Annotated in this window: 36 protein-coding genes and 1 pseudogene; 18 read left to right on the top strand and 19 right to left on the bottom strand. The window is 45.2% G+C overall.

Features of this window, described 5'->3' with window-relative positions; translation table 11 throughout:
* The 9 genes from QUA58_RS07805 to QUA58_RS07765 all read left to right on the top strand — a co-directional run.
* Nucleotides 1-287 (top strand): hypothetical protein (locus tag QUA58_RS07805; protein ID WP_333247709.1); only part of this gene is annotated, 287 nt, incomplete at its 5' end.
* Between the two features lie 40 nt (nucleotides 288-327).
* The gene (locus tag QUA58_RS07800) at nucleotides 328-1,128 is read left to right on the top strand and encodes an ABC transporter permease (RefSeq protein ID WP_333247707.1); all 801 of its coding nucleotides are present in this window, start codon (nucleotides 328-330) and stop codon (nucleotides 1,126-1,128) included.
* A 192-nt stretch (nucleotides 1,129-1,320) separates the two neighbouring features.
* On the top strand, nucleotides 1,321-2,223 hold the full coding sequence (locus QUA58_RS07795; protein ID WP_333393557.1) for an Rpn family recombination-promoting nuclease/putative transposase: 903 nt from the start codon (nucleotides 1,321-1,323) through the stop codon (nucleotides 2,221-2,223).
* Between the two features lie 44 nt (nucleotides 2,224-2,267).
* Nucleotides 2,268-4,352, top strand: a complete 2,085-nt coding sequence (locus QUA58_RS07790) for a Gldg family protein (RefSeq protein WP_333393556.1) — start codon at nucleotides 2,268-2,270, stop codon at nucleotides 4,350-4,352.
* A gap of 120 nt (nucleotides 4,353-4,472) precedes the next feature.
* Nucleotides 4,473-5,138: a DUF4340 domain-containing protein gene (locus tag QUA58_RS07785; RefSeq protein WP_333393555.1), complete on the top strand. Its 666-nt coding sequence runs from the start codon at nucleotides 4,473-4,475 to the stop codon at nucleotides 5,136-5,138.
* 257 nt (nucleotides 5,139-5,395) lie between these two features.
* On the top strand, nucleotides 5,396-6,526 hold the full coding sequence (locus QUA58_RS07780; protein WP_333247699.1) for an ABC transporter ATP-binding protein: 1,131 nt from the start codon (nucleotides 5,396-5,398) through the stop codon (nucleotides 6,524-6,526).
* Between the two features lie 298 nt (nucleotides 6,527-6,824).
* Complete coding sequence (locus QUA58_RS07775) at nucleotides 6,825-7,955, top strand: spermidine/putrescine ABC transporter substrate-binding protein (protein ID WP_333247696.1); 1,131 nt, start codon at nucleotides 6,825-6,827, stop codon at nucleotides 7,953-7,955.
* Nucleotides 7,956-8,110: 155 nt separating this feature from the next.
* Entirely contained in the window at nucleotides 8,111-9,022 is a 912-nt protein-coding gene (locus QUA58_RS07770; protein WP_333247695.1) for an ABC transporter permease, read from the top strand.
* A 286-nt stretch (nucleotides 9,023-9,308) separates the two neighbouring features.
* On the top strand, nucleotides 9,309-10,154 hold the full coding sequence (locus QUA58_RS07765) for an ABC transporter permease (RefSeq protein ID WP_333247693.1): 846 nt from the start codon (nucleotides 9,309-9,311) through the stop codon (nucleotides 10,152-10,154).
* A gap of 301 nt (nucleotides 10,155-10,455) precedes the next feature.
* On the opposite strand, the gene QUA58_RS07760 is transcribed toward QUA58_RS07765, so the two are convergent.
* Nucleotides 10,456-11,274 carry a fatty acid desaturase gene (locus QUA58_RS07760; protein WP_333247691.1) on the bottom strand — a complete coding sequence of 273 codons (819 nt, stop codon included), beginning with the start codon at nucleotides 11,272-11,274 and terminating at the stop codon, nucleotides 10,456-10,458.
* A gap of 359 nt (nucleotides 11,275-11,633) precedes the next feature.
* Nucleotides 11,634-12,446, bottom strand: coding sequence for an acyl-CoA desaturase (locus QUA58_RS07755; protein ID WP_333247689.1), 813 nt, complete (start codon nucleotides 12,444-12,446; stop codon nucleotides 11,634-11,636).
* A gap of 80 nt (nucleotides 12,447-12,526) precedes the next feature.
* On the opposite strand from QUA58_RS07755, the gene QUA58_RS07750 reads away from it, so the two are divergent.
* Nucleotides 12,527-13,774, top strand: coding sequence for a methionine gamma-lyase family protein (locus tag QUA58_RS07750; protein ID WP_333247687.1), 1,248 nt, complete (start codon nucleotides 12,527-12,529; stop codon nucleotides 13,772-13,774).
* Here QUA58_RS07750 and QUA58_RS07745 read toward each other — a convergent pair.
* The 6 genes from QUA58_RS07745 to QUA58_RS07720 all read right to left on the bottom strand — a co-directional run bounded on the left by QUA58_RS07745 (nucleotide 13,764) and on the right by QUA58_RS07720 (nucleotide 19,109).
* The gene (locus tag QUA58_RS07745) at nucleotides 13,764-14,501 is read right to left on the bottom strand and encodes a DevA family ABC transporter ATP-binding protein (RefSeq protein ID WP_333247685.1); all 738 of its coding nucleotides are present in this window, start codon (nucleotides 14,499-14,501) and stop codon (nucleotides 13,764-13,766) included. The genes QUA58_RS07750 and QUA58_RS07745 overlap by 11 nt on opposite strands.
* A 61-nt stretch (nucleotides 14,502-14,562) precedes the next feature.
* On the bottom strand, nucleotides 14,563-15,717 hold the full coding sequence (devC, locus tag QUA58_RS07740) for an ABC transporter permease DevC (protein ID WP_333393554.1): 1,155 nt from the start codon (nucleotides 15,715-15,717) through the stop codon (nucleotides 14,563-14,565).
* A gap of 245 nt (nucleotides 15,718-15,962) precedes the next feature.
* A complete protein-coding gene (locus QUA58_RS07735) occupies nucleotides 15,963-16,298 on the bottom strand; it encodes a DUF2834 domain-containing protein (protein ID WP_333247682.1) in 336 nt (111 codons plus the stop codon).
* A gap of 46 nt (nucleotides 16,299-16,344) precedes the next feature.
* A complete protein-coding gene (locus tag QUA58_RS07730) occupies nucleotides 16,345-16,977 on the bottom strand; it encodes a Vat family streptogramin A O-acetyltransferase (RefSeq protein WP_333393553.1) in 633 nt (210 codons plus the stop codon).
* A 34-nt stretch (nucleotides 16,978-17,011) separates the two neighbouring features.
* A complete protein-coding gene (locus QUA58_RS07725) occupies nucleotides 17,012-18,517 on the bottom strand; it encodes an HlyD family efflux transporter periplasmic adaptor subunit (protein ID WP_333393552.1) in 1,506 nt (501 codons plus the stop codon).
* A gap of 7 nt (nucleotides 18,518-18,524) precedes the next feature.
* The gene (locus tag QUA58_RS07720) at nucleotides 18,525-19,109 is read right to left on the bottom strand and encodes a TetR/AcrR family transcriptional regulator (protein WP_333393551.1); all 585 of its coding nucleotides are present in this window, start codon (nucleotides 19,107-19,109) and stop codon (nucleotides 18,525-18,527) included.
* A gap of 324 nt (nucleotides 19,110-19,433) precedes the next feature.
* Here QUA58_RS07720 and QUA58_RS07715 point away from each other — a divergent pair, with 324 nt between their 5' ends.
* Together QUA58_RS07715 and QUA58_RS07710 are read left to right on the top strand one after the other, a co-directional pair.
* Nucleotides 19,434-19,895, top strand: coding sequence for a GNAT family N-acetyltransferase (locus QUA58_RS07715; protein WP_333393550.1), 462 nt, complete (start codon nucleotides 19,434-19,436; stop codon nucleotides 19,893-19,895).
* 52 nt (nucleotides 19,896-19,947) lie between these two features.
* Nucleotides 19,948-20,319, top strand: coding sequence for a DUF2237 domain-containing protein (locus QUA58_RS07710; RefSeq protein ID WP_333247672.1), 372 nt, complete (start codon nucleotides 19,948-19,950; stop codon nucleotides 20,317-20,319).
* A gap of 119 nt (nucleotides 20,320-20,438) precedes the next feature.
* Here the strand turns inward: QUA58_RS07710 and QUA58_RS07705 are convergent, their stop codons facing one another.
* Entirely contained in the window at nucleotides 20,439-21,251 is an 813-nt protein-coding gene (locus tag QUA58_RS07705) for a leucine-rich repeat domain-containing protein (RefSeq protein WP_333393549.1), read from the bottom strand.
* Between the two features lie 95 nt (nucleotides 21,252-21,346).
* Complete coding sequence (locus QUA58_RS07700) at nucleotides 21,347-22,546, bottom strand: Coenzyme F420 hydrogenase/dehydrogenase, beta subunit C-terminal domain (protein WP_333247668.1); 1,200 nt, start codon at nucleotides 22,544-22,546, stop codon at nucleotides 21,347-21,349.
* Between the two features lie 333 nt (nucleotides 22,547-22,879).
* Between QUA58_RS07700 and QUA58_RS07695 the strand changes: the two genes are divergently transcribed.
* The gene (locus QUA58_RS07695; RefSeq protein ID WP_333309462.1) at nucleotides 22,880-23,425 is read left to right on the top strand and encodes a hypothetical protein; all 546 of its coding nucleotides are present in this window, start codon (nucleotides 22,880-22,882) and stop codon (nucleotides 23,423-23,425) included.
* Between the two features lie 138 nt (nucleotides 23,426-23,563).
* On the opposite strand, the gene QUA58_RS07690 is transcribed toward QUA58_RS07695, so the two are convergent.
* Nucleotides 23,564-23,824: a hypothetical protein gene (locus QUA58_RS07690; protein WP_333393548.1), complete on the bottom strand. Its 261-nt coding sequence runs from the start codon at nucleotides 23,822-23,824 to the stop codon at nucleotides 23,564-23,566.
* Nucleotides 23,825-23,986: 162 nt separating this feature from the next.
* Entirely contained in the window at nucleotides 23,987-25,459 is a 1,473-nt protein-coding gene (locus tag QUA58_RS07685; RefSeq protein ID WP_333247662.1) for a DEAD/DEAH box helicase, read from the bottom strand.
* 713 nt (nucleotides 25,460-26,172) lie between these two features.
* On the opposite strand from QUA58_RS07685, the gene QUA58_RS07680 reads away from it, so the two are divergent.
* The gene (locus QUA58_RS07680; RefSeq protein ID WP_333247660.1) at nucleotides 26,173-26,427 is read left to right on the top strand and encodes a hypothetical protein; all 255 of its coding nucleotides are present in this window, start codon (nucleotides 26,173-26,175) and stop codon (nucleotides 26,425-26,427) included.
* On the opposite strand, the gene rimO is transcribed toward QUA58_RS07680, so the two are convergent.
* From rimO to psbZ, 4 genes are all read right to left on the bottom strand, one after another.
* Nucleotides 26,389-27,705, bottom strand: a complete 1,317-nt coding sequence (rimO, locus tag QUA58_RS07675; RefSeq protein ID WP_332975409.1) for a 30S ribosomal protein S12 methylthiotransferase RimO — start codon at nucleotides 27,703-27,705, stop codon at nucleotides 26,389-26,391. The genes QUA58_RS07680 and rimO overlap by 39 nt on opposite strands.
* Before the next feature lie 426 nt (nucleotides 27,706-28,131).
* On the bottom strand, nucleotides 28,132-30,318 hold the full coding sequence (locus QUA58_RS07670; RefSeq protein WP_333393547.1) for a glycosyltransferase family 39 protein: 2,187 nt from the start codon (nucleotides 30,316-30,318) through the stop codon (nucleotides 28,132-28,134).
* 63 nt (nucleotides 30,319-30,381) lie between these two features.
* Nucleotides 30,382-30,981, bottom strand: coding sequence for a 6,7-dimethyl-8-ribityllumazine synthase (gene ribH, locus QUA58_RS07665; RefSeq protein WP_333247653.1), 600 nt, complete (start codon nucleotides 30,979-30,981; stop codon nucleotides 30,382-30,384).
* A 231-nt stretch (nucleotides 30,982-31,212) separates the two neighbouring features.
* Nucleotides 31,213-31,404: a photosystem II reaction center protein PsbZ gene (gene psbZ / locus QUA58_RS07660; protein WP_106148334.1), complete on the bottom strand. Its 192-nt coding sequence runs from the start codon at nucleotides 31,402-31,404 to the stop codon at nucleotides 31,213-31,215.
* A 444-nt stretch (nucleotides 31,405-31,848) separates the two neighbouring features.
* Here psbZ and QUA58_RS07655 point away from each other — a divergent pair, with 444 nt between their 5' ends.
* Both QUA58_RS07655 and QUA58_RS07650 read left to right on the top strand, forming a co-directional pair.
* Nucleotides 31,849-34,860 (top strand): CBS domain-containing protein, encoded by a 3,012-nt coding sequence (locus QUA58_RS07655; RefSeq protein ID WP_333393545.1) that lies wholly within the window; start codon nucleotides 31,849-31,851, stop codon nucleotides 34,858-34,860.
* Nucleotides 34,861-35,157: 297 nt separating this feature from the next.
* Nucleotides 35,158-35,451, top strand: coding sequence for a DUF2127 domain-containing protein (locus QUA58_RS07650; protein ID WP_333247933.1), 294 nt, complete (start codon nucleotides 35,158-35,160; stop codon nucleotides 35,449-35,451).
* A 1,091-nt stretch (nucleotides 35,452-36,542) separates the two neighbouring features.
* Here the strand turns inward: QUA58_RS07650 and QUA58_RS07645 are convergent.
* Complete coding sequence (locus QUA58_RS07645; protein ID WP_106148719.1) at nucleotides 36,543-36,887, bottom strand: DUF4870 domain-containing protein; 345 nt, start codon at nucleotides 36,885-36,887, stop codon at nucleotides 36,543-36,545.
* A gap of 102 nt (nucleotides 36,888-36,989) precedes the next feature.
* Between QUA58_RS07645 and prfC the strand changes: the two genes are divergently transcribed.
* A complete protein-coding gene (gene prfC / locus QUA58_RS07640; protein WP_333393544.1) occupies nucleotides 36,990-38,618 on the top strand; it encodes a peptide chain release factor 3 in 1,629 nt (542 codons plus the stop codon).
* A 537-nt stretch (nucleotides 38,619-39,155) separates the two neighbouring features.
* Here prfC and QUA58_RS07635 read toward each other — a convergent pair.
* The gene (locus QUA58_RS07635) at nucleotides 39,156-39,419 is read right to left on the bottom strand and encodes a type II toxin-antitoxin system Phd/YefM family antitoxin (protein ID WP_015177371.1); all 264 of its coding nucleotides are present in this window, start codon (nucleotides 39,417-39,419) and stop codon (nucleotides 39,156-39,158) included.
* A 392-nt stretch (nucleotides 39,420-39,811) separates the two neighbouring features.
* Between QUA58_RS07635 and QUA58_RS07630 the strand changes: the two genes are divergently transcribed.
* Nucleotides 39,812-40,048, top strand: coding sequence for a hypothetical protein (locus QUA58_RS07630; RefSeq protein WP_333247648.1), 237 nt, complete (start codon nucleotides 39,812-39,814; stop codon nucleotides 40,046-40,048).
* 257 nt (nucleotides 40,049-40,305) lie between these two features.
* Here the strand turns inward: QUA58_RS07630 and QUA58_RS07625 are convergent.
* A pseudogene (locus QUA58_RS07625) lies at nucleotides 40,306-40,976 on the bottom strand (tetratricopeptide repeat protein); the annotation flags it as partial.

Raw genomic sequence — 40,976 nt, 5'->3', positions numbered from 1 at the left:
CTTCTCAACCAGAACCGGTTGTCGAAAATCTGCTCATTGTCGAAACGGTAGAGTCGCTAGAGCCTTCTCAACCAGAATCCGAACTGATTTTAGATGCGCCAAAGTCGCTAGAGCCTTCTCAACCAGAATCCGAACCAGTTGTAAAAAATCGGCCACTTAAAAAAAAGCCACAACCGAGTAGCGATTCTCGACCAGAAGAGCCACCTCTTACCAAAAAGCGACAAATAGAAAAACAACAACAGGACAGTGACGACAGCGAAACACCACCCGCAGGCGACTCAGAATGAACCAATTACCAATGGCCAATTACCCATTCCCAAATCCTAAATGTTAGTAATGATTAGTAATATTGTCGCAATTTACCGCAAAGAACTACAAAGCTATTTTGCCTCGCCATTAGCCTATGCCATCGCAGCAGTCTTTTGGCTAATCACCGGCTACTTTTTAATAGCCATCCTCCTCGCCCCCGACGGGTTGATTCCCCAAATCGGCCAGCGAGACCAAATGGGAATTACCGAACCTCCCATAGACGTAGCCTACGAATTCCTGCAACTATTTCTGCGAATAATGGGTTCCCTTTCCTTGTTCGTATTACCCGCACTCTCAATGGGACTTTATGCAGAAGAACGCAAACGTGGCACCTTAGAACTATTAGCCACATCGCCATTAACAAACTGGGCAGTTGCTACCGGCAAACTCCTCGGCGTTTTAACATTTTATACCACAATGTTGCTGCCCCTGCTGTTCTGCGAGGCGATCGCCCTCAGTTCCTCAACCCCACCCGTACCCCCCGGAGTTCTTTTGCTAGGACACGGCGGCTTAATATTACTAGCAGCAGGAGTATTGTCCCTCGGAATGTTTATTTCCTCCCTCACCGACAGCACAATTTTATCCGCCATCCTCACCTTCACTCTAGTATTATTTCTCTGGGTGATCGATGCAGCCGCCGTCGGTATCGGTGGTCCCTTCGGAACAGCATTAGGACATTTGTCCCTCCTAACAAATTACACCAATCTTGTCAAGGGAGTTTTCGATACCAGCAGTTTAATTATGTTTGCCAGTTACATCATTTTAGGAGTATTTCTGACCGCCCAATCCATCGATGCCTTGCGATATCAGCGTTCTTAAAAGTATCAGGCAAGGCTTCGGGGAATAAAGAGGAAAGAGTGGGAAAATAGGAGATTTGGAGAGTTGCACATTAAAGGAGACACCACCAATGCCCACCCTTCGACTTCGCGAGCGGGCAACATGCCCAATGCCCTGTTTGGCCAATGCCCCATTCCCAATTAATGTTAGTTATTCCACTAATTTCTTGAAATAATGAGATTTATCAATCCAAAAATCGACTTTGCGTTCAAAAAAATATTCGGTTCCAGCGACAGCAAAGACATCCTGATTAATTTTTTAAACGCCATCCTTTATGAAGCACAGCCTGTCATCGAAGACTTAGAAATAATCAACTCCCAACCAGAACCTCAAACTCTCGCAACCCAAGACACACACCTAGATGTCAAAGCCACAATTAACGGCGGCAGAATCGCCCTAGTTGAAATTCAACTCCTCAACGTGCCTTCCTTCGGCAATAGAGTTTTGTACAACGCTGCCAAAAGCTACAGCCAGCAATTAACAGGAAAAGAACGCTACGAAAGACTAAAAACAGTAATTTCTTTAAAAATTGCCGACTTTGAAATGTTTGAAAATCAGCCGGAATTTATGTCACGGTTTGTTTTCCAAGAAAAAGAGCAACAGTTTGAGTGTCCAGATACTGAAATAGAATTAGTATTTATCGAACTGCCCAAATTTAGCAAGGAATTAGCAGAATTAGAAACAACCGCCGACCAATGGATTTACTTTCTCGAAAATACCAGCACTTTGGAGACAGTACCAGAAACACTCAGTGCAGTTCCCGAAATTCAGAAAGCTTTTAGAATTGCCAGCGGGGAAAACTTCACTCAGGAAGAATTAAATGAATTGCAGAAGCAAGAACTGTGGATTCAAGACCAGCAGATTGCCATAGATGTAGCAAGAGAACAGGTGACAAAAACCGCTCAACTCTCGTTAATATTGCGTCAGCTAGTGCGGCGTTTAGGCACAATACAACCGGAAACCGAAAACTGCATCCGTCAATTAGGTATACAGGAATTAGAAGAACTAGGAGATGCCGTGCTGGATTTTAACAATCCGTCAGATTTAACAGCATGGTTGCAGACTAATGCGATATAGAATAACATCCTCGACCCGGAAAATTTTCCCTCAATATTTACATTATGAAAATTAGCAAAACAAATTGGAAATACGTTTTTTTGCTGGGCCCCCTCCTCATCGCAGCGGGGGTAACAGCAGCACTTGTATCTGGAGTATGGGACCCCCTGACAGTCGGTTTAGTTATTGCCGGAGCAGTGACGATCGCACTTTGGCTGCTATATTTGAGTTACGAACAAAGCTTTTGGGGGCAGCGTTCCACTCAAGCGGGCACCAACGCCCTGATTGCCACCCTCGCCGTCTTTGTGATTCTCGGAGTAATTAACTTCATAGCCGTTCGCTATCCCGTCCGCATCGACTTAACCGAAAGCCAACAATTTACCCTTGCCCCCCAGACTCAACAAATACTGCGAAACCTGCAACAAACAGTCAAAGTTTGGGTATTTGACCCCATCCAAAACCCCCAAATCAAAGAATTGTTGCAAAGCTACAAACGCGAGGGAGGCGAAAAGTTTCAATTCGAGTTTGTTGACCCGCAGGCCCAACCGGGAAAAGCGCGGGAATTTAGTATTACTAGCATCGGAGAAGTTTACCTGCAATCCGGCGAGAAAAAACAGGTACTGCAAAAAGGTGGCACTACTTTTGGTAGCGACCCAAATCAAGGGCTTTCAGAGATCAAACTTACCAATGGCTTAGAAGAAATCCTGAGCACTCGCGTTGCTACAGTTTACTTTTTGCAAGGCAAAGGAGCCCGCCCGCTAAAGGAAGGTCAAGGCGGAATTCAGCAAGCTGAAAAAGCTCTGAAAGATAAATACTACAACGCCCAAACGCTGAATTTGACAGAACGAAAAGAAGTGCCAGAAGATGCAGATGCTTTAATCGTTCCGGGGCAGGACAAACCGTTTTCCGATACAGAAATTAAAGCACTAAAAGCTTATCTCGATCGTGGCGGCAGTTTATTGTTAATGGTAGACCCGGCAATTGATACGGGATTGGACAAAATGCTGCAAGAATGGGGCGTAAAACTAGACACCCGTTTGGCCATCGATGCTTCGGGCACTGGTCAAAGATTTGGTCTGGGCCCCACGGTTCCCACCGTCAGGCGCTACGGCGAACATCCGATTACTCAAAGTTTTGGCAACGGTATTTCATTTTATCCATTTGCGCGTGCTTTGGAAACCTCGCCAGTAGAAGGGATAGAGGAAAAACCGCTGATTTGGACGAGTCAGGAAAGTTGGGCGGAAAGCGATTTGACGACTAAGAAATTGGAGTTCGATCAGAAGACCGATCGACAAGGCCCGCTATTATTAGGTGTGGCTTTAGTGCGATCGTCCACTGACAGCACTCCCTTAAAGCCCTCACCTTCACCAACACCGGTCACGCCTTCACCCCAAGCATCTCCGACAACTTTACCGTCGCCGACAACTTCACCATCACCGATAGATTCACCATCACCGATAGATTCACCATCACCGACAACTTCGCCATCACCGACAACTTCACCATCACCGACAACTTCGCCATCACCGATAGATTCACCATCACCGATAGATTCACCATCACCGACAACTTCGCCATCACCGACAACTTCGCCATCACCGACAACTTCGCCATCACCGACAACTTCACCATCACCGACAACTTCACCATCACCGACAACTTCACCATCACCGACAACTTCACCATCACCGACAACTTCGCCAACAGCTTCCCCAATCAGCTATTCGGTGATTGTCTCGCAAGAAGCTACGCCTCCAGCATTACCGACGACTTCGCCAACACCGACAGCATCTCCCACAGAATCTCCGGAAAGTTCGCCAACACCAACACCCACAGCATCTCCCAGTCCAACGGCAACTCCTTCTGTGCCTTCAACTCCTAGAAAAACATCGCGAATGGTAGTAATTGGCACATCTCAATTTGTGACTAACGGTTGGTTTGACCAACAACTCAATAGCGACGTGTTTCTCAATTCAGTCAGTTGGTTGAGTAAACCAGACCAACAAAGCTTTTCTATCAGTCCGAAAAAAGCTACCAACCGCCGCGTTAACATGACTACCATCCAAGTAGGATTGCTGGTTTTAGCTTGGCTAATGTGGCCTTTACTCGGACTTGGAATTGGCGGCGCTATCTGGTGGAAGAGAAGATAAGTTAGTTGACTGTTGACGGTTGTCAGTTGACAGTTGACAGTTGACAGTTGGCAGTTGTCAGTTGACTGTTGTCAGTTGTTATTAATAACAGACTCCCCAATACCCAATGCCCAATTCCCAATGCCCAATGCCCAATTCCCAGTTACTATGAAATTGCAGAAAAATACATTAGTATTGATAGCCGTCGCGTTGAGCATGACTGGGTTGGTTGCTTTGTTCGAGATGCAAGTATCTCCGAAACAGGAAGCCGCTAAGGAAGAAAAACAGAAAATTTTTGCTTTTAACTCCGATCGCATACAATTCTTTACAGTCAAAACTCCCGAAAAAATCTTGACTTTTGAGCGAGTTTATGCTACAAAAGGAGGCAAGTCTAGCTGGGAAATGAAATTGCCAGTGCAAGCACACGCGAGTCAGGCATCGGTGGATTTCTTGCTAGACAGGCTGGCAACAGGAAAGAGCGATCGCACGATTAATACTACTGCGGCTAAACTCCCAGAATTCGGTCTAGACAAACCCCAAGCTACAGTCACAGTCAAGCTGGACAACCAGGAAACTCATCGTTTAGTTTTAGGCAAAACAGACTTTAGCGGCCGCTTCTTGTACGCTCAAGCCAATCCGCCGGAAGCGTCCCCTCAAAATTCAGCCGAAAATTTGCCCGTGCTGCTAGTGCCTTTTGACTTTAAAAATGCCGTCCAGCGACCTTTGTCAGAGTGGAAAAAAGCAGAAGAACCCAAAACAGATAAACCGCAAAAACCATCCCCCACGCCAAGTCCTGAGAATAAATAGATGGCAGTTCTATCTGAGATGTTGCACGATTCTCAATAAGTCTTTTATGAACAGGCTTTCCGGCCTGTTCCACAAAGAGTGAATTTTCTTGTGGAACAGGCCGGAAAGCCTGTTGCTGAGAATGGTGCGCTCTGAGATAGAATTTAAAGAACAAATCCCAAAACCTGTTACATCGAACATTCCTCACCTAAAATACAGAAAAGTCTAAACTTAAACTGTATTTAAGTGGCGTGCATTACCCCCAGGAAAGGGCGAATATGTTTCAGACAGCACTCAACCAAGGTACGACAGCAACGGATACAGCGCTTGACGTTGAACTCCGCAAGGTCTTTAAGGTATTTAACGGCGAAACCGCAGTTCGCGGAGTTGACATCAGCATTCGACAAGGAGAATTTTTTAGTATTCTCGGCCCCTCCGGCTGCGGCAAGACTACGACGCTGCGTTTAATCGCTGGCTTCGAGACTCCCTCGGCGGGCGAATTGATGATTCGGGGCCAGTCGATGACCAACACTCCAGCTTACCGCCGTCCGGTCAATACCGTGTTTCAAAGCTATGCTTTGTTCGGACACATGAATGTCTGGGACAATATCGCTTTTGGACTGCGGATTAAAAAGCTGGGGAAAGCGGAAATTGAAGAACGGGTACGGGAAGTTTTGCAATTGGTGAAAATGGAATCTTTCGCCAATCGGTTTCCCGGTCAAATGTCGGGCGGCCAGCAGCAGCGGGTGGCTTTGGCGAGAGCTCTGGTAAATCGACCGGCGGTTCTGCTGCTAGATGAACCGCTGGGGGCTCTGGATTTGAAGTTGCGGAAGCAGATGCAGTTGGAACTGTCGAATTTGCATCAAGAATTAGGCTTGACTTTTGTGATGGTGACTCACGACCAAGAAGAGGCGATGAGTCTGTCAGACAGGATTGCGGTGATGCACGAGGGCCGAATTGAGCAAATTGGTTCACCCGAAGAAATTTATGAGTGTCCGCAGACGGCTTTTGTGGCGGATTTTATTGGGGATACGAATTTGTTTTCTGGTACGGTGGAGTCGATCGACCGATCAACTCTCACAGTTCGCACCTCGGCCAATCTGAAAATAATCGTTCAGCAGTCAGATATGTGGAATGGTGTCACAGGCGACTCTGTGGTAGTCAGCGTCCGGCCGGAAAAAGTATATTTGAATCTATACCAGCCGGAAGTGTCGGTCAACTGTTTTGAAGGGCGGCTCAAAAATACTATGTACATGGGCACTCACGTTCATTATGTGGTTGAGTTGACCTCGGGCGATAAAATTACGGTGCGCCAGCCAAATACCGGCGGCTCTTTCCCAGACCAGAACACGCCGATTTATGCTTACTGGGGAACTACTGATTGCCTTGCTTTGGGCGATCGAAAATAATGAGGGAGAATGGGAGAGGGGGAGAATGGGAGAGGGGGAGAGAGGGAGAGAGGGAGAGAGGGAGAGAGGGAGAATGGGAGAGAGGGAGAATGGGAGAGAGGGAGAATGGGAGAGAGGGAGAATTCCCAATTACCAATCCTCAATTACCAATTCCCAATGCCCAATTCCCAATTACCAATTACTAATTCCCAATTACTAATTCCCAATTACTAATTCCCAATTACTAATTCCCAATGCCCAATTCTCAATTACCAATTCCCCAATCTAAAATCTAAAATCTAAAATCTAAAATCTAACTGTGCCTCCGACTAACTTACCAATTTCCAGGATTTTCCCGGCTAATTCTACACGCCGTCAGTTCCTAAAAAATTCGGCGGCGACAATTTCCGGGTTAGCTCTTTCGAGTTGTGGCTGGCGACTTGCAGACGTACAATCTGCTCCTCCCGTCAAAGGTTCGGCAGACCAACTTTTCATCTATACTTGGGCAGGCTATACCGATAACGCTTTGCTTGATCGCTTTGCCGAAAAAACTGGCATTCGCGTAGTGGCCGACGTGTTTAGCTCCAACGAAGAGATGCTGGCGAGAGTTCAAGCCGGTGGCGCCCGCGCCTACAGCATCATTTACCCATCTGATTACATGGTGGTTCAAATGACGGAACTTGGGCTGTTAAGCCCATTAGACCACTCGATTTTGGGCGGGATTGATCGGCTCAAAAAACAGTTCCAAAACCCTGTCTATGACCCAGGAAATCGCTACAGTGTGCCTTTGAGTTGGGGAACCACAGGCTTGATTTACAACAGCGAACAACTCAAAGAAGAGCCAGAAGATTGGGACTATTTGTGGCAGCACAAACAAGAGTTAGCAAAGCGAATGACGCTGGCGAGTGATGTTCGAGAAGTCATGGGCGCTGCGTTGCGGATGCTGGGCTATTCTTTGAATTCTACGAACCAAGAGCAAGTGAAACAAGCTTACGAAAAGTTGGTGGAGCTCAAACCGGCGATCGCATCTTTTACGACTGACGCTTGGCGGCCTCAAATACTGACAGGAGATTTGAAGGTAGCCATGTGTTATTCTTCTGATGCTAATGAAGTAATTCCAGATAACGATAAATTGCGCTATGTCGTGCCAAAAAGTGGCTCTTCTTTATGGACTGACACTTTAGTAATTCCTAAAGGTGCTCCCAATCCCGAAGCAGCTTATAAATGGATGAACTTTATGCTACAAGCAGATATCGCTGCTTCTTTAGTCGAACGGCTGAGTTTTTCAACTCCTTCGGAAGATGCTTATAGTTTGTTAACGCCGGAAGTCCGGGAAAACCAAATTCTTTTCCCTTCGGAAGCTGTTTTAAGAAATTGCGAAGGTGTTGCTCCGGTAGGGAAATTTATGGAAGTGTACGATCGCTACTGGACTCAATTAACCAGCGGCTGATCCTCACCTGTAGGGCGGACTTTACACGCAATCTCTGACTTTTATCCAAATTTTACATCCATCCGCCCTCACCGCCGATCGCCCACTGCATCCATCCGTATTAGATCCGCGTTAATCCGCATTCATCAGCGGTTAAAAAATCCAAACTATTATTTATGGCTGTTTCCACCAAAGCTCCCCCTCCGATTCCTCCCACATCTCCAGTGAAAGCTGAAACCGCCTCCCCGTGGTCGTCGTGGGCTGGGCCGCTAGCATTGCTCGGCCCTTCTGGGTTGTTTCTAGTTTTATTATTAGTAATACCAACTCTGGTAATTTTTCAGCTTAGCTTAGTACCAAATATTAAGCCGGGAGATTTGGTGAATCCTTCGGGAATCGGCAACTATCTGCGAGTGTTTGAACCGCTGAATTTGCAGGTGATGGGTCGATCGCTCTTTTTCGCAACGGGAACGACTATTCTGTGCTTGTTGCTGGGCTTTCCCGTCGCTTACTGGATCGCCATCAATGTCTCGCCGAAGTGGCGGAATTTAACATTGTTGGGCTTTGTGTTGCCGCTGTGGACTTCTTCGCTGTTGCGATCGTATGCTTGGATTACAATACTGCGTCCTACGGGCGTTCTCAACTCGGTCTTAGCCCTTGTAGGCATCCCTCCTCTAGAATTGTTAAATCAAAGTTCCGCCGTTCTCATCGGCATGGCTTACAGCTATTTGCCATATATTGTAACAATTCTCTACGCTTCTTTGGAAAAGCTCGATCGCAGATTGTTAGAAGCATCTCAAGATTTGGGCGCGAATCCGATAGAAACTTTCTGGAAAGTGACAGTACCCCAGACAATGCCGGGGATTGCGGCGGGTTCTTTGCTAGTATTTATTAGCTGTCTGGGCGATTTTGTCGATCCCGAGTTGCTCGGTGGAGCTTCCAGCATGACAGCCGCTCGTTTGATTTACAATCAGTTTTTGGGAGCAACACAAAATTGGGGGCTGGGTTCGGCTCTGAGTATGGTATTAATTTTTGCAGTGAGTATCGGAATTGCCCTTTTGCTCAAATATGGCGATCGTAATGCAGTTTAAGTTAGTTGACAGTTGACAGTTTAGTCAGTTGACAGTTGACAGTTGACAGTTTAGTCAGTTGACAGTTGACAGTTGACAGTTGACATTACTTATTGATTGATTGATTGATTGATTGGTAGTTGCTAGTTAATGGTTATTGATATGTTTCGCAAATCAATAATAACCAATAAAAAATGTAAACTGACAACAATCAATGCTTATCTTCCCAGATTACCAATTATCAATTCCCCATTCCCAATTCTCGATTGCCAATTCCTAATTCCTAATTCCCGATTAATAATGAGACATGGAAAATACCGCCGACAATCCACAGGAGGAAATACAAGCCGATATGTACTTAAAACCTAAATTTAAGGTTTCTTGGCAGGTAATATTTGCCGTTTTGATGTTTTTTTATATGTACCTGCCCATCCTGGTACTCACATTTTACAGCTTTAACAAATCGCGCTTTAGCGCCGGCTGGGAAGGATTCACCTTAGATTGGTACGTTAAATTATTTAGCGATACGCGGATATTAATTGCCCTCAGAAACAGTTTAACAGTCGCTGTTTGTGCAGTTGCAATCTCGGCTGTACTCGGAACTTTAATGGCCGTTGGTTTAGCCCGCTACCGCTTTCCGGGGAAAAGTTTATATCAGGGTGTTTCCTACTTGCCGATTATTATTCCAGATATTGCCAGCGCGGTTGCCACTCTAGTATTTTTAGCAGCCCTCGCTATTCCTCTGAGTTTGTGGACAATTGTCGCCGCCCACGTTGTATTTTGTCTGGCTTACATCGCCCTAGCTGTTTCTACTAGATTGGCGGATTTAAACCCCTATTTAGAAGAAGCTGCCTTAGATTTGGGTGCAACACCTGTTGAAGCTTTTATTCAGGTTTTGTTACCTCAATTAATACCCGGGATTGTTTCTGGTTGTCTGCTGTCTTTTGTCCTCAGCATGGACGATTTTTTGATTGCGAGTTTCACCGCAGGTAGCGGGACTACAACTCTGCCGATGGAAATTTTTAGCCGGATTCGGACTGGGGTGAAACCTGATATTAATGCTCTCAGCGTGCTGTTGATAGTAGGTTCGGGAGGATTGGCATTTTTAGCAGAATATTTGCGCGGCCGCAGCGACCAAAAACGGTCTCATTAGTCAGTTGACAGTTGACAGTTGTCAGTTGTCAGTTGACAGTTGACAGTACGCTTGGTTAGGGCTTTTTTGCTAATTTTATTTATGGTTGTTGTCGCAAGGGTATTGGATTATGTTTTTTTCATTGTGAGCTATGGGTGGCAATCTCAAGTCCCTGGGATTGCTTTCCCGAAGCGCAATGACATTATTTCCTAAGTTTGTAGTTTTTACTGCTACCTCACCTTTTTAGTTAATCCGCATTTAAATTATTGTGGGGTGGGCTAGAAGCCCGCCCCCACAAATTCAATCTAAATGCCGCAACAGCTTATTTTGCTGCTGGTAATTTCACCTTACTGGCTAAACCGAGTGCTTCCAAGACTTGAATTGTCATCCAAGTAAAGTCAATTTCCCACCATTTCATACCGTGACGGGCGGAGTATTGAAAAGCGTGGTGGTTGTTGTGCCAGCCTTCGCCGTAAGTCAAAACCGCAACCCACCAACAGTTAGTAGAACTATCTTTAGTGTCGTAAGTGCGGTAGCCAAATTTGTGAGTTGCACTGTTGACAAACCACGTGCAGTGATATACCAAAATTAAGCGGGCAAAAATTACCCAAACTACAAATGACCAGCCTGCTGCTAAGTAAAGCAACACGCCAAAGACGATTTGCATGGGGAGAAAGTAATTTTGCAAAAATTTGTAAAATGGATCGCTGGAAATGTCTTTTGTGCAGCGGGAAATTTCAGCGTGAGCGGGGCCTTTATACAGCATCCAGCCGATGTGACTCCACCAAAAACCATTCTGGGCGTTGTGAGGGTCGATCGCATTTTGGTCAGAGTGGGTGTGGTGTAAACGGTGTAACCCAACCCAATCAATTATTCCTCCTTGACAGGCAAGGGCCCCGCAAAATGCTAGAAAGTATTCTACGAATTTTGGTGTCTGAAAGCTGCGGTGGGTGAGCAGGCGGTGCCATCCGAGAGTTATTCCTAAACCGCCGGTGATCCAGTGCATGAATACTGTTAAACCAACTGCTGTCCAGTTGAAGTTACTCGGTAGCAATGCGAACAAAGCTCCGATATGCAGTCCTGCTAAACTAATAACGTGCTTCCAATTGTATTGAAGTTTGTCTTGTGTTGCTATTGTCATTCTTTTTTTGATTTCTGATGAGATGCAGACTGGAATTCACGTATAAGAGTTTGGATTGAGTCGCGAACTGTTTTGGTGCACGCTTGCCCAAACTAATAAAGAATCAATGATAGATTTTGGATGAGGATTGAAAAAGATTTACGTTTTTATTGTGAAATTAAAAATTTTGGCTGCGAAACAAAATTTTTTGTTCCCAATTATATTATAACTGATTCTGGTTTTGGTTGGGTCGATCGCACAAGATGATTCAATCTCAGTTCAACCCAACCTTTACCCGATCGAAAAAACAGCATTAGGCATTGGTCGCGAGCCATTAGTCCAGAACTGATGACCGACAACCAATGACTAATTGCCGATCGCTATTTTTCTGCTAATTTCACTTTGGTTGCCAAACCCAGCGATTGCAGCAGTTGAATTGTCATCCAGGTGAAGTCGATTTCCCACCATTGAAGACCGTGGCGAGCAGAGTATTGAAAGGCGTGGTGGTTGTTGTGCCAGCCTTCGCCGTAGGTGAGGACAGCAACCCACCAGCAGTTGGTCGAGCCATCGCCCGACTCGTAGGTGCGGTAGCCGAATTTGTGGGTAGCGCTGTTAACCAGCCAAGTGCAGTGGAACACCACCACGATCCGCATAAACACGCCCCAAACCACGAAAGACCAGCCGCCTAATAAATAAAGCAACACGCCGAAGACAACTTGGATGGGTATAAAATATGCTTGGAGAAACTTGTATACTGGGTCGTCGCCGATGTCTTTGGTAAAGCGGGGAATTTCTACTCTGATCGGTAGATCCGAGAGCATCCAGCCCATGTGGCTCCACCAGAAGCCTTGATTTGAATCGTGGGGATCTGTCTCAGTGTCGGAATGTATGTGGTGTAACCGGTGCATTCCTACCCAGTCGATCGGGCCACCTTCACAGGAAAGAGTACCGCAAATAACTAGAAAATACTCTAGCCATTTCGGTGTTTGAAAACTGCGGTGGGTGACAAGGCGGTGAAATCCGAGAGTAATTCCTAAACCACCTGTTACCCAATGCAGGAATACTGCTAGCCCGACCGCAGACCAGCTAAAATTACCCGGCAGCAAAGCAAATAAAGCACCGATGTGCAGAAAGGCCATAAAGCCTATGACAGGCCAATCAGGAGAAGTTTTTTTGGAAGTTGCAATCGTCATGAATATATTATGTTTACAAACTAGGGGCCGCATCTACGCCATAATGAACAGCGCGCACGCAAAGGGTGAGCGAGGTATAGATGAATAGCGTTTCACGGCTACAGGAAGCAGAACAGGCACTCTTTCAGATTTTTTCTGGTATTGACACTACAGTCAAGCAAAATCTTCAACGAGTCTTAAAAGCTTTTCGCAGCCACCGGGTTGGAGTCCACCATTTTGCAGGGGTTACGGGTTACGGCCACGATGATTTGGGTCGGGAGACTTTGGACGGGGTGTTTGCCGAAGTGGTAGGGGCCCAGGCCGCGGCTGTCCGGGTACAGTTTGTTTCGGGTACTCACGCGATCGCCTGTGCTCTTTTTGGCATCCTGCGTCCTGGTGACGAAATGTTGGCAGTGGCTGGTTCTCCCTACGATACTTTAGAAGAAGTGATCGGCTTGCGGGGGCAAGGTCAAGGTTCACTGATTGAGTTTGGCATTAGTTACCGTGAGTTGCCTCTAACTCGCGAAGGAAGTGTGGATTGGCAGACATTGAGCTCTACTATTTCAGCAAAGACTCGTCTGGTTTTGATCCAGCGCTCTTGCGGTTATTCTTGGCGATCGAGTTTGTCTATTTCTGAGATTGAAAAAATCGTCGCCATAGTCAAACATCAGAATCCTAACACAATTTGCTTTGTTGATAATTGTTACGGGGAGTTTGTTGATGATTGCGAACCTACTGCTGTGGGTGCGGATCTGATGGCTGGTTCTTTAATTAAAAATCCGGGGGGTACGATCGTCCCTGCTGGCGGTTACGTCGCCGGGAGGGCTGATTTGGTGGAGGCGGCAACTTGTCGCTTGACGGCGCCGGGAATCGGCAGCAGTGGCGGTGCAACTTTTGATTTGAATCGGTTGCTGTTTCAGGGTTTGTTTATGGCTCCGGGTTGTGTGGGGGAGGCGATGAAGGGCAATCATTTAACGGCTTATGTTTTTTATAAGTTGGGTTATCGAGTGAATCCTATGCCTTTGGCTAGAAGACGAGATGTGATTCAGGCGATCGAATTCGGTTCTGCTGATAAGTTAATTGCTTTTTGTCGTGCGGTTCAGCAAAATTCCCCCGTCGGTTCCTATTTAGATCCCGTACCGGCGCCGATGCACGGGTATGAAAGTCAGTTAGTGATGGCTGGGGGTACTTTTATTGATGGGAGTACGTCGGAGTTTTCGGCTGACGGGCCTCTGCGCGAGCCTTACGTGGGTTTTTGTCAGGGGGGAACTCATTGGACTCATGTATCGATAGCCCTGGAAGCTGCGATCGAGGCTGTGGGCCCGGCAAATAAAATAACTAATCACTAATTACCCGATCCGGATTTGTTGCTAAACGGCCGTCTTCCATGTAGATAATTCGATCGGCAATATCGAGAATGCGGTTGTCGTGCGTCACTAGCAAAATCGTGCAGCCTTGTTCCTTTGCTAGTTTCTGCATGATTTCCACCACATCTCGCCCGGATTGTTTGTCTAAAGCCGCGGTAGGTTCGTCCGCTAAAACTATTTTAGGGCGACTGACTAACGCGCGGGCGATCGCCACCCTTTGTTTTTGTCCTCCCGACAAATTTTCAGGGTAATAATTAACGCGATCGGTCAAACCCACAGCTTCCAACATTGATATTGACAAAGCATCCATATTCTGATTCAGCATTTCCTTATGTAATTCCAAAGACATCCGCACATTTTGCTTAGCCGTCAAAAACGTCATCAAGTTATGCGCTTGAAAAATATAACCAATTTGCTTTCTCAACTTAGTTAACTGATTCTTACTAGCGCCGCGTATTTCTTCCCCCAGAATATTGAGACTCCCTTCTTGAGCCGAACGCAGACCGCCTAACATCGTCAATAAAGTTGTTTTCCCCGAACCCGAGGGCCCCGTCATAATGACTATTTCTCCGGGGTTGATGTCGAGATTTATGTCAAATAAGGCTTGTTTTTTAAGGGAGCCTTGACCGAAGTAATGGTTGAGTTTTTGGACTGAAATTACTGGTTCGGTTACGGTGGTTGGGTTAGCGGGGAAATTTAAGGTTTGCATGGTGATTTTTGGGAGTTTTTTTGACCGCAGATGCAGGCAGATTGACGCTGATGAACGCAGATTAGAAGATGTCTGCGGGGTCGGCTGATTGGAGTTTGCGAAGGGCGAGGGCGCCGGAACCGGTACACATCACGATCGTCAAACTTAACACTACAACGGCTCGATTTGTTGTCATCGCAATTGGCAGTAAAGTGGCAGATTGTGCTAGCGAATACAGTCCGTTGGCTAAAACAATTCCCGGCATAAAACCTAAAACAGCTAATAGCAGAGCTTCCTGAATTAAGACTTCGACTAAATAGCGATCGCTATATCCCATTGCTTTTAAAGTCGCATATTCCGCCAAGTGATCGGAAACGTCGGAGTAAAGAATTTGGTAAACAATAATCAGCCCAACAATGAATCCGATGATTGTACCGAATCCGAAAATAAAGCCGATCGGAGTAGCATTTGCCCAATAAGCTTTTTCAATTTCTGCAAACTCTGCTAGGGTTAAAACTTTCACATCATCGGGCAATATAGCTTTGAGCATTGACTGAACTTTTTGGATGTCAGCCCCCGGTTTTAGGTTAATTAAGCCAACATCAACTTCATCTGGTTTTCGTTCTGGAAATAAATTCATAAATGTAGAATCGCTGGCAATGACATTACCGTCAGCCACGAAGGAAGTACCGAGAGTAAAGACTCCTCCTACTTGAATATTGCGTTTATTGAGTTCAGTTTCGAGGGTAGATTGTATGTGAAAAATATTGGCAATCTCGCCGTATTCAGGTCGAGAGGATTGGTCAAACAACACATGATTAAACATTTGAATTTGAGGCAATTTTTGATTGACATCAGGCAAATTAAATGTTATGTTGCCGGGGTCGATTCCAAAAATTAAAATCGATCGAGTAGTGCGGGTTGTGGGGTTTCGCCACTCTCCCATACCAATATATAAGGAAGTAACGGATTTTACTCCTTCTACTCCTTGTGCTTGGTAAAGTCGCTCTCGGTTGAAGTCTTTTACCGCAGCAAAAGTTTCAAATTGAGGATTGATTAAAACTAAATCTGTCTGTAAACTTTGGTGCGGCTTAACGGCAGAGTCGAATAGTGCATCTTGAAATCCCAGTTGCACGAATATCAGAATATCTGCAAATGCAATTCCTGCGATAGCAACAGCAAGACGAGTTTTTTCTCTAGTTACTTGCAACCAAGCAAGGGGTGTTTTGCGAAACATAAGCTTTGTTTAGGAATGGGGAATGGGGAATTGGGCATTGGGCAATACGGTTCAGATAAGACAGATCCCCCCTAGCCCCCCTTAAAAAGGGGGGAACAAGAAGGTGCTGCGAAGTCCCCCTTCTTAAGGGAGATTTAGGGGATCTCCGGGGAATTAACAGTGTTAACTGAACCGTATTGGGGCATAGGAGCGAAGTCGAAGCATTGGCATTGAGAATTGAAAACTGGGAATTGGTGATTAGTTATTTATTGTTGATCGCTTAAAGCTGTTTGTTCAAGTTGACGTTGCCGCATTAGAAGAAATAAAGGCAAACCCAGGGAAACACCAACCAGTAAGTTAGTGGCAATATAAATCCACAAGTTTTTCATTTTCAGACGCGAACCTTCGCTAAATACAAAAAACCAAAAAACCACGGAAGACACGATTAAGTCCATGCCAAAAAAGCCGGAAATTTGATTCGCAAACAATTGTCCGAAGAAAGCGTTAACATTCAACCCTTTTTCTAAGAGAAACGGGACAAACTGGGAATACGGCAAAGCAGTGCCCAGAATGCAGAGAACTAAGTATGCAATTTGAAGCATTGGGAAACCTCCACTTTATTAATTTAAAATCGCTATCTTTGCGAGTTTACTCAGCATTACTGAGCGCTTTAATATCAGATTGCATAATTAAGTTAATATTGCGCGAAATCTTGTCAATTTCCCAATCCCACCACCGAATTTCTAATAGTTGTGCAACTTCGGTATCGCTGAAACGCTGTTTGATTAAACCTGCGGGGTTTCCACCGACAACTGTGTAAGCGGGAACATCTTTTACTACAACTGATTTGGCGGCAACGATCGCACCGTCACCGATTTTGACTCCGGGCATAATCACGGATTCATAGCCTATCCAAACATCATTGCCAATAATTGTATCGCCTTTACTTGGTAGTTCGATTAATAGATTCATGGCTGTTTCCCAACCGTTGCCAAAGATGGGAAAAGGATAGGTAGAAATGCCGTCTATTTTGTGATTTGCACCGTTCATGATAAATTTGACGTTGGTGGCGATCGCACAAAATTTACCAATAATTAATTTTTCACTCCCGTAATTGTAAAGTACATTTTTCTCAAAGTTTTCTGGATCGATTGGATCGTCATAATATGAGTAATCGCCGGCGATAATATTGGGGGATTTTATGAAGTTTTTTATGAAGCAAACCCTGCGCTGGTCTGCCATCGGATAAGGTCGGTTCGGTTCGGGGCCAAATTCTACCATAACTTTCAATCCTCCAAGGTTTTTAGTAAAGACTTTAGTTTTGTTTAATTGCTACTTGTACCTGCAAATTTGTCAATCCCGCAACTTGTTTGCTAGCTTCAGGATTTAGGTGAATTTTTACTTCCACTACTCGGCTGTCCAAGTTTTCTCCCGGTTGATTGCTAAACACATTTTGTTTGCTTACTTTTAACGCAATCTCTTTGACAGTTCCCTGCAACTCTCCTGAGAATGCTTGGCTAATAACCGCTGCTTTTTGTCCTAGCTTAATTTTGCTGATATCGGTTTGATAAATTTCCGCAACGACTACCATTTGGTCAGTTTTTCCTAAGTCTGCAATGCCGTCATCGCTAATTTTTTCACCAGCGCGAGTATGAATTTTCAGGATTTTTCCAGCATTGGGCGTGCGGATGGAAGCTTGATTTAACTCGGTTTGGGCGCGCTTCACTTGGGCGATCGCACTTTTGACTTCAGCTTCGGCAGCTTGCACATCCACGGGGCGCACTTCGGCTATTTTGTCAAGAGTTGATTTCGCTTCTTCTAGTTGTTCGCTACCCGTTTCTTGAATGCGTTTGAGTGTGGCTTCTGCTTCGTTAAGCTGCTGGATAGATGTCCTGTTGATGCGAGTTAAGTTTGCTTCTGCTTCGTTGATTTGTTGCTTAGCTGTATTGTTAATGCGATCGAGGTTTGCTTGCGCTTCTTCTAGTTGCTGCTTTGCCGTATTGTTAATCCGGCTGAGATTGGCTTGTGCTTCTTTAACTTCCTGGCGGCTGGTTTCTAATGTCAGCCGCTTAGTATCTCTTACCGATTGAGAGATTGCACCTTCACCCGCAAGTTGTTGATGTCGCAAGTCTTCAGCTTTAGCATTACTAGACTCAGCTTCTAACTTGTTAATTGCTGCTATTTGTGCTGTTTTTTCTCCTTGCCATTGTGCCGCTATCCGGCTAATTGTTGCCTGCTGCGCCTTCCTCTCGCCTTGCCACTGCGCCGTGATTCGGTTGATAGTTGCCTCCTGTGCGCTTCTGTCGCCTTGCCATTGCGCTTGCAGGCGATCGACTGTTGCTTCTTGTACAGTTATATTGCCTTGCTGTTCAGCTTTTAGCTTGCCAATTGTTGCTGCTTGGGCGCTAATTTCTCCCGACTTTGCCCCGGCTTTTACTTGTGCTAAACTGGCTTCAGCAACTTTGACTTTCTCTTGGGTTTCATCTAAAACAGATTTTAGTCGATCGCGCGCATCCAAAATTGCGATAACTTGTCCTGCTTTCACCCGATCGCCCTCTTTGACTAAAAGCTGGGAAATGCGATCGCCATCTAACGTCTGCGACACTCCCAAGCGAATCACTTCCCCCAGCGGTTCCAATCTTCCCAATGCCGTGATTTTCCTGGGCGGCGGCGTTTCTACGGGTAAAGGTTCAGCATTTTTAGCTAAAAATCCAAACTGAGAAATGCCGTAAATACTTGTACCAACACTAATAGCAGCGCCAGCAATTACTAATCCCATTACCAATTTATTTTTAGGCTTGATGAAATATTGAAAATTCATATTCCTCCTATATTTGCGGTTGTTTTTTTTCTAAATAAGCCAGCATCATTTCTTTTAATAAATTCGCTTGTTCCGCAAAAGAGATCCTTTCGCCTTGATAAAACCTTCTTACCAGTAATCCGTCAACATAGTTGATGATAAATATAGCAATTGCTGGATCGGAAATACCCAAGTAGCAACAAACTGCCTCTTCATAACGCTTTTCCGCTTGCTGGAGTGCCTGATTATTATCAATTTCTTGGCGCGTTTTGTGTTGACAAAAATCAAATGTAATCAAAAAATTTTTAGTAAGGTAATCTTCATTTTTCCCAATATAATCCATGATTTCTTGAATCCTTTCTCCTAGGGTTGGCGGATTTCCCAATTCTGCCAGCGCTTCTTCTTTGGTATCTTCATAGCTCAAGTATTCAATTAACTGCTCGAACAGACTTTCTTTGCTAGAAAAATAGTGGTAAAGCGTACCTGTAGAAACTCCGATTCCCAAGGCAATTTCTCGCATTGTGACTGATGAATAGCCTTTTTCGGCAAACAGCTCAAAACTTTTGTTCAGCAGTTCTTTGCGGTACAATTCGCGGTCAACTATCTTTGGCATAGGTCGATCTATCTTCTGATGTTTGATTCCAGATCCTAGGTTATCGGAGATTTAAGGGCGATCGACTAAATATTCCTATATCGAACATCCGATATAGTATAACCGAATACAAAACAGGCTTTTGGTGGCTGAGCTTGGAAAAATAAGGTATATCGAACAGTTGTTATAATTAATCTTGCACAGACTAGCGGAGCTTGTCAAGGGGTGCAGTAAAATTATTTTTAGAGTCGATTTGTCGGGGCGGGTTTAGCCCAAAATCCCAAACACCCGCAATCAATCTCCGTCCAAAACCCGCCAATCGTGCGAATCTGCACCTGAATGATTATGAAAATCCGAACCTACGAAATCGGCGACACCCAAAAAATTGTAAAACTGTTCTACGACACCGTGCACGAAGTCAATATCCGCGATTACACAAAAGCCCAAGTAGATGCTTGGGCTCCAGCCGATATCGATATTGAAAGTTGGACTAAAAGTTTAAGCAGTAAATTTACTTTCGTAGCAGAAGAAGGTGATCAAATTGCAGGTTTTGGGGAATTAGAAGTAAGCGGCCATATCGATCGCTTTTACTGTCACAAAGACTTTCAAAGACAAGGAGTTGGCAAGCTCATTTTAACAGAAATTGAGTCAAAAGCCCAAGACTTAGGACTTAACAAGTTATTTGCCGAAGCCAGCATTACAGCTAGAGCTTTTTTTGAAAGCCGGGGATTTATTGTGATTAGAAAGCAGGAAGTAGAACGGAGGGATCAAAAATTCATCAACTTTGTCATGGAAAAATATCTATAAACAACTAGCTTTTGTGTAAAATTAGATCGAAGAGTTTTGCGGAGGAGTTGTGATGGTGACGGAAGCTACAAATGTGCTGGGCGGAAAATTAGAGACTTGCTGTACGTCGCCCATGACGGGATATTATCGAGACGGAAAATGCAATACGGGCGGCGGGGATTTGGGGGCTCACACTGTTTGCGCCCAACTGACAGAAGATTTTTTGAAATACACAAAAAGAATGGGAAACGATTTGAGCACGCCGGTTCCTGAGTTTAAATTTCCGGGATTGAAACCAGGGGATTGTTGGTGTTTGTGCGCTTCTCGGTGGAAGGAAGCAATGGATGCTGGATGTGCGCCGCGCGTGGTTTTGTCGGCGACTCACGTTTTAACTTTGGAATACGTTTCTTTGGACGAATTGAAGGAACACGCTGCTGATTTGTAGTGTAAAATTTTCGAGCGATCGCTTTTACTCAATAAGGGCGATCGGGTTTTTCTGATGAACACCAAATTTATCATTCGCGAATGAAATATTTAAGTGCGATCGGGCGTCACTGTAAAGTTTTATGGTTGAGTTTGTGGTTCCCACTTACAGATAGACTCTAGTTTGAGAGGGCAGGTTTTAGGGGCGATCGGATTTCCGCTGAGTTGTAACCAAGTCAAGTTAGTTAAGGATTGCAATGGTTTGATGTCATTGATTTGATTGTTTTCGAGATCGCTCGCAGCCAGTTTAGTCAAAGATAGCAATGGTTTGATGTCGCTGATTTTATTATTGTTGATATCTAACCAAGTCAGTTTAGTCAAGGATGCTAGCGGTTTGATGTCAATAATTTGATTGTTGCTGACGTCTAACCAAGTCAGGTTAGTCAAAGATGCCAGCGGTTTGATGTCGCCCAAAAGATTGTTGTTGAGTTGGAGAGTAGTCAGGTTAGTCAAGGATGCTAGGGGTTTGATGTCGCCCAGAAGATTGTTGCCGACGGAGAGTGTAATCAGGTTAGGCAAAGATGCTAGCGGTTTGATGTCACTGATTTGACTGTTACTAATGTGGAGTGTAATCAGGTTAGTCAAAGATTGTAAAGGTTTGATGTCGCTGATTTGATTACCCCAAAGGAAGAGTGCGGTGAGACTCGAAAGTTTCTGATTAGCCGCATCGCACTCAGTAGTCTCAACTTGCCGCAACAGCACCTCAACAGTATGTTTACTTTCATAACTCAAAGAATCTTTTTCGCGACACCATTCAGCAAATGTTTTGTTTCCCGATCGCACTTCTGCTGCTTTCGCAGGCCTTCCACTTCCAGATAATGCTAGGATGGCACAGCAAGCAAGTGCGATCGACTTTGATAAATTCATGTGTTTGTTTGCAAATATAAGTGTCATAATCTTGTACCTCTAATTTTCTGAACTGTATACAACAAAGACACGGTAATACCGTGTCCCTGCAAAACAGCTATTAAAAACTCTGTCTATCCGCCTCACTCAGGTAACTTATACTGTCCCACAATCCGCTTAGCATATTCCGGCACATGAGCCTCCAACTTCTCCGGGTAATTCCGCTTCACGTACAGATAATTGCGAGTGAAATGAGAATCAATCGAAAACCGCGCATATTCCAAACCCTTCGGCCCAATTCTCTCAATAAAAACCCCCATCAACTTCGCCGCCCACATCGGCAATGTCACTCCTTTTTCGTAAGCCGGAATGCTTTGCTGAACGGCTTCTTTTCGGTTTCCCTTAGACATCACCGGCTGAGTATTTAACTGATCCGTTACCAAATCTAACATCTCTTGCCCGGTGTCATTTCGCACCACAATCCACTGCCAGCCAAAAGGTGCTCCCATGTAGCCCACAACTAAATCTGCTAAAGAATTCACATAATCAAAACAGCTCAAACAAGAAGGAGCAAAAACATCTTTCAATTCTTTAGTATTCAGCCCGAAAAACGGCACTTTCTCGCTCGAACCATCTTCGTGTTTGAAGTGAACGTTAAAGTCTTGCATAAACTCGTAAGAAACCACAGTTTCAGGAGAGCGGCTAGTCGTATCTAGGAATTTCTGTAATCCCGCGCGGCTGACATTATCGACACAGGGTGTTCCCAAAACGTAGAGCTTTTCTAAACCTAGTTGTTTTTCGACTGTTCGCAAAGCTTGAATTTGACAGCCGACGCCAATTACTAACAGCCGCTTCATCCCTGACTTCTCGATTTGTTCCAATACTGAAAGGTTGGGAGATAGAGTTGGTTTGTTGACCTTTGCTGCGAGAATCTCTTCGCGATTCCTCGCAATTATTGGCATCGGTTGAAAGCGGTCTTCTTTCGTATTTTGGACGCAGACAACGCCTTCAACAATGCCTTTTTCTAGCATTTCGATCGCAATTGAGCTGACAATTCCCGTCCACTGAGCACCTTCAATTGGTTCTTTTTTCTTGGCCGCCATCATATTTTGACTGACTCCGAAATACCAATCGTCGGGATTGTCGAGATTGCGCGATCGCCCGTGAATCTCTTCTTCTAGTTCTGCGATATGCTGAGTTAAGAAAGCGCAAGCTTCCTTGACATAATGGATATAATATGTGTCGCACAAACCGCACTCGCTACAAAGCTCTTTCGCGGGGCGGCGGCTTCCTGGTTTGAGGGCTTTAGATTTTTGGTGTTTAGTCGAATCTATGGCGGTCATCTAAATTGCGGATTTTATGGAGAAACGGCTTTTGTTAGGATATCACACCCATTCCGGCGATTCAGTAGTCGTGCTAATTAAACGTAAAATGGCGTTGGTAATCAGAAACCCCGAATCAAGGCGGACACGGGGGTACGCCCCCTACAGAAACCGGGTTTCTCTATGTTATATTTTTGGGGATGAATATTGTTACTGTTTTAGTCCTCGCAGGCGGACTTTGGCTGTGTAAGAGCGAATTGTATTCGCCCGCAATCATTATATTTATCCGGATATAACAGGATATTGCAGGAATCTACTGCCAAATAAAGGTATAAAAAAATGGTAAGATTGTTTGTGACAACAGCCGTCGCTGGCATCATGATTAATTTGGCAATTTCTAGCTTAGGATTTGCTGCTTTAGTTCGCCCGATTCCTGCGATGAATCCAACTGTTGCGGTGCTAGAAAGAATGCTGGGCGCGACACAAACGCCGGCGGCGATCGACTATTCGCGCTTGGGGATTGGCGGCGTGCGATTGGGGATGTCTGTAGAAGAGGCAAAACGTAAGTTGGGAAAACCTCAACGCGACGAAACTAAACCGGGCGGTAAGGCGATCGGGGGCAAATTTCGCACGCTAACCTACTCAAAATTGACAGTAGCAGCCTGGGATGGCAAAGTTTATTTAATTTCTACTACCAATCCCAAGTTCGTGACAATTGATGGGATTAAGATAGGAGATAACAGCAAAAAAATTGTTAAAACTTACAGTTATGGGTCGCAATCTGTGCAGGGTGAAGTGACTCGGTTGACTTACAGCAACGATCAAAAGGCTTCTAATTTGGTTTTGGAACTTAAGGGCGATCGCGTGCAAAAGATTATTATCGGCACGCAGCTCAACTAAAATATTACACAATAGTCCAAAAATTTCCGTGTACAGGTTCGCAGTCAGGACTTGAGTCCTGCTTATTTCTTAGGTTTTTCAGCCTTTCGGTGAGTTGACTGGAGGGCTTTTTCTTGATGCGCGATCGCCCAAATCTCCTTAATCCTCTTCATCATCATCCGACAATTTTGCCATTTCCTCAGCAATTTGTGTCTGAAAATCCTCTCCACAGTGCAGGTTCAGGTGAATTGCAGCACTCATGAACTCTGCTAGAATTTCAGCTTTTTGTCGATCGCTCAAATCAGGTAACTGAAGCTGATGGATTAAAGTAATAACATTTTGACACTCAGTACCCAACTCTTCAATTAACGTACTCAGCGTAGAATTAGTGACAGAAATTGTCCGATCGCTAAGTTCCATATTGATTTACATCGTTTACGGTTGTTTTTGGATGATTTAACCGCAGAGAGCGCAGAGGACACAGAGGAATAGAAGAGAGAGATCAACAAAACAATGTAGAGACGCGATATCGCATCTCTACACATATTTCAAAGTAAAGTGCGCCTCAGCGCACCCTACTAATTAGCTGTTCTGGGGAACGGGAGAAGGAACGCTCGAACCCACAGAATTACTCGACGCACCAGTCTTAGCCCGCTTCTTGATCAAGATTGGCTTGACGCTGTTTTCTCCACCAATAGGGGGATCTTCTTGTTGAGCGTAATCAGCGCCCATCCAAGCAGGACGGCTTTGATCGAAGGCCATTTGCAAAGCAGCAGCGGCGATCGCGTGGGCGTCGTATTCCTCAGACAACTGAGACACCAGAGGCAAGAAAGATGCCATCCGTTCGCCAGCCAAAGCTTCGCGAACTTTACCCTGCATCTTTTCCAACTGACGCGCTTCAATTTGTGCCCGTGTCGGAATGTTTCGTACTGTCAAGCTCGATCGCACGTGGCGTTCAATCAAACGCAGTTTGCGGCGATCAACAGGTTGAATCAGCGTGATTGCAGTTCCTTCGCGACCAGCCCGGCCGGTACGTCCGATCCGGTGAACGTAGCTTTCTACGCTATCGGGCAAGTCATAGTTAATCACGTGAGTCAAGTGATCCACGTCCAAACCCCGCGCCGCAATATCAGTCGCCACTACCCAGCGCACCTGACATTGGCGGAACCGATGCAGCAAACGTTCCCGCTGTGCTTGGTTCAAATTACCGTGATACTCGTCAACGCTGTGACCGGCCGCTTGCAGTTGGCTAGTAAGTTCTGCCGCCGACTGCCGCGTCCGCACAAAAATCAGTGCAGATTCTGGGTCTTCCATTTCTAGGATTGGCTGTAGAGCTCTTGCCTTCGACCAGCCGCGAGGAATCATGTACACGCCTTGGCTGATCCGCTTCGGCGTTGCTTTTGGCTGTTCTACGGTGACGTTGACTGGGTTGCGCAAATGGCGCGTTACCAATTTCCGAATGGAAGCTTCCATCGTCGCCGAGAAAAATGCCGTTTGACGTTCTTTTGGTGCAGCATCCAAGATTTTTTCCACATCTTGGATAAAGCCCATGCTCAGCATTTCGTCAGCTTCATCCAAAACCAGCCATTTTACCTTGTCTAGTTTCAGGCTGCCGCGGCTCAGCATATCTAATATGCGTCCGGGTGTACCGACAACGATGTGAACGCCACGCTTCAAACGCTGCATTTGGCGATCGATCGATTGACCACCGTACACCGTCAGAACTTGCAGAGAGCGACCGACTTTTACCGGGCCGTCGCTGCTGATGCCGCTCAAATCGCGGATGGCTTCAGTTACCTGCATCGCCAATTCGCGAGTCGGTGTCAGCACCAATGCTTGCACCGCAGTTACATCTAAATCAATCCGCTCCAAGATGGGCAACGAAAATGCTGCCGTTTTGCCAGTTCCTGTTTGGGCTTGACCCACAACATCGCGACCTGCTAACAGGTGTGGAATGGCTTGTACTTGGATGGGAGTAGGTTCTGTAAAGCCGAGTGTTTCCAGATGGAGAACGAGTTCTTCCGAAAGACCCAAGCCTTCAAACAATAAATTCATTAATGCTCCTAATAACGAGTCCTTAGCCTTCTAAGTTGCCCAACTCGGATGCGGATTTCTGCTATAAGGCAGGAACTCATTATGAGTTCTGTACGGTGCTGCGCCTGCGCGCACCTTTTTAAATAGCAATCGAGTATAGGGCAGCTCCGTCGATGGTGACTAAATTTACCGATTCGACAGCCGTCTTTGATTTTGTGACATCACCGATACCAACCGCCAGCGATCGGGTTATCGACTTCCAACATTCTTAAAATAGTACATTGGACTTCCTTTGAGGTACTTGCAAGCTTTCTCTCTAGGGCGTTTTATAGTGAGGATGATGACCAGCCCCACTGAACTGCACTACATAGTAGTTACAGGTTTGTTAGTTCAGGCGCTATCCCGCAATCCGTCGCCTGCGGGATTCAACAGGGGATGCAGCGACCGTTACCGCCTATCCATCTCAACACTCTTTCGGGATACCGTTGTCGTGTAGGGCGGACGGCGAAGCAATCTCAAATTCTCCCCGCTGGTTTCTGACTTTATATTAGCATAACTCTTTACATTCAGAAACAAAACAGTGAACTACCCGACGGTGACCTGCGGTACAGCACGGGCTTCCCAATTCATTGGCAACAGCCGCCAGAACTCCGTAATTCTATTGGTCTTACATTGCCTCCAAGGGCAGGAGTCCTGGTTCCCAAGACCCATACTTTTTCTGGCAACACGTACCTTTGAGCTTGGTTTTCGCTTACGGCATTGGTGGTCAAGATGTACCAATTTTATCAGAAGAATTGCTCGTTTCCTCATCCACCCCGTCGCTGTTCCACAGCACGGCTTGGAATTCGACTCGCGGGAGTGGAATCGTCAACTCACTGGCACTCATCCCGACGCGAGGCTACACTCTTAGCGCGGGGCTGATGCTGCTTTGGCGGGCGGGACAGTTCGAGCTATACTTCTACTTGACCGTAGAGGTCGTAGACATCTGAACTCGTAATTTTCACAGGTACGATCGATCCCAGCCGTGCTTCTCCTGTCACATAGACGAGTCCATCTACTTCTGGGGAAAATCTGGCGGATCTACCAATCAACTCACCTGTCTCTGGCTGTTCTTGTTCTATCAGGACATCAACTACCTGACCGACAGATTCTTGATTTTTCTTCAATGATATAGGTTGTTGTGCCGCCATTACCGAATCGCGCCAAATTTCCATTTTTTCTGCTGGCAGTTGATTTGGCAAGCTGAAGGCTGGGGTACCTTCTTCGGCGGAAAATGTGAATACTCCGACGTGATCGAATTCGTGGCGCTTGACAAATTCCAGCAAATGTGCTGCGTGTTCGTCGGTTTCGCCGGGGAAGCCAACAATAAAAGTTGTTCGCATCACGGCGTTGGGAATTGCTGCTTTGAGCCGATCGACTATAGCATCATTAATCCCAGCTTGAAAAGGTCTGTTCATCGCCCGCAGAATTTCCGGGTGCGAATGTTGCAGAGGTAAATCCAAGTATGGCAAAACGTTGGGCGTTTCGCAGATTGCCGCCACAACTTGCGGAGTCAAACCTGTAGGATAGGCGTAGTGCATCCGAATCCAGGGTACATCTACTTGGCCCAAAGCGCGCAGTAGTTCGGCTAGCTTCGGTTCACCATAGATATCTTTGCCGTAGTTGGTGGTAATTTGAGAAATTAAGATAATTTCTTTGACACCTTCCGACGCTAATTGCTTAGCTTCGGCGACAATAGATTCGATCGTGCGCGATCGTTGATTTCCGCGCAAGTGCGGGATAATGCAAAATGCACAGCGGTAGTCGCAGCCTTCTGCTATCCGCAGATAGGCGACACCTTCCGATGTCGTGCGGTAGCGGGGAGTTGTTTCGTCAGCGATGTAAGTAGGTTCGCTAGAGACGAGGGAAACTCGATCGCCCTTTTCGACCCGCTGCATCACATCGACTATTTTATGATAATCGCCAGTGCCGACAATTGCGACTGCTTCCGGCAATTCATCCAGCAATTGTTGTTGAAAATGCTGTGCCATGCAGCCAGTGATGACTACTTTTTTATTAGCTTCTGCCAATTCGACCAAAGTGCGGACTGACTCTTCTCGCGCAGCTTGGATAAAACTGCAAGTATTGACTACAACATAATCGGCCAATTCTTCATTAGAATCGACTTGATAGCCCGCTTGAGCCAGCAAGCCAATCATGTGTTCGGTATCGATGCGATTTTTTTCGCAGCCGAGGTGCGTAAATGCGATCGTTGGCTTCGTTGCCATGCAGTAATTAGTTGCTGTTGCGCTATTTTTGATGACTTTTTATTCTATCACACACCTTGCGAATTTGCAAGATATTCATTTAATTTTTTCCCTCGGATGCGATCAATAAAAATTGCAGTTTCTTTGTGGCGGCAACTTCCACAGCACAAGAGTTTTGAGACTTTTGTACCAGCTTTTTTTCAGCGGGGTCAGCTTTGAGCCGATCGATTAGCGTAGTCGTTATTCTTAGCCTTTGAGGCGGGGACGGGCGATCCACGGCTATAACCCTTGATTTTACAGCGAAGTTATTATGCTTAATTGTTAAGCATCCCAGGTAATGAACAGTCTCCAATATTAAGTGTTATTTTTTTAAAACTTAGTGAATGCTTTAACAGTAATACCTGAAATTTGAGTTAACTGGCTTGAAAAAGTGTCATAATCATCTGCTTAGGTTGATAGTTTTTCTATAGTGAATGTCGAGCAAAAATCATTGCTGTGTAATGATTTCAAATTGTATTGCTGTCCCAATCTTTTGGTTACTTCATATTCACAAGTAACAACTACTTCACCAGGATTAAATTTCTTGTTTTTATTCTGTTGCTGATAGTGAACCACAGATGATATTGAATAATTGTTCTGAAAATTTGCTACTTCTGCGTAAAATATCAAGTGAGCATTATATTTGTTACTTACCGCAGTAAACTTGGTTAATTGCGGAACATCGTTGAACATTTCTTGAAAGTAATCTCCATACATAACTTCAGAACCCCGTGTATCAAAACTTAGTAAATCCTGCTTATAAACCAAGTTATATGTAATATCAAAATAAGGCAGGATGAAAATAGCGATAGCTGTTAAAATAAAAATCAACTGGCGCTTCAAATCGTTAACAGGAAACGAATTAAGTATCGCCTTGAAAATTTCAGTTAAACCTACACCAATAACCAGAGACGCTATGGGATATAGAGGAATAATATACCAAGTGAGCTTAGTTTTGGCAAAAGAAACGATCGTGAAATACAAGGTTAAGTAGAAAAATCCGAAAAATCCCACTGTTTTCAGATTTTTTTTAACACTCAATAGACTAATCGGTAAACAAATAGGTAATAACTCGATCCACCTCATAAATCTGTCATTGTGTATCTGGTATAAATAAAATAAAAATGAACCCTGATGCTTTTCATGCACATTGAAATATCTACCTGTCAGGTCGTTGTCTACTACGGCTTTGAGATAGCCGGGATTATAAAATTCTCTAGCCATGTAGTAACTTAATACCACTCCTATCAAAATGCTCAAAGAAATATAAAGCCGAGATGAAAAGAGCAAGATTTTTAGTTTTCTTTGATAAACAGTATACAAAAAAATACCTGGCAATGGCATAAGTCCTGCTACACTTTTGGTTAACACTGCCAAGATTAAAGCAGCGGTTGCTATTGACCAATAAAAACGTTGTTTTTCTAGTTCATTTGAGTGCAAGTAGATCAAGTATGAAAGGGAATAAATAGTTATCCAAAGCACAAGCATGGCGTCATAATCTCCGCTTCTGCCTGCGTGAAATCCTATAAAAGCGGAACTGGTTATTAATACCAACCCACTCACCCATGCTATTTTCATGTCTTTCAAATATTTGGCAGAAAATATAAAAACTATAATACCTGTACTCATAGCGGATATTGCTGACGGCAACCGCAGAGAAAATGTGTTATATCCAAAAATTTTCATGCTGAGGGCTATGAGCCAAATTAACAGAGGTGGTTTAGTATTCCACATATCAGGCTTTCCCTCAAAATGCGTAACTATCAAGTCCCCATTCATCGTCATTTCCAAGGCATTTACTGCTAGTCTAGATTCATCCCACATCCGAATAGATGGGAACTCTAAACAAAATAAAAATACAAAATAGCAGGCAACGATAAATAGGAATAGATTTACTGAAAAGTGATATTTTACATATTTTTGCATCAAATATAACAGCCAGTTACCACGGGTTGATATCTGATCGGTGTTTAGCTGGAAAATTGCCACTAATAAAGCAGCATAAACAATGAGAACAATTGCTGACGCACGCCACCAAAATACTGAAGAAGTAGTGTCATATGCTTGCAACAAATTTACGATCGCTGTTTTCGCTTCTATTTGAGCAACTCCGCCTTGAACGGCGACAGTATGATAGTCTTTAGTGTTGGCAGAAGAGTTTTTATCCCAAATTTCGCAGCTACTACCACTCCGCGTTTTGGTAATTTGGAAAACATAATCAATAGTTGCACCAGCGGTTACTCGCACTTTGGCTGCGAAGTGATTTGACTGGCGTTTCATTGGCGTGTAGATAATTTTATCTTTGACTGCAGTACCTGTAGGGCCTTGGGCTTGGGGTAATGTCGCCAAGTCGTTAACTCCCCAAACGAGAAAGACTTCGCCTGCTGCGGGTAAAGAGTAGTTAATTTCCTGTGTTACTAAGGTTTGAGGTGAGGAATTCGCTGCGCTATTTGCCAAAACAGCAGGTTGCCAGCAGAAATAGCAAACTAGGAAGGCTAGAAAATAGCGCAGTAAAGCAATCAAAGACTTTGGCAACGAATCCACTGGAAGATGATCTGACCGGCTGCGGGTGAGTTTCCTGGTGTGATTTTTCATGACATGAACTCATAAAATTTCTAGAAAATCGATCGTAGGAATTACGAACTCAACCTTTCAGCATTACTTTTTCAATAAGTCTATGGTATCCGATGATACATCCGGGGCGATCGCCCGACTAGCATCACCCGCAAGCACTTGCGTAGCAGACGCAGCAGTCAATTGCCCGTAAGAGTTTGCGCCCAAACCATTAACTTGACGCATCAAAGTGCCCATTTCCAAAGCACTCATCGCATAATTCCAGCCCAAATTGCTCTTAATTCCCGCCCTTTCCAAAGCTTGCTGCATCGTGTCAGTCGTCACCACCCCAAAAATCACGGGCACACCAGTTTGAAAAGCAGCCGCAGCAATTCCCTTAGAAACCTCACCAGCCACAAAATCGAAATGCGGAGTTTGGCCGCGAATTACCGCACCCAGACAGATTACCGCATCGTAGCGGCCAGAAAGAGCAGCTTTGCGCGCCACCAAGGGAATCTCAAAACATCCCGGAACCCAATAAAAATCAACTTGATTCCCATCAGGATTAATATCAACCCCGTGGCGCTTCAAACAATCTTGACATCCTTCCAAAAGTTTGTTGACAATCAAATCGTTAAAACGACCGATCACAATCGCAAATCGTAAAGATTCTGTTTGAGTAAAAGTTCCCTCGAAAACAGTCATAGTGTTTCTAGTTTAAATTTTAGGTTTTAGATTTTAGTTTTTTGTTGGCGAGAAGGCAAAAGTTAGAAAGCTGAAACATCTCATCTTAATCTCAAGTGCAAAAACATACAAGTTCGTCGTGCTGGCTGGACAATTCCTAGCTTCTGCCGAATGCGGAATGACTTTAAATTGCTGGTTAATGCCTTCAACCTTCTATCTTTTACCTTCTTTCTTCGATAGTCTTAGGCGAAATTAAACTACCAAAAAGTTTAAGACACCCACTGCAATAACCAGTAAGAACCAGAGACCAGAACCAGCATAAATTAGCGTTTTAGACTGATTCCAGTTTTGGGGAGAGGCATAGGCAACTGGCACACCAACAACCATCACAAAAGACAGTAGCACGAGACCTAGTAAAACCACTTGAAACAGAATTGATAACATCTTTTCTCCTTTTGATATAACCGTGCGTGGACGAGAAATAGTTTGTCATAATCTGGCAAAATATTCCAGATTATAGTTTTTGACAATTTCCAGATGGTCGATCGAGGAATTGTCGGTTGATTGATACGAAAGAGACTATACCTCTCGCAAAAATAGCTAGGACGCTGCTCAAAGCCCATCCCAAAAAAATCATTTTTTCTTGTGGGGTGGACACGCGAGCCCGCCCGAAAATTTGATTAAAAGGACTTTTGCACTCTTGTCTACTGTGCAAATTCGGGCGTTGCGCGAACAAGCGTCAGTAGCTCTTGGGATTTTTAACAATTTTATCATTGTTCGCAGCAGGACAGAAAACTGGAAAGGTTAAGTTAAAGCCCGATCGCCCGATCCGGTATCCGAGCACCAGAAATTGCTAGTGTGGGAGTGAGAGATGCGAGATTTTCGGCTATGGACTTAGTTTTGTGCCACACAACAGCAGATTTTGACAGCTTAGGCGCGGCGGTGGGACTTTGCGTGCTGCGCCCCGGTAGCAGAATCGTGCTGACTGGCGGTTGTCACCCGACGGTGCGAGATTTTTTGGCGCTACACCGCGACGAGTATCCGCTGATTGAACGTCGATCGGTCAATCCGCAACAAATTCGATCTATTAGTATAGTGGATGCCTCACAGCGCGATCGACTAGGAAAAGCCGCCGAATGGCTAGACTTGCCACACCTCAACGAAATAGCCGTTTTTGATCACCACCTACAAGCTGATTTGGACATCCCCGCCACGGTTACACAGATTGAAGCAGTTGGCGCAACCACCACATTAATTGTCGAAAAACTGCGCGAAAAACTCAAAAATGCAGCAGAAAATGGCGATACAGTATCCCAGCTTTTACCTTCGGAAGCCACAGTCATGGCCCTCGGTATCCACGTCGATACAGGTTCCCTCACCTTTGAGGGCGCAACTGCGCGAGATGCAATGGCTTTAGCGTGGTTAATGGAACAGGGAGCAAGTTTGCGGGTAATCGCGGAATATGTAGAACCCGGTTTGTCTCCGCAATTGCAGGATTTGCTGAGAGAAGCGTTGGAGAATTTGCGATCGGAAACCTTGCACGGTTATACAGTAGCTTGGGTACTGCTATCTACTAATGACTATGTTCCCGGACTTTCTGCACTAGCTTCTCGCTTGCTAGATTTAACTGAAACCGATGCTCTACTTTTAGCCAATGTCTATAAATTTAGCGAAAACGACCACCGCAACATCCCTGAATCGCCAGTTTCCAACCGCTTAGCTATTATCGGTCGATCGCGCATCGAAGGAACAAACCTCAGCGAATTGTTCAAACCCTTCGGTGGCGGAGGCCACGCCCGCGCCGCATCCGTAGCTGTACGAGATGTTGATCCGCTGCTGACTTTAAATCAATTAGCTGACGCGCTGAAAGCTCAAATCCCGCACCCTCCGACAGCCCGCGAATTAATGTCCTCTCCAGTGCGGAGCATTCGCCCGGAAACCTCCGTGGGAGAGGCTCACCGTATCCTCCTACGCTACGGACATTCGGGGCTTTCCGTGGTCGATGCGGGCGATCGGCTCGCTGGCATTATCTCGCGGCGCGACATAGACATTGCCCTGCACCACGGTTTCAGTCACGCCCCCGTCAAGGGTTACATGACTCCGCAGCTAAAAACGATCGCCCCGGATACCTTGCTGCCAGAAATTGAAGCTTTAATGGTCATGTATGATATCGGGCGCTTGCCAGTATTGGCAAACGGTCAACTGGTGGGAATTGTTACCCGGACTGATGTGTTGCGGGAATTGCACCAGCAAAAAGCGCGAGACAGGGGAAGCAATGCAGAATTGCCTAATTGTCCCGTGCCCGAATCGGTTGAGCAGTTGTTGCGATCACGCATCAGTCCCGAATTATGGCAATTATTGTCGATCGCCGCCAATATTGCCCAAAACCGCGGCTGGCAACTTTATATTGTAGGTGGAGCAGTCCGGGATTTACTCTTAGCTACGGATGATACACTGGCGCTAACAGATATCGATTTGGTTGTGGATGGAAAGTGCGGTTCCGACGATTCCGGTGCTGGTGTCGAGTTAGCTTCCTCGCTGCAAAAACTTTACCCCGAATCGCGTTTGGACGTTCACGGTCAATTTCAAACCGCCGCGCTTTTGTGGCCCAAAGACTCTGCTTTCGGCTCGCTGTGGGTGGATATCGCTACGGCTCGCACTGAATTTTACCCTTATCCGGCTGCAAATCCTGAAGTTGAAGCGAGTTCAATTCGCCAAGATTTGTACCGCAGGGATTTTACAATTAATGCGCTGGCTGTGCGGTTGGGTGTTCCTCGCAGTGGCGAATTGTTAGATTTTTTTTGCGGTTTGCTGGACTTGGAATCGAAGCAAATTCGAGTTTTGCACGCCAATAGTTTTATCGAAGATCCGACGCGAATTTATCGCGCTGTGCGGTTTGCGGTGCGGTTGGGATTTGAAATTGAGCCGCAGACGGAAGGATACATCCGCAACGCTTTGGCCAGCGGGATTTATTACCGAATTCAGGGGGAAAACGGCCGAGCTCCGGCTTTGGAAACTCGGCTCAAAAGCGAATTGAAATACATTTTGCAAGCTCCTTACTGGAAAGTTGCTTTGCAAATGCTGGGAGATTTGCAGGCTTTGCGCTGCATTCATCCTAGTTTGGAGTTGGATCGGGAGTTGTGGCGGCAACTGCGTTTGCTCGATCGGTGTTTGAATGGAAGGAAGAAGGAAGGTTCGGCAACGGATTATGTAACGGATGTAACGGATGTAACGGATGTCAGGAAGAAGGAGGAGGGAAGTTCGGCAACGGATTCTGTAACGGATGTAACGGATGTAACGGATGTAACGGATGTCAGGAAGAAGGAAGAAGGAAGAAGGAAGAAGGAAGAAGGAAGAAGGAAGAAAGAAGAAGGAAGAGACAATTCCCAATTCCCAATTCCCAATTCCCAATTCCCAATTCCCCATTCCCCATTCCCCATTATCAATATTCCCGATTGGCAGATGCGGCTGGAAGTTTTGATAGCTTATTTAGCACCGGAATATCGCGGCAAGGTGGCTGCAAATCTTCAGTTACCCGCTGACAGCATTAAGCGGTTGGAAGTGTTGGAAGCGGGAAAGAACCAGTTAGCAGAGAATTTGCCTAAGTGCGAGTTGCCTAGTCAATTGGTATTGCTGTTGAGGAATTATGAGTTGCCGGTGTTAATTGCGATCGCCCTACAAAGTCCGCGAAAATTCCGCCGCCAAATCTGGGAATATCTCACCAAATGGGCGAATGTTGAGCCGCCTTTGAATGGCAACGATTTGAAGGCTTTGGGTTATAAGCCGGGGCCTGGGTTTAAACGAATGTTGGATGATTTGTTGGCGGCGAAGTTGGATGGCGATTTGGGCGATCGGGCTGCTGCTATCTCTTTCTTAGCACAACGTTATCCTCAAACTTAGTAAGGTGCGTCAGCAGCGCGTTATTTTTGCTATAATAGATTAGCTAATTGCTGACGCACTCTACTAAAATTTAAGTTTTCAATCCTAAACAGGCTAACCAGGCGATCGCACATTATTGATATTTCGAGAATTAAGGTGAAGAAACATCACGCTCCTGCTTTAATCGCAATTGTCCTTTACAAAACATTTGTGGCTTCCCTCTTGACAGTAACTTCGATTGCTTTGCTTTTTGCATTAAAAAATCATCAAGTCTTAGAAGAGTTTTCGCAATCTTATTTGTGAGAAAGCAAACTCAAAATTATTGAATTCATCTTAGACAAACTTTTAATTCTCAAGCCTAAAAACTTACTGCTTAGCGGACTTGCCGCAGCACTTTATGCAGTGTTAACTGCTGTTGAAGCCGTTGGTTTGTGGTACGAAAAAGACTGGGCAACCATCTTAGTTTTAGTGCTGGTAAGCATCAGTATACCCCCTGAAATATATGAATTAGTTCACGGGGTCACGGTACTTAAGTTAGCGGTATTTATCACAAATGTAGCCATCTTATGGTATTTGCTCCACCATTGGCCGAAGCATGGTAAAGGAGCTTAAAGTTTTGATTATTCAGAGGAAACTCACTGGATTTTATAAATGTCAGCATTTTCCATTTTAATTTCATAAAACGGCTGATCAGTCAAATAAAAACCTCAATCTTTACAAAAATTTTGTGATTGTAAAGATTCGATAAAGCTACGAGGGGTTATACCCCCTATGAGTTATAGTGACATATATATAGATGCACCCTGATGGTTTTCCCGTTCCACAAGAGCGGGATTTTTATTGGAAAAATATTGTATTAAGTTTTAAGACTCCTGGTAGAGATAGAATTGGTGGAAAACTTCAATAAAACGATCGCCAGATGCAAAAATAGCACAGCTAAAGCAAAAACGATGGTTCGGAGCGATCAAACATCCGCCCTAACTCTGCGAAATAACCCAAAGAGGTTAGCATAGTTTGGGAAACGGCATCAACTGAAGATCAACTTAGCGTTCACAACAGCCCTGCAATAGGGTGAAGACACCATTGCGACTTTAGGCAGAGAGGGTTCGGCATCACTTACCGAGCTACCCACATTCATTTAAACTGAGATGTTGCACGATTTTCAATTACTTGTTTAGGAACAGGCTTTCCGGCCTGTTCCACAATAAAATTCATCTCTTGTGGAACAGGCCGGAAAGCCTGTTCTTGACAATGGTGCAAGATGTAAGTTTAAACAGAGATGTTGCACCATTTTCAATGCCAAAGATAAGCTGTTGTGCATTGAAATTGTGTGTTGAGGGCGGGCTTTCCTACCAACCGCACAATAGCGAAAGTTTATTTGACCATGCAATTTAAAGGCGGATTAGCTTAACAGCTAGAATTAATAGTTTATTTTGCTCTAATTTTTGAAGCTTTATGGATTAAGAAGATTTCACTCATGATGTTAGGTCAATTTTCAGGAATCCCCAACTGGATGATGCTTAGTTACACAAGATTTTAAGTTTTTTTACAAAGTCTTGTCTCCGACAATCAACCCTCTTTGTCACTTAAGCAGTGCATTGGCAAGTTGGGGTAACGAATGTGGGTTAGAAAACACTTAAAAACCCGGTTTCTTCTTAAAGAAATCGGGTTTCTGAAATCGATACCCAAGAGCGATTTACTGTCTAGAATAAGCGAAAAATAAAAGGGTAGCGGTAGGGTTGGTTGGGATCTTTTAAAATCTGGAGAATCGCCAAGATTGTCAGTCCCCAATGCAGCAGATAACCGATTGGTATTAGGAAAAAGCCTGCCAAACCTAAAGTCAGGAAAGTTACCACCCCAATAATGGTGGTGTACAGCCAGACGTTGAAGTGAAAATTGATGGCTTCGGTGGCGTTTTCTTTGACAACGGGGTCATCTGATACTAATAATACGGCGATCGGCACTCCGATCGACAACCCTAACGTACTCAAAAAAATAGCCCCGTGGCACAGCAGTGATAGCAGCTTTCGCTTGTCGGAGTCGTACATATTACTTGTATTCCTTGACTTTATTGATAATTTTACCTTCTATAGCAACTCTAGCACAGGCTATAATGGCGATCGGGTGATGATTCCCCTACCTAATTTGTGATGACAACAGAACTCGAAACTGAACTGCTAGCTGCTGTTGAGCGCCGGCGCAACTTTGCGATTATCTCTCACCCCGACGCGGGGAAAACTACTTTGACTGAAAAGCTGCTGCTTTACGGAGGTGCGATTCACGAAGCAGGTTCTGTGAAAGCACGGCGGGCTCAGCGACACGCTACCTCTGACTGGATGGCGATGGAACAGCAGCGGGGAATTTCGATTACTTCTACTGTTTTGCAGTTTGAATATCAAAATTATCACATTAATCTGCTCGATACTCCGGGACACCAAGATTTTAGTGAAGATACTTATCGTACTCTGGCGGCGGCTGATAATGCGGTGATGCTTGAGGATGCTGCTAAGGGTTTGGAACCGCAAACTCGCAAGTTATTTGAAGTTTGTAAATTGCGACGTTTGCCTATTTTTACTTTCTTTAATAAGCTCGATCGCCCTAGCAGAGATCCTTTGGATTTGTTGGACGAAATTGAGAAGGAATTGGGGTTGCAGACTTATGCGGTGAATTGGCCGATCGGTACGGGCGATCGCTTTAAGGGTGTTTTCGATCGCAGAGGGCGCAAAATTCACTTATTCGAGCGGACTAAACACGGTTCTCGCGCGGCTGTGGATACAGTCATTGAATTGGGCGATCCGCGGATTGAGGATTTGTTGGAACAAGACCTTTACTATCAGCTTAAAGAAGAGTTGGAACTGCTGGATGAGTTAGGAACTGAACTCGATTTAGACTTAGTTCGGGCTGGGAAAATGACTCCGGTTTTCTTTGGTAGCGCGATGAGCAATTTTGGGGTCGAATTGTTTTTAGATGCGTTTTTAGATTACGCAATGAAGCCGATCGCCCGCAACAGCAGCGTCGGGGAACTTCCGCCAACTTACGAAGATTTTACCGGGTTTGTGTTTAAGTTGCAAGCGAATATGGATCCGCGACATCGCGATCGGGTGGCGTTTATTCGGGTTTGTACGGGAAAGTTTGAAAAGGACATGAACGTGACTCACGCTCGGACTGGTAAAACGGTGCGTTTGTCAAGGCCTCAAAAGTTATTTGCTCAGGATCGGGAGTCGATCGAGGTTGCGTATCCGGGTGATGTGATTGGTTTGAATAATCCGGGGGTTTTTGCGATCGGGGATACTATTTACACTGGTCAAAAGCTGGAATATGAAGGGATTCCCTGTTTTTCGCCGGAACTTTTTGCTGTTTTGAGAAATCCGAATCCTTCTAAGTTTAAGCAGTTCCGCAAAGGCGTTTCTGAGTTGCAGGAAGAAGGCGCAGTGCAAATTATGTACTCGGTTGATGAGTCGAAACGCGAGCCGATTTTGGCGGCTGTGGGACAGTTGCAATTTGAAGTTGTGCAGTTCAGAATGCAGTCGGAATATAATGTGGAAACGACGATCGATATGTTGCCCTACAGTGTAGCTCGTTGGGTTGACGGCGGTTGGGATGCGCTGGAAAAAGTTGGGCGGCTGTTTAATACGGTGACGGTGAAAGATACTTGGGGAAGGCCGGTTTTGCTGTTTAGAAATGAGTGGAATTGCCGACAGGTGGAAGGGGAGCATCCTGTGTTGAAGTTAAATGCAATCGCCCCTGTGGTGTCAGGTTTGGCTGTTAGCGAGGAGTGAGATTACCGCAGGCAAAGGACACAACATTGTTGTGTCCATACAAATGATATTTATAGCAACCCTAAATTATTCGCGTAATTATTGTAGGGGCAATCCCCCCGTGGTTGCCCGGATAGATAGGGGGTAGGCACGGGGGCACTACCCCTACAAATTTACATGAATGATTTAGGATTGCTATATTTGGCTTAAATACGCCGGATATAAGAAGTTACAATCACGGCTCTAACAGTTTTTCTAAGATGGTGTAAATGTCTTTTTTGTCACCATCTTTACGTCTCCCTAGTCCCACGACAACAACTAGAACTCGATCTTGTTCGACTTGATAAACTATAGGATAGCGCTGTCCAACAGCTCGGATGCTGCGAAATTCTGATAGGTTATCTACAAGGGCTTTGCCTTGCTTTTGTGGTTCAACTTGTAGTTAATCAATGCGATCGCGCAATTTTTCCTGTTCTCGTCAATCTTTGACTGCCTCCAACATTTCCAGTGCCAGTGGCGTAAGCTGGATCTCATATTCGATCGCATTTTCTCCGTGATTCATAGTCCCAATTTTGCTTTGGCATTTTCCCAGGAAATAGTTTCCCCTTGGCGTGCTTGGGTGATGCTTTGGCGCAATTTGGCAACGAATTCTGTATCGGTGAGAATATCTAAGGTTTCTAACAGTTCAGTCAAATGCGTGTAGCTCATTGCAGCCATAACGGGAACGCCATCTTGAGTGATGATGATAGGCTCATTGATAAGTTCTTGGGGTAGGTTTGGAAGCTGCTGCTGTGCTTGGGCAATGGTGAGTCGTTTGGACATGGTTGTACTAAAGCAACATTACTTTTAATTTAGCATTTCGGCCGAACTAACTGGTTTCCAGCCGCTGACGCTGGTAACGAGTAAATCCAAAATCTAAGATCCAAAATCTAAAATCCAAAATGGATTGACGGCGGCCCCCATCTGCGGCTACGCTTTGAAGTGAGAGGTTGCTTGCTTGTAGAGGAGGCAGCCCGCGTCGCCCAAAAATCTAGTTGCACTGCCCAAAGCTGCTGCTAACAGCAATGGACAGCATAACCGCCAAACTGGGACTAGCAGTCTGGAGGCTAACGGAGTATCTTAACATCCTCTGTAGCCGCCCTGCTATGTGTTGAAATGCGGGGCGGCTGGGTTTTTGGGTTTTTCTAGAAAACCCAAAACCAGGAGAACATATTATGTCACAGGAATTCTTGCCTGACGACAACAAATTCTATCGCCCAAATGACGACTCAGCAGCAGTATGCGAACAGGAAGTGGTGCTGTTAACGGTTGTCGGTTCGCCCAAGGGTGTCAGGGAAACCATACTCACTTTGTACCGGCTGGGATTTGCAGAAGTGGGCGATTGGAGCCCCGTACAGCGTGCCGCTAATCCGAAGCAGGTGATGAGCGTGCTGATGTCGGAAGCGGGCTGATGGTACTTCGCCGAGAAAATCTGGGCGGTAAGCTACAAGGTTAAATAGCTAAATTCGAGGGCGGGCCTTTAACGTTCAGCCCTGAGTCCGGCAGGGGTTTCAACCCCTGCCTCAAAGCAAAAGTCCTCGCTATGAGGACTGAAGAATTCATTAGTCCTCATAGCGAGGACTTTTGCTAAAAGCCCCGTGGAATTCATTCCTTGGCGGCCTTTCGGTTTAAGTTAACTGGACACGTCCTCCTTTTTAATGCCGCGTCTTTACTCCTTGCGATCGAGGTAAATGCTGAGACTATCCTCACCCAAATTATCGAGAAGTTGTTGCAGCGCGTCGCGGCTATTGCGAACCAGATCGTTGTTAGGAGCAATGGCTAAAGATCGATTAAACATTTCCAGAGCCTCTTGCCCATTCTTGAGTGCTTCCTGTTGCTCAGATAATTTTGCTTGTAAATCACCCAGTATTCTCAGTGCAATACCTTTGTTGTTGAGGACAATGATGTCATCCGGTGCAATAAGTAAAGCTCTATTGTAAGCAGCGATCGCATCTGAGTAAGACTGTTTTGCCACCTCAAATTCACTTAGCTGTGTTTGCAATTCACCCAGACTTAACAGCGCATTCCCTTTCTTGTTGAGAGCACAGATATAATCCGGTGCAATAAGTAAAGCAGAATTACAGGCAGCGCTCGCCTCAAAGTAAGACTGTTTTGCCGTCTCAAATTCACTTAGCTGTGCTTGCAATTCACCCAGACTTCGCAGCGCATTCCCTTTGTTGTTGAGAGCATTGATATAATCCGGTGCAATAAGTAAAGCAGAATTATAGGCTGCGATCGCTTCTAAGTAAGACTGTTTTGCCGCCTCAAATTCACTTAGCTGTGCTTGCAATTCACCCAGACTTCGCAGCGCATTCCCTTTGTTGTTGAGAGCATTGATAT

This window comes from Microcoleus sp. N9_A1, from assembly GCF_036701795.1.
Lineage (GTDB): Bacteria > Cyanobacteriota > Cyanobacteriia > Cyanobacteriales > Microcoleaceae > Microcoleus.
Note: the sequence above shows the minus strand (reverse complement) of the source record. Positions and strands in the feature narration are given on the sequence as shown.

Coding starts and splice junctions, on each gene's coding strand:
- QUA58_RS07800 (WP_333247707.1), top strand. CDS start 328: ATGTTAGTAATGATTAGTAATATTGTCGCAATTTACCGCAAAGAACTA.
- QUA58_RS07795 (WP_333393557.1), top strand. CDS start 1,321: ATGAGATTTATCAATCCAAAAATCGACTTTGCGTTCAAAAAAATATTC.
- QUA58_RS07790 (WP_333393556.1), top strand. CDS start 2,268: ATGAAAATTAGCAAAACAAATTGGAAATACGTTTTTTTGCTGGGCCCC.
- QUA58_RS07785 (WP_333393555.1), top strand. CDS start 4,473: ATGCCCAATGCCCAATTCCCAGTTACTATGAAATTGCAGAAAAATACA.
- QUA58_RS07780 (WP_333247699.1), top strand. CDS start 5,396: ATGTTTCAGACAGCACTCAACCAAGGTACGACAGCAACGGATACAGCG.
- QUA58_RS07770 (WP_333247695.1), top strand. CDS start 8,111: ATGGCTGTTTCCACCAAAGCTCCCCCTCCGATTCCTCCCACATCTCCA.
- QUA58_RS07765 (WP_333247693.1), top strand. CDS start 9,309: ATGGAAAATACCGCCGACAATCCACAGGAGGAAATACAAGCCGATATG.
- QUA58_RS07760 (WP_333247691.1), bottom strand. CDS start 11,274: ATGACAATAGCAACACAAGACAAACTTCAATACAATTGGAAGCACGTT.
- QUA58_RS07755 (WP_333247689.1), bottom strand. CDS start 12,446: ATGACGATTGCAACTTCCAAAAAAACTTCTCCTGATTGGCCTGTCATA.
- QUA58_RS07750 (WP_333247687.1), top strand. CDS start 12,527: ATGAATAGCGTTTCACGGCTACAGGAAGCAGAACAGGCACTCTTTCAG.
- QUA58_RS07745 (WP_333247685.1), bottom strand. CDS start 14,501: ATGCAAACCTTAAATTTCCCCGCTAACCCAACCACCGTAACCGAACCA.
- devC (WP_333393554.1), bottom strand. CDS start 15,717: ATGTTTCGCAAAACACCCCTTGCTTGGTTGCAAGTAACTAGAGAAAAA.
- QUA58_RS07735 (WP_333247682.1), bottom strand. CDS start 16,298: ATGCTTCAAATTGCATACTTAGTTCTCTGCATTCTGGGCACTGCTTTG.
- QUA58_RS07730 (WP_333393553.1), bottom strand. CDS start 16,977: ATGGTAGAATTTGGCCCCGAACCGAACCGACCTTATCCGATGGCAGAC.
- QUA58_RS07725 (WP_333393552.1), bottom strand. CDS start 18,517: ATGAATTTTCAATATTTCATCAAGCCTAAAAATAAATTGGTAATGGGA.
- QUA58_RS07720 (WP_333393551.1), bottom strand. CDS start 19,109: ATGCCAAAGATAGTTGACCGCGAATTGTACCGCAAAGAACTGCTGAAC.
- QUA58_RS07715 (WP_333393550.1), top strand. CDS start 19,434: ATGAAAATCCGAACCTACGAAATCGGCGACACCCAAAAAATTGTAAAA.
- QUA58_RS07710 (WP_333247672.1), top strand. CDS start 19,948: ATGGTGACGGAAGCTACAAATGTGCTGGGCGGAAAATTAGAGACTTGC.
- QUA58_RS07705 (WP_333393549.1), bottom strand. CDS start 21,251: ATGACACTTATATTTGCAAACAAACACATGAATTTATCAAAGTCGATC.
- QUA58_RS07700 (WP_333247668.1), bottom strand. CDS start 22,546: ATGACCGCCATAGATTCGACTAAACACCAAAAATCTAAAGCCCTCAAA.
- QUA58_RS07690 (WP_333393548.1), bottom strand. CDS start 23,824: ATGGAACTTAGCGATCGGACAATTTCTGTCACTAATTCTACGCTGAGT.
- QUA58_RS07685 (WP_333247662.1), bottom strand. CDS start 25,459: ATGAATTTATTGTTTGAAGGCTTGGGTCTTTCGGAAGAACTCGTTCTC.
- rimO (WP_332975409.1), bottom strand. CDS start 27,705: ATGGCAACGAAGCCAACGATCGCATTTACGCACCTCGGCTGCGAAAAA.
- QUA58_RS07670 (WP_333393547.1), bottom strand. CDS start 30,318: ATGAAAAATCACACCAGGAAACTCACCCGCAGCCGGTCAGATCATCTT.
- ribH (WP_333247653.1), bottom strand. CDS start 30,981: ATGACTGTTTTCGAGGGAACTTTTACTCAAACAGAATCTTTACGATTT.
- psbZ (WP_106148334.1), bottom strand. CDS start 31,404: ATGTTATCAATTCTGTTTCAAGTGGTTTTACTAGGTCTCGTGCTACTG.
- QUA58_RS07655 (WP_333393545.1), top strand. CDS start 31,849: ATGGACTTAGTTTTGTGCCACACAACAGCAGATTTTGACAGCTTAGGC.
- QUA58_RS07645 (WP_106148719.1), bottom strand. CDS start 36,887: ATGTACGACTCCGACAAGCGAAAGCTGCTATCACTGCTGTGCCACGGG.
- prfC (WP_333393544.1), top strand. CDS start 36,990: ATGACAACAGAACTCGAAACTGAACTGCTAGCTGCTGTTGAGCGCCGG.
- QUA58_RS07635 (WP_015177371.1), bottom strand. CDS start 39,419: ATGTCCAAACGACTCACCATTGCCCAAGCACAGCAGCAGCTTCCAAAC.
- QUA58_RS07630 (WP_333247648.1), top strand. CDS start 39,812: ATGTCACAGGAATTCTTGCCTGACGACAACAAATTCTATCGCCCAAAT.